The 57,671-nt window shown below is 44.5% G+C and carries 54 protein-coding genes, 3 pseudogenes and 1 riboswitch (1 of these 58 running past the window's edge); of the genes and pseudogenes, 18 read left to right on the top strand and 39 right to left on the bottom strand.

Annotated elements, in window-relative coordinates; translation table 11 throughout:
• The 6 genes from H8S54_RS02605 to H8S54_RS02580 form a co-directional block, all read right to left on the bottom strand.
• A protein-coding gene (locus H8S54_RS02605; RefSeq protein WP_021924549.1) for a TatD family hydrolase crosses the window boundary here: on the bottom strand, nucleotides 1–753 show its 5' portion. It extends 21 nt beyond the left edge of the window; 753 of the gene's 774 nt are visible here — the first part of the coding sequence; the start codon lies at nucleotides 751–753; its stop codon lies off the left edge, out of view.
• Between the two features lie 8 nt (nucleotides 754–761).
• On the bottom strand, nucleotides 762–1,265 hold the full coding sequence (locus tag H8S54_RS02600) for a MogA/MoaB family molybdenum cofactor biosynthesis protein (RefSeq protein WP_021924548.1): 504 nt from the start codon (nucleotides 1,263–1,265) through the stop codon (nucleotides 762–764).
• A complete protein-coding gene (moaC, locus tag H8S54_RS02595) occupies nucleotides 1,262–1,756 on the bottom strand; it encodes a cyclic pyranopterin monophosphate synthase MoaC (RefSeq protein ID WP_021924547.1) in 495 nt (164 codons plus the stop codon). Before moaC ends, H8S54_RS02600 begins: the two co-directional genes overlap by 4 nt.
• A gap of 101 nt (nucleotides 1,757–1,857) precedes the next feature.
• Entirely contained in the window at nucleotides 1,858–3,816 is a 1,959-nt protein-coding gene (gene metG / locus H8S54_RS02590; RefSeq protein ID WP_117852987.1) for a methionine--tRNA ligase, read from the bottom strand.
• A gap of 624 nt (nucleotides 3,817–4,440) precedes the next feature.
• Nucleotides 4,441–5,061, bottom strand: coding sequence for a DUF6444 domain-containing protein (locus H8S54_RS02585; RefSeq protein WP_243176598.1), 621 nt, complete (start codon nucleotides 5,059–5,061; stop codon nucleotides 4,441–4,443).
• Nucleotides 5,062–5,081: 20 nt separating this feature from the next.
• The gene (locus H8S54_RS02580) at nucleotides 5,082–5,246 is read right to left on the bottom strand and encodes a hypothetical protein (RefSeq protein WP_186900840.1); all 165 of its coding nucleotides are present in this window, start codon (nucleotides 5,244–5,246) and stop codon (nucleotides 5,082–5,084) included.
• A gap of 403 nt (nucleotides 5,247–5,649) precedes the next feature.
• Here H8S54_RS02580 and H8S54_RS18750 point away from each other — a divergent pair.
• The 8 genes and pseudogenes from H8S54_RS18750 to H8S54_RS02550 all read left to right on the top strand — a co-directional run.
• Nucleotides 5,650–6,387: pseudogene (locus H8S54_RS18750) on the top strand (histidine kinase N-terminal 7TM domain-containing protein); the annotation flags it as partial.
• Nucleotides 6,388–6,471: 84 nt separating this feature from the next.
• Nucleotides 6,472–7,299, top strand: coding sequence for a hypothetical protein (locus H8S54_RS18020; RefSeq protein ID WP_243176600.1), 828 nt, complete (start codon nucleotides 6,472–6,474; stop codon nucleotides 7,297–7,299).
• 428 nt (nucleotides 7,300–7,727) lie between these two features.
• Nucleotides 7,728–8,564, top strand: coding sequence for a sensor histidine kinase (locus tag H8S54_RS02570; RefSeq protein WP_243176597.1), 837 nt, complete (start codon nucleotides 7,728–7,730; stop codon nucleotides 8,562–8,564).
• A gap of 42 nt (nucleotides 8,565–8,606) precedes the next feature.
• On the top strand, nucleotides 8,607–9,233 hold the full coding sequence (locus H8S54_RS02565) for a response regulator transcription factor (protein WP_186900838.1): 627 nt from the start codon (nucleotides 8,607–8,609) through the stop codon (nucleotides 9,231–9,233).
• 117 nt (nucleotides 9,234–9,350) lie between these two features.
• Nucleotides 9,351–9,719 carry a DUF4428 domain-containing protein gene (locus H8S54_RS19260; RefSeq protein WP_243176596.1) on the top strand — a complete coding sequence of 123 codons (369 nt, stop codon included), beginning with the start codon at nucleotides 9,351–9,353 and terminating at the stop codon, nucleotides 9,717–9,719.
• 74 nt (nucleotides 9,720–9,793) lie between these two features.
• Nucleotides 9,794–9,988, top strand: coding sequence for a hypothetical protein (locus H8S54_RS18010; protein ID WP_243176595.1), 195 nt, complete (start codon nucleotides 9,794–9,796; stop codon nucleotides 9,986–9,988).
• A 62-nt stretch (nucleotides 9,989–10,050) separates the two neighbouring features.
• Nucleotides 10,051–10,941 carry a hypothetical protein gene (locus H8S54_RS02555; RefSeq protein WP_186900837.1) on the top strand — a complete coding sequence of 297 codons (891 nt, stop codon included), beginning with the start codon at nucleotides 10,051–10,053 and terminating at the stop codon, nucleotides 10,939–10,941.
• A gap of 72 nt (nucleotides 10,942–11,013) precedes the next feature.
• A complete protein-coding gene (locus tag H8S54_RS02550) occupies nucleotides 11,014–11,916 on the top strand; it encodes a hypothetical protein (protein ID WP_186900836.1) in 903 nt (300 codons plus the stop codon).
• A gap of 42 nt (nucleotides 11,917–11,958) precedes the next feature.
• Here the strand turns inward: H8S54_RS02550 and H8S54_RS02545 are convergent, their stop codons facing one another.
• Together H8S54_RS02545 and H8S54_RS02540 are read right to left on the bottom strand one after the other, a co-directional pair.
• The gene (locus tag H8S54_RS02545) at nucleotides 11,959–12,426 is read right to left on the bottom strand and encodes an HD-GYP domain-containing protein (protein WP_021924706.1); all 468 of its coding nucleotides are present in this window, start codon (nucleotides 12,424–12,426) and stop codon (nucleotides 11,959–11,961) included.
• Between the two features lie 5 nt (nucleotides 12,427–12,431).
• Complete coding sequence (locus H8S54_RS02540) at nucleotides 12,432–12,605, bottom strand: hypothetical protein (protein WP_186900835.1); 174 nt, start codon at nucleotides 12,603–12,605, stop codon at nucleotides 12,432–12,434.
• A gap of 162 nt (nucleotides 12,606–12,767) precedes the next feature.
• On the opposite strand from H8S54_RS02540, the gene H8S54_RS02535 reads away from it, so the two are divergent.
• From H8S54_RS02535 to H8S54_RS02520, 4 genes are all read left to right on the top strand, one after another.
• On the top strand, nucleotides 12,768–13,169 hold the full coding sequence (locus tag H8S54_RS02535) for a Fur family transcriptional regulator (RefSeq protein ID WP_021924708.1): 402 nt from the start codon (nucleotides 12,768–12,770) through the stop codon (nucleotides 13,167–13,169).
• 115 nt (nucleotides 13,170–13,284) lie between these two features.
• Nucleotides 13,285–13,830: an NADH peroxidase gene (locus H8S54_RS02530; RefSeq protein WP_021924709.1), complete on the top strand. Its 546-nt coding sequence runs from the start codon at nucleotides 13,285–13,287 to the stop codon at nucleotides 13,828–13,830.
• Between the two features lie 206 nt (nucleotides 13,831–14,036).
• Nucleotides 14,037–14,109: riboswitch (Fluoride riboswitch) on the top strand.
• Between the two features lie 53 nt (nucleotides 14,110–14,162).
• On the top strand, nucleotides 14,163–15,359 hold the full coding sequence (locus H8S54_RS02525; RefSeq protein WP_186900834.1) for a cation:proton antiporter: 1,197 nt from the start codon (nucleotides 14,163–14,165) through the stop codon (nucleotides 15,357–15,359).
• A 112-nt stretch (nucleotides 15,360–15,471) separates the two neighbouring features.
• On the top strand, nucleotides 15,472–16,671 hold the full coding sequence (locus tag H8S54_RS02520; protein ID WP_186900833.1) for an iron-containing alcohol dehydrogenase: 1,200 nt from the start codon (nucleotides 15,472–15,474) through the stop codon (nucleotides 16,669–16,671).
• Nucleotides 16,672–16,755: 84 nt separating this feature from the next.
• Here the strand turns inward: H8S54_RS02520 and H8S54_RS02515 are convergent, their stop codons facing one another.
• From H8S54_RS02515 to H8S54_RS02475, 9 genes are all read right to left on the bottom strand, one after another.
• Nucleotides 16,756–17,823: a D-alanyl-D-alanine carboxypeptidase family protein gene (locus H8S54_RS02515; protein WP_330600055.1), complete on the bottom strand. Its 1,068-nt coding sequence runs from the start codon at nucleotides 17,821–17,823 to the stop codon at nucleotides 16,756–16,758.
• 152 nt (nucleotides 17,824–17,975) lie between these two features.
• A complete protein-coding gene (gene rplA, locus H8S54_RS02510; protein ID WP_173767444.1) occupies nucleotides 17,976–18,668 on the bottom strand; it encodes a 50S ribosomal protein L1 in 693 nt (230 codons plus the stop codon).
• Nucleotides 18,669–18,724: 56 nt separating this feature from the next.
• The gene (gene rplK, locus H8S54_RS02505; RefSeq protein ID WP_117852954.1) at nucleotides 18,725–19,150 is read right to left on the bottom strand and encodes a 50S ribosomal protein L11; all 426 of its coding nucleotides are present in this window, start codon (nucleotides 19,148–19,150) and stop codon (nucleotides 18,725–18,727) included.
• A 68-nt stretch (nucleotides 19,151–19,218) separates the two neighbouring features.
• The gene (nusG, locus tag H8S54_RS02500; protein ID WP_117852952.1) at nucleotides 19,219–19,734 is read right to left on the bottom strand and encodes a transcription termination/antitermination protein NusG; all 516 of its coding nucleotides are present in this window, start codon (nucleotides 19,732–19,734) and stop codon (nucleotides 19,219–19,221) included.
• A gap of 16 nt (nucleotides 19,735–19,750) precedes the next feature.
• Nucleotides 19,751–19,975, bottom strand: a complete 225-nt coding sequence (secE, locus tag H8S54_RS02495; protein ID WP_117852949.1) for a preprotein translocase subunit SecE — start codon at nucleotides 19,973–19,975, stop codon at nucleotides 19,751–19,753.
• Nucleotides 19,976–20,000: 25 nt separating this feature from the next.
• Nucleotides 20,001–20,150, bottom strand: a complete 150-nt coding sequence (gene rpmG, locus H8S54_RS02490) for a 50S ribosomal protein L33 (protein WP_117853039.1) — start codon at nucleotides 20,148–20,150, stop codon at nucleotides 20,001–20,003.
• A gap of 203 nt (nucleotides 20,151–20,353) precedes the next feature.
• Nucleotides 20,354–21,340 carry an ABC transporter ATP-binding protein gene (locus H8S54_RS02485; protein WP_186900832.1) on the bottom strand — a complete coding sequence of 329 codons (987 nt, stop codon included), beginning with the start codon at nucleotides 21,338–21,340 and terminating at the stop codon, nucleotides 20,354–20,356.
• Nucleotides 21,340–22,308 (bottom strand): ABC transporter ATP-binding protein, encoded by a 969-nt coding sequence (locus tag H8S54_RS02480; protein ID WP_186900831.1) that lies wholly within the window; start codon nucleotides 22,306–22,308, stop codon nucleotides 21,340–21,342. Before H8S54_RS02480 ends, H8S54_RS02485 begins: the two co-directional genes overlap by 1 nt.
• 159 nt (nucleotides 22,309–22,467) lie before the next feature.
• Nucleotides 22,468–24,048, bottom strand: a complete 1,581-nt coding sequence (locus H8S54_RS02475) for an ABC transporter substrate-binding protein (RefSeq protein WP_186900830.1) — start codon at nucleotides 24,046–24,048, stop codon at nucleotides 22,468–22,470.
• Between H8S54_RS02475 and H8S54_RS19255 the strand changes: the two are divergent.
• Nucleotides 23,999–24,217: pseudogene (locus H8S54_RS19255) on the top strand (DUF6783 domain-containing protein); the annotation flags it as partial. The gene H8S54_RS02475 and the pseudogene H8S54_RS19255 overlap by 50 nt on opposite strands.
• Here the strand turns inward: H8S54_RS19255 and H8S54_RS19250 are convergent.
• The 11 genes and pseudogenes from H8S54_RS19250 to sdaAB form a co-directional block, all read right to left on the bottom strand.
• A pseudogene (locus H8S54_RS19250) lies at nucleotides 24,206–24,328 on the bottom strand (DUF6783 domain-containing protein); the annotation flags it as partial. The pseudogenes H8S54_RS19255 and H8S54_RS19250 overlap by 12 nt on opposite strands.
• 38 nt (nucleotides 24,329–24,366) lie before the next feature.
• On the bottom strand, nucleotides 24,367–25,236 hold the full coding sequence (gene opp4C / locus H8S54_RS02470; protein WP_021925640.1) for an oligopeptide ABC transporter permease: 870 nt from the start codon (nucleotides 25,234–25,236) through the stop codon (nucleotides 24,367–24,369).
• Between the two features lie 20 nt (nucleotides 25,237–25,256).
• The gene (locus H8S54_RS02465) at nucleotides 25,257–26,213 is read right to left on the bottom strand and encodes an ABC transporter permease (protein WP_117852938.1); all 957 of its coding nucleotides are present in this window, start codon (nucleotides 26,211–26,213) and stop codon (nucleotides 25,257–25,259) included.
• The gene (locus H8S54_RS02460; RefSeq protein ID WP_186900829.1) at nucleotides 26,210–27,508 is read right to left on the bottom strand and encodes an L-cysteine desulfidase family protein; all 1,299 of its coding nucleotides are present in this window, start codon (nucleotides 27,506–27,508) and stop codon (nucleotides 26,210–26,212) included. Before H8S54_RS02460 ends, H8S54_RS02465 begins: the two co-directional genes overlap by 4 nt.
• 63 nt (nucleotides 27,509–27,571) lie before the next feature.
• On the bottom strand, nucleotides 27,572–28,309 hold the full coding sequence (locus H8S54_RS02455; RefSeq protein ID WP_021925637.1) for an SDR family NAD(P)-dependent oxidoreductase: 738 nt from the start codon (nucleotides 28,307–28,309) through the stop codon (nucleotides 27,572–27,574).
• 17 nt (nucleotides 28,310–28,326) lie between these two features.
• Nucleotides 28,327–30,261 (bottom strand): thiamine pyrophosphate-binding protein, encoded by a 1,935-nt coding sequence (locus H8S54_RS02450; protein ID WP_186900828.1) that lies wholly within the window; start codon nucleotides 30,259–30,261, stop codon nucleotides 28,327–28,329.
• A 15-nt stretch (nucleotides 30,262–30,276) separates the two neighbouring features.
• Nucleotides 30,277–32,925, bottom strand: coding sequence for a LicD family protein (locus H8S54_RS02445; protein WP_186900827.1), 2,649 nt, complete (start codon nucleotides 32,923–32,925; stop codon nucleotides 30,277–30,279).
• Nucleotides 32,926–32,927: 2 nt separating this feature from the next.
• Complete coding sequence (locus H8S54_RS02440; protein ID WP_186900826.1) at nucleotides 32,928–34,259, bottom strand: adenylyltransferase/cytidyltransferase family protein; 1,332 nt, start codon at nucleotides 34,257–34,259, stop codon at nucleotides 32,928–32,930.
• A gap of 32 nt (nucleotides 34,260–34,291) precedes the next feature.
• Complete coding sequence (locus H8S54_RS02435; RefSeq protein ID WP_186900825.1) at nucleotides 34,292–35,515, bottom strand: acyltransferase family protein; 1,224 nt, start codon at nucleotides 35,513–35,515, stop codon at nucleotides 34,292–34,294.
• 106 nt (nucleotides 35,516–35,621) lie between these two features.
• A complete protein-coding gene (gene sdaAA / locus H8S54_RS02430; RefSeq protein WP_021925632.1) occupies nucleotides 35,622–36,503 on the bottom strand; it encodes an L-serine ammonia-lyase, iron-sulfur-dependent, subunit alpha in 882 nt (293 codons plus the stop codon).
• Between the two features lie 88 nt (nucleotides 36,504–36,591).
• Nucleotides 36,592–37,251: an L-serine ammonia-lyase, iron-sulfur-dependent subunit beta gene (sdaAB, locus tag H8S54_RS02425; protein WP_117852923.1), complete on the bottom strand. Its 660-nt coding sequence runs from the start codon at nucleotides 37,249–37,251 to the stop codon at nucleotides 36,592–36,594.
• Nucleotides 37,252–37,569: 318 nt separating this feature from the next.
• Here sdaAB and H8S54_RS02420 point away from each other — a divergent pair, with 318 nt between their 5' ends.
• The 3 genes from H8S54_RS02420 (at nucleotide 37,570) to glgD (ending at nucleotide 40,171) form a co-directional block, all read left to right on the top strand.
• Nucleotides 37,570–37,800, top strand: a complete 231-nt coding sequence (locus tag H8S54_RS02420) for a hypothetical protein (protein WP_021925630.1) — start codon at nucleotides 37,570–37,572, stop codon at nucleotides 37,798–37,800.
• A gap of 111 nt (nucleotides 37,801–37,911) precedes the next feature.
• A complete protein-coding gene (locus tag H8S54_RS02415) occupies nucleotides 37,912–39,054 on the top strand; it encodes a glucose-1-phosphate adenylyltransferase (RefSeq protein ID WP_186900824.1) in 1,143 nt (380 codons plus the stop codon).
• A 1-nt stretch (nucleotide 39,055) separates the two neighbouring features.
• Nucleotides 39,056–40,171 carry a glucose-1-phosphate adenylyltransferase subunit GlgD gene (glgD, locus tag H8S54_RS02410; protein WP_186900823.1) on the top strand — a complete coding sequence of 372 codons (1,116 nt, stop codon included), beginning with the start codon at nucleotides 39,056–39,058 and terminating at the stop codon, nucleotides 40,169–40,171.
• A 111-nt stretch (nucleotides 40,172–40,282) separates the two neighbouring features.
• On the opposite strand, the gene H8S54_RS02405 is transcribed toward glgD, so the two are convergent.
• Nucleotides 40,283–42,709 carry an HD domain-containing phosphohydrolase gene (locus H8S54_RS02405; RefSeq protein ID WP_186900822.1) on the bottom strand — a complete coding sequence of 809 codons (2,427 nt, stop codon included), beginning with the start codon at nucleotides 42,707–42,709 and terminating at the stop codon, nucleotides 40,283–40,285.
• Nucleotides 42,710–42,984: 275 nt separating this feature from the next.
• On the opposite strand from H8S54_RS02405, the gene fliB reads away from it, so the two are divergent.
• The gene (gene fliB / locus H8S54_RS02400; protein WP_186900821.1) at nucleotides 42,985–44,130 is read left to right on the top strand and encodes a flagellin lysine-N-methylase; all 1,146 of its coding nucleotides are present in this window, start codon (nucleotides 42,985–42,987) and stop codon (nucleotides 44,128–44,130) included.
• 63 nt (nucleotides 44,131–44,193) lie between these two features.
• Nucleotides 44,194–44,796 carry a GNAT family N-acetyltransferase gene (locus H8S54_RS02395; RefSeq protein ID WP_186900820.1) on the top strand — a complete coding sequence of 201 codons (603 nt, stop codon included), beginning with the start codon at nucleotides 44,194–44,196 and terminating at the stop codon, nucleotides 44,794–44,796.
• Nucleotides 44,797–44,812: 16 nt separating this feature from the next.
• On the opposite strand, the gene H8S54_RS02390 is transcribed toward H8S54_RS02395, so the two are convergent.
• The 10 genes from H8S54_RS02390 to H8S54_RS02345 all read right to left on the bottom strand — a co-directional run bounded on the left by H8S54_RS02390 (nucleotide 44,813) and on the right by H8S54_RS02345 (nucleotide 57,561).
• On the bottom strand, nucleotides 44,813–46,618 hold the full coding sequence (locus H8S54_RS02390) for an amylosucrase (RefSeq protein ID WP_186900846.1): 1,806 nt from the start codon (nucleotides 46,616–46,618) through the stop codon (nucleotides 44,813–44,815).
• Nucleotides 46,619–46,817: 199 nt separating this feature from the next.
• Nucleotides 46,818–48,311 (bottom strand): glycoside hydrolase family 32 protein, encoded by a 1,494-nt coding sequence (locus H8S54_RS02385; protein WP_021925623.1) that lies wholly within the window; start codon nucleotides 48,309–48,311, stop codon nucleotides 46,818–46,820.
• A gap of 71 nt (nucleotides 48,312–48,382) precedes the next feature.
• Entirely contained in the window at nucleotides 48,383–49,243 is an 861-nt protein-coding gene (locus H8S54_RS02380) for a carbohydrate ABC transporter permease (protein WP_021925622.1), read from the bottom strand.
• A complete protein-coding gene (locus H8S54_RS02375) occupies nucleotides 49,243–50,124 on the bottom strand; it encodes a carbohydrate ABC transporter permease (protein ID WP_021925621.1) in 882 nt (293 codons plus the stop codon). Before H8S54_RS02375 ends, H8S54_RS02380 begins: the two co-directional genes overlap by 1 nt.
• A gap of 157 nt (nucleotides 50,125–50,281) precedes the next feature.
• Nucleotides 50,282–51,544 (bottom strand): ABC transporter substrate-binding protein, encoded by a 1,263-nt coding sequence (locus H8S54_RS02370; RefSeq protein WP_117852903.1) that lies wholly within the window; start codon nucleotides 51,542–51,544, stop codon nucleotides 50,282–50,284.
• Nucleotides 51,545–51,948: 404 nt separating this feature from the next.
• Nucleotides 51,949–52,935: a LacI family DNA-binding transcriptional regulator gene (locus H8S54_RS02365; protein WP_021925619.1), complete on the bottom strand. Its 987-nt coding sequence runs from the start codon at nucleotides 52,933–52,935 to the stop codon at nucleotides 51,949–51,951.
• A 191-nt stretch (nucleotides 52,936–53,126) separates the two neighbouring features.
• On the bottom strand, nucleotides 53,127–53,669 hold the full coding sequence (locus H8S54_RS02360) for an HdeD family acid-resistance protein (protein WP_021925618.1): 543 nt from the start codon (nucleotides 53,667–53,669) through the stop codon (nucleotides 53,127–53,129).
• On the bottom strand, nucleotides 53,666–55,495 hold the full coding sequence (gene ftsH, locus H8S54_RS02355; protein WP_021925617.1) for an ATP-dependent zinc metalloprotease FtsH: 1,830 nt from the start codon (nucleotides 55,493–55,495) through the stop codon (nucleotides 53,666–53,668). Before ftsH ends, H8S54_RS02360 begins: the two co-directional genes overlap by 4 nt.
• Complete coding sequence (locus tag H8S54_RS02350; RefSeq protein ID WP_117852901.1) at nucleotides 55,492–55,941, bottom strand: hypothetical protein; 450 nt, start codon at nucleotides 55,939–55,941, stop codon at nucleotides 55,492–55,494. The genes ftsH and H8S54_RS02350 overlap by 4 nt, the downstream gene beginning before the upstream one ends.
• A gap of 198 nt (nucleotides 55,942–56,139) precedes the next feature.
• Entirely contained in the window at nucleotides 56,140–57,561 is a 1,422-nt protein-coding gene (locus H8S54_RS02345) for an aspartate ammonia-lyase (RefSeq protein WP_021925615.1), read from the bottom strand.
• Between the last annotated feature and the right edge of the window lie 110 nt (nucleotides 57,562–57,671).

Genomic DNA, 57,671 nt, shown 5'->3' with positions numbered 1-57,671 from the left:
CGCATTCTCCTCCGTTACTGCAATGACTTCCTCCGGGGTGATTCCTTTAATCTCGGCGAGGGCGGCGGCTACGTAGGGGAGGTTGAGGGAGGAGTTGCGTTTGCCGCGGTGGGGTTCGGGGGACATGTAGGGACAGTCGGTTTCCAGAACAATTTGGGAAAGTGGGGCCATGGCGGCTACTTCTTTTAGTTTTTTGGCATTTTTGAAGGTGAGAACTCCGCCGATGCCAAGGTACAGGCCCATTTTCAGGTATTCGGCTGCGATTTCCTTACTGTAGGAAAAGCAGTGGATGATTCCGCCGGACATATCTTTTTTCATGTAGTCACGGACAATGTTCAGGGTGTCCTCGGCTGCGTCGCGGCTGTGGATCATGAAGGGAAGTTTTTCTTCTCTTGCAATGTCCATCTGGGCACGAAACATTTCCTGCTGGCGCTGATGTTCGGATTCTTCTTTGTGCCAGTAATAGTCCAGGCCGATTTCCCCGATGGCAACCATTTTCTCCATATGGGAAAGTCTGCGGATCTCGTCCAGGGTGTCCTGGGTCATAATTTCCGCATCGTCCGGGTGAACGCCCACAGCTCCGTAAACAAAAGGATAGGCTTCCATCAGCTTCAGGGTTCCGTCAAATCCCCCTGCGGAAGCGCACACATTTACAATACAGCCCACTCCCCCATCCTTCATAGAGGAGAGGAGCTGATCCCTGTCTTCGTCAAATGCCTCGTCATCATAATGTGCATGTGTATCAAAAATCATAGTTTACCTCAATTCTGCAGCCTCATAGTTGCGCAGTTTCCAGCCTCTCCGGTCATAATCTCAATGCCGTGGTCTAATGCGCCGATTATATACTCCAAACTTTCCTTTACTGCTTTCGGGCTTCCAGGAAGGTTGATGATCAGGGTTTGTTTGCGGATTCCAGCTGTAGCACGGCTTAACATGGCGCGGTTTGTGATGGTCATGCTGTAGGCACGGATGGCCTCCGGGATTCCCGGAACTTTGCGCTCTGTAATATCTTCTGTGGCTTCCGGCATCACATCTCTTGGAGAAAAGCCTGTGCCGCCTGTAGTCAGAATCAGTTCGGCCAGGTTTTCATCTGCAATCTCTGCCATTCTTTTGGAAAGCATGGAACGGTCATCTGGCAGAATGTCCATGGACACTACCTGATAGCCTTCTCGTTCCACAATCTCCTTAATCGCCGGGCCGCTTAAATCTTCTCTTTTACCCTGATATCCCATGTCGCTGGATGTGATAATTGCAACTCGCTTCATGTGTTCATCCTCCTTTCAAATACAAAATCCCCGCTCTTGCCGCCGGTCTTCTCCACCAGATGGATGTCCGTCATCACCATGTGCTTATCAATTGCCTTACACATATCGTAAATGGTAAGTAAGGTCACCTGTACACCAGTAAGCGCTTCCATTTCCACGCCGGTTTTGCCGTCTGTTTTCACAGTGCAGAAGGTGCGGATGATTCCTTTTTCTTTTTCCAGTTCAAAATCCACGGTGCATTTGGTGACGGGAAGGGGGTGACACATTGGCACCAGGTCGGAGGTGTGCTTCACAGACATAATTCCTGCAACTCTGGCAACCCCCAGAACATCACCTTTGGCTACGGTACCCTCTGTCAGACGCTCCATAATTTCTGCGCCAACCTGGATAGAACCAGTGGCAACAGCAGTTCTATGGGTGACTGGTTTATCCGATACATCTACCATAACAGCATTGCCGTTTTCGTCAAAATGACTCAGTTTATTTTCCATATTTATTCCTTGTATCCAGATAGCATAATACCAGGAGCAAAAATCACCTTCCTGCCCCTGGCACTACAATTCTATATCCTATTATATGATGTTAAAAACAATTAGCAGATCTCAGATCCTGCAGGCATATTCTTCTCCGGGCTGACTACGCATACATTTCCATCTGCATCTTCTGCGCAGAGGATCATGCCCTCGCTTAAGATTCCAGCAAGCTTAGCAGGCTTTAAGTTGGTTACTACCATAACCTTCTTTCCAACCATTTCTTCCGGTGTATAGTAAGCTTTGATTCCGGATACGATCTGGCGTACCTGGCTTCCGATCTTAACCTGGGAACAAAGAAGCTTCTTGGATTTCTTCACTGCCTCGCAGGCGATAACCTCACCAACCTGGAACTGAAGCTTTGCAAAATCATCAAATGTGATCTCCGGCTTTGCCTCAATATCCACAACCTTCTCTTCTGGTTTCTCTTCCTTCGGCTCTTCTTTCGGAGGATGAAGCTCATTTACTTTCTCCATCACTTCCTTAATGTCCATACGTGCAAAAAGAATCTCCGGCTTGTCTGTTACTTTGTTTCCAGATGGATAGAGCCCAAATGTCTTCAGGTCCTCAAGAGTTCTCTCGGAAGCATTCAGCTGACTAAGGATTCTCTTGGTTGTCTCAGGCATGAAGGACTCAAGAAGTGTAGTTCCCATGCAGATGCCCTCAACCAGATTGTAAAGAACCGTTGCAAGACGATCCTGCTTGGACTCATCCTTTGCAAGTGCCCATGGCATTGTCTCGTCGATATATTTGTTGCAGCGTTTGAAAATTGTAAATACTTCTGTAATGGCATCTGCCACACGAAGCTTCTCCATCTTGGCATCTACCTTGGCTGGTACGGAAAGGATGAAGTTCTTCAGATCATCATCTACAGGCTCGGTTACGCCTTTGTTCTCTACTACGCCGCCAAAGTATTTATTGGACATGGAAATGGTACGGTTTACAAGGTTTCCAAGTGTATTTGCAAGCTCGGAATTCATACGCTCTACCATCAGCTCCCAGGTGATCACACCGTCGTTGTCAAATGGCATTTCGTGAAGTACGAAATAACGGACAGCGTCAACACCAAAGAAGTCTACCAGCTCATCTGCGTAGATAACGTTTCCTTTGGATTTACTCATTTTGCCATCGCCCTGAAGCAGCCACGGATGGCCAAATACCTGCTTCGGAAGAGGCAGATCCAGAGACATCAGGAAAATCGGCCAGTAAATAGTATGGAAACGGATGATATCTTTTCCAATAAGATGAAGGTCTGCCGGCCACATCTTGTTAAACAGATCTTTGTTGTCGCCATCGCAGTCATAGCCGATTCCGGTGATATAGTTGGTCAGGGCATCAAGCCATACATATACAACATGCTTCGGATCGAAGTCTACCGGAATTCCCCATTTGAAAGAGGTTCTGGATACACACAGATCCTGAAGTCCCGGAAGAAGGAAGTTGTTCATCATCTCATTCTTACGGGATTCCGGCTGAATAAATTCCGGATGGGTTTTAATGTGCTCGATGAGGCGGTCTGCGTATTTGCTCATTTTGAAGAAGTAAGCCTCTTCCTTTGCAGGCACGCATGGACGTCCACAGTCCGGACATTTGCCGTCTACAAGCTGGGATTCAGTGAAGAAAGACTCACATGGAGTACAGTACATTCCTTCGTACTCTCCCTTGTAGATATCTCCCTTTGCATACATTTTTTTGAAAATCTTCTGAACCTGTTTCTCATGGTCCTCATCTGTGGTACGGATGAATTTGTCATAGGATGTGTTCATCAGATCCCAGATATTCTTGATCTGGCCGGATACATTGTCAACGAATTCCTTCGGTGTCACTCCGGCTTCTTCTGCTTTCAGCTCAATTTTCTGGCCGTGCTCGTCAGTTCCGGTCTGGAAAAATACGTCATAGCCCTGCTGTCTTTTGTAACGTGCGATGGCATCTGCCAGAACAGCCTCATAGGTGTTGCCGATGTGGGGCTTGCCGGATGTGTAGGCAATGGCTGTGGTAATATAATATTTTGGTTTGCTCATTGTGTTTCCTCCTTTTGCTATGGGAATGTCTGCTTACGCAGGCATCTTGCTCAATAAAATATTTGCGTGCGGTCCGGGATTTCATCAAGAAAGAATCCTGCCCGGTAGGGCTTTTTATGTAGTAGGGAATTCCAACGGAATTTCCTACTACATAAAAAACGCCTCCCCAACTATGTTGAGAAGACGAGTTATTCCCGTGTTACCACTTCTGTTCATTCCCGCCTCACGGTACAGATTATTATGAGAACCAGCCAATCTCCACATATAATTCATGAGGGACGTAACTGTCATTTATAACTTTCATAATCAAATCTTCGGGAACCTTACCGGGTACTTCCATACCCTTCCGCTGTAACAGGCGGTCCTGTCGCAGCCTACATCTCTTCGACTGCGCCCCTCCAAAGCCATCTTCCATCCGTTCCATACACACCCCTCTCAGCCTGTGAAAGTCACGCTCTGGCGCGCTGATTCTCCTTCGCGTCATCTGCCCTTTCGGGGGATTCTCTGTAATGCGGTACCCAAATGTACTCTCTTTTTCTATGGGTTTTACTTATAACGAGGACGAATTACCTCGTATTTCATATGTAAGAGCGTATCACATTTTGTGGGTTTTGTAAACCCATTTTAAAATGCAATACAAAAAATAACCGCCCCAGCGTTACTGTTCAGAAGGAACAAAAATGCCCGGATGCTGCCATCATAATTCACATCATCAATAACACCTTCCGGAAATGCAGCGTGTGCACGTTCGCCGGTCTGGCTGTTATAATAAACATCTGCATGGTATTCTGTTACATCCAGGACCATACGGATACTTACCAGTTGTTTTATGATTGTTCTTGCCGTCTTTTTAAAAGCACAGTCTTCAAGCACTTCTTTTGGTGACGGAAGGAGGATTACCGGCTGTGTAGGCTCCTGCTTTTTTCGGCCATGCCCTTTATGTCCTGGCTGTCCGCCGGGTTTCCGTCCTGTTTTTTCCCTGCTGTTTGCAATCTTTTTCCGCCGGATGGCTTTTGAAGAAGGAATAGATGAATTTTCATAATCACGGTTGATCTGTGCATGAAGTTTCAGGTTCTTTCCCTGTTCTTCTTCCAGCTCAGCAGCTGTTTCGTAGAACTTAAGGCGGAATTCTTTTGCCTTATCCAATGCATCATCTCTTTGTTTCTCAGCAAGAAGGGCGCGTTTCTCCATCGCCCGGAGTTCCTGGTCCGCTTTTTTCTGTATCGCCTCAAACTCCAGGAGCATATCCTCCAGTACAGTTATAATCAAACGCCGCTGATAATGTCTGTGATCTTTGAAATATGGTCTTCCAGATATTCAATCAATTCTTTCTGTTTCTGTATAAATTCCTCCTGGATCTCAATCTGTTTGAGATAACCGGCAAGGAGTTTATCACGTTTTCTAAGTTCTTCTTTTAAATCAATGTCCATAAGGAAACCTCTCTTTCTTGAGAAAAAGTATAACAGAAACACAGGAAAAAAGCGAACTACTGGAGAACGATCTTTCGTCAATCTGACTGTGGATAAGTAATTACTTTTAAAATAAAAAAGCATTAATATAAGCCCCAAAACTTTAGGGATAAGCTGTAGAAACTAAAATCCGGTGCATAACTTTCCTGAAAAAGAACGGCAGAAAAAAACTATAAACACAGTTTTTTCTGCCGAAAATGATTATCCACAAAATAAAATAATAAATTTCGTCATTTTTTACAATGACTTATACATGCCTCTGAACAGTAACACTAAATACGTTCTAGAAATCAACTTGTTGGCACACTAGGTTGAACTTGTTAAAGGAATATGATATAAACAAATTTAAAGAAAGGGATGAGCGATGTCTTATAAAAAGAAAAAACAGTTGTCCTATATAATAATTGGATGCCTTGTTATAGTGGCTTTTGCATGCCGGCATATATCAGTAAACAATACTTATCTGCGTCATTTTGCGAATCAGTGCCGCAGCAGTATTTACATTGGCTTATATAGCGCATGGGTTATTTATCTGAAAAAGCATGTGGTAGATATGAAAATGCGCCGATGCCTGACTCAGATTGGTGCATTGATGGTTTTATGGTTCCTAATACGGACAATTAAATTCCTTGTTTTTTTTGATCCGTTGGAAGAACGTATTTGCTGGTATCTTTATTATATACCAATGATTTTAATACCGACTCTTGGATTAAAGACAGCAATTTTGATGGATAGTACAGATGAAGATAAGAGCAAAAAAAAGACAACTATTTTGATGATATTGGCAATATTGCTAATTGCAGCAGTGCTGACCAATGATTTGCATCAAAAAGTCTTTTATTTCCCGGAAGGTTTTTTATTTTCCAATGAAATTTATAATTATGGGATTATTTTTATTTGCATCCAGATTTGGGTTATGTTCTGTCTGATCATGATGGAAATTGCATTGATCTGTAAGAGCAGGATTCCAGGAAAGAAGCGTTTCTGGTTTCCGGTTATTCCAGGCATTTTGTTACTTATCTGGAATGTCTGTAATATTCTGCGGGTACCGCTGATTCACAGAATTGCCGGAGATATGTCCGCAATCTGTTGTCTGTTGATGGCGGCTATTTACCAGGGGTGTATTGCCTGTGGATTGATTCAAATAAATAGCAGATACCTTGAATTATTCCAGGCTGCCGGAGGCTTGAATGCAGAAATCACAGATCGTGCCTTTGACCAGCATTATCAATCAGGAAAATTTCCTGATATATCAACGGAAATACGTCAGGGTGTTTTGACAGCACCATTTGTGATGGAAGATGGAATCCGAATCAGTCATATGTATATCCGAGGCGGGCATTTATTCTGGACGGAGGATATTTCACTGCTTGTGGATCAATATGAAGATATTAAGGAACAGCAGGAGGAATTAAAGGAGAAAAATCTACTTTTGCAAAAAACCTATCAGCAGGAAGCAAAACGCCGAAAAATAGAAGAACAGAATAGATTGCTGAATTTGATACAGAGTCAGACTGCCGGACAGCTGGAGTTGATTTCCTGCTTTATGCGGGAATTGGAGAAAACAGAATCTAAAGATGTTTATGAACGTCTTTTGGGACAAATTGTTGTAGTTGGAACTTATTTAAAGCGGCGAAAAAATTTCCTATTGACCATTCACAACGAAAACCAGGAGCTGCTGGGTGCAGATGACTTGATACAAGGGCTGGCAGAATCCTGCTCCGCTTTAATGCTTTGTCATATCCGTGCATTATATTATGTTAATGTGTCACCGCTTGTTTTGCATGATGTAGATGTATTAAAATGCTATGATTATTTTGAGTGGCTGACGGAACAACTATTTAATAAGATGGATATGATATTTTTTCGTGTAGTTATGTTAGAAGAGAATTTAATGATTTCTGTACATATAGTTTCCGGATATGATCTTGAGCGATTGTTATCTGGGCGTCCGGGAACGGAAGTGCAGAGGGAAGATGAGAAAGAGTGGCTGATTCGATGGCGAATTTCGTAGAGTGCAGCATCCGTATGCAGAATATTATAATGGTTGCTCTGGAAATCTGCTTGGTATTGGAATTTGTTCTTATACTTTTAAGAGTGACACAATCTGCAGGCTTAAAAAGAATTGTTGCAGCAATTACGCTTTTTGTATTTTCATTTCTGGTAATGACTATGCTGCTAAATGATCACCAATATAGCATGGGAAAGCCGGATCATTCTCCGATATTTCCAAAACTTCCTGCTGTATTGGTTTTGTGTGGCGTCATTGGGATGGGATTGTATCTGATTTGGAGAATTCTCAAAGAGCGCAAACAAGAGAATGCTATACTGTCATCTTGGTCGGTTTACGAGGCCGTGGATAATGTCCCATGTGGTGTATGCTTTGCAGATACATTCGGGCGGATTATTTTTTGCAATTCCAAAATGAGGGAAGTGAGCCAGATGATGACAGGAATGCAATTACAGGATTATGAAATACTGCATCAGGCAATACATTCAGAAAATAGCAGACCGGGAATTGTTACCATAAGCCTGGATAATAGTGTTTTTTATTTCCCAAATGGAAAAGTCTGGATGTTTCAGGAGTATTATCTTCAGGGAAAGGAATTAGAGAATTATAAGCAGGCTGTAGCCATTGACGTTTCAGAAATATATTATAATAGTGAAGAAATTAAAGCTAATAATGAAAGTCTGAAAATGTTCAACCGGAAACTGGAAGAGATGTACGAGAAAATCGATGATAAAATACGGGAGCAGGAAACACTGGCAATGAAGATGCAGGTACATGATAATTTTGGGCGCAGTCTTTTTATGATAAGGAGAATTCTGGAGAACAAAGAAAATACAAGCTGCATGAATAAACAGCTGGATGTGTTAAAGGAGCAGGTTTATATTCTCACAAATATGATAGTTGAAAATATGGAGGATTTATATCAGAATACGGAAAAGCAAGCCAGAGAAATGGGGATAATTATTCACATGAAGGGAAAAGTTCCGGAGAATTCGAATTACAGAATACTAATTGATCGTGCAGTGCGCGAATGTGTTACTAACTGCGCCCGGCATGCGCAGGGAAGTGAAGTTAATGTGATAATTGAGGATGATTCAGGTGAATATACTGTTCGGATAACAAACAATGGAGATATTCCAGATAAAAATGCAAAAGAAGGAGGTGGGCTGTCGGCACTAAGAAGAGCGCTGGAAATAGAAAACTGCAGTATGATTACTGTATTTGAACCTGTATTTTGCCTGCTTCTGAAGCTGCCAAAGGTTAAGTAAATGTTATGTGCATCAGCAGATACACAGAAAGGAAGAATGTTTATGATTCGTGTACTGGTTGTAGAAGATCAGAAAATCATGCAAAAATATTTTGAGTATATACTTTTACAGGATACAGAATTCCGTCATGTTCAGACCGTTGCAGATGCAGATACAGCTGTTAAAATATGTCAGAATTCGGCAATTGATCTGGTGCTAATGGATGTTCAGACGTATCACAATCATGATGGACTAAAAGCAGGAAAAGCAATTAAGGAAACCTGCCCCTATACGAAAATTCTGATTGTGACTTCTCTTGTTGATCCGAAAGTACTGGAACGGGCAAAAAGTGGATGCGCAGACAGCCTATGGTATAAAGATCATGGAGAAGAAGAAATCCGAGATGTAATCAGGCGTACAGTAAGCGGAGAGCATGTTTTCCCAGATGCTGCACCAAATGTAGAGCTGAATTGGATAACAAGCAGTGAAATCAGTCCGAGACAACTGGAGATGCTGCGGATGTATATTTGCGGCTATTCTTATTCTGAAATTGCAAGGAAAATGAATTGTTCAATGGCTGGAGTTAGATGGAATTTTCAGGAAATGATTGCAAAAGCTGGATATAGCTGTAAAGAAGATCTCATTGCAGCTGCGCTGGAAAGTAAACTAATTGTTACTACGTTAAAATAAAGATACATAAAGATTCAGATAACTGCTCGATTACTATCAAAAGTGATAGTGAACAATTGCTTTTCTTTCTGTATAATGTGAATATAGAAAACACTGATTTACAGAGAGGGCCGTAAAATGGGTTTTTTTGACAGGAAATATTGCGATATTTGCGGAGAAAAAATCGGCTTGCTAGGAAATCGCAAGCTAGAAGACGGCAATCTATGCAAAGAGTGTGCACAGAAGCTTTCTCGATGGTTTGAGGAGCGTAGACACAGTACGGTAGAAGATATTAAATGTCAGTTGGAATATCGTAAACAGAACGAAAAAAGGTACAAAGCTTTCATATTACACGACAGATTGCAACAAAAACCTACAATGTCTATATTGATGATGAGCAGGGCAATTTTACGATTGCGCATAATCTGGATATCAGAGAAAATCCAGATATTTTGCCCTTATCAGCAATTGTACAATGTGGGCTTGACATTCAAAAGAACCAGATAGAAGAAACATATACTAAGGATGGTGAAACTGTCAGTTATCAGCCGCCGGTTTATAAGTATGAGTATACTTACAGTATGAAAATCCAGGTAAAAGCACAATGGTTTGATGCTATGGATTTTCGCTTACATAACTTTGCAATTGAGCAGGGAAATAAAGCGGAAATGATGGAACTGGAACATACAGGTTATGAAATTGCAGCGGCACTGACTACACAAACGTCAACAGGTATGCAGCAAAAAAATGCATCTGGGATTTTTGCGTACAATTAAGATCATACGAAATAAGGGAAACCGTATTGTGATTTCACGATAAGCAGAAAGGAGAATGGATTATGTGTAAAAAAATGAAATTATGGGCAGCAGGTACTTTGGGAGTTATGCTGGCAGGTCTTGGAAGTGTAAATGTTTATGCTCTGGATGCTAAGGATGTAGTAGGAACCTGGTATGTAAATGGTCTTTCCATGGATGGTGAAAATACATTCCATCCGGAAATGATGGGAATGGAAATAACATTTAATTTCACAGAAGATGGTAAAGGTGAAATGACCAATGCAATGGAATATTCTGATCCGGAAGTTGAGGAGATGGAATGGAAAATTGATGGCGATAAGGTGTTAATAACCAAAAATGATGAAACCGTGGAAGGTGAATATTCAGATGGAACCATATCCATGGATGCCGATGGAATGTATTTTATTATGAACCAGGAAAAAGAAGAATACGAACCTTATGTACCGGGAAATGTAGTAGAAGAACCAAAGCTCGAAGACTTTAATGGTGAGTGGAAGAGTACTCTTATGGATGCTTTTGGAATGCAGATGCCTACAGCGGCCGGACTTTCAGATGTAGAGATGACAATTTCTATTTCAGACGGCAAAGCCTCTCTTGTAATGATTGAAAGCGCTGTAGAAACGAAGGTTGACCTTGAGGGAGATCTTGAAGGAAATGCGCTGATATTAAAATCAACAACAGAGAAGGAAGAAGATTCCGAAAGCTATACATTAGTTAGTACAGATGTTATGAAATTCTATTTATTGGAGGATGGAAACCTGTGCTTCACAACTGAGGATAGCATGGACGATGAAGCTTCTGACACAGTGGATGCAACAGATACAGCTGATGCAACAGATGCGGAAGAAGCTTTAGATGGCGATGACGAATATGATTTTGGAGATATCGATTTTACAATAAAGATATACTTTGAAAAATTAGTTGTGGAATAAAAAATCCGGCTTTAGATGTTGTTGCGACAGCACCATTAGAAAGGGATTTTGTTGACAAGGAGGACTGACACTATGACGAAATATTCAATCATAACAGGTATCAGTGCCTTGTTGCTGGCATTGATTGTGCCAGTGGAATGTATGGGATCAGGGCAGCAGGAAGAAGCTACCTGTTTGGCTGCTTTTCAGAATGATCTTAAGGAAGAAGTTTATCAGACAGGAATAGCGTTTCTTGGGTATATTGGTGAAGGTGTACCTGTCCAGGATATTCTGGACTACACAAAACAGGCTGATTATCTGGAGGCTTATCCGTTTCTTCAAAACGGAACGGTTGTAGATGCTGGCGGATATGAGGTTTACGCCATTGTTCCCGGTTCCGGCTGGTCTATTAATATCTATCCATCTGAAATGACAGAAGATGCTGAATACCGTGATAATCTGGAAACGCCTTATTATAAAGGTGCACCAGATGAGATCATTATCCTCCGCTGCAATATAAGTGAAATTTATTCCAACGTAATGGTTTCCGCAACTGAAGAAAATATGAGTGTGATATATCGCCCCACAATTTCCTTGAGAGATGGACATCTTGCAGAAGAAAATCATTGTTATGATTTTTCTATCTACTATTATGATGAGGAATATGGGGAATACGAAAACTACGAGAGTGACGCGGACTTTGAGGAATATGAAGAATATGAAAATAACCAGATGGAAGATAATCGTACAGATGTACAGATTGCTTATGATTTGCTTTGCGAGACAGATGAAGTCAGTTACTACTTAGGGCTTGGCATGTCCTTGCGGTATACCGAAAGCAAAGAAGTAATAGACGGAAGAGAATGTATGGTATTTGTTCTTGGTACAGATCATGAGGAGCATTTTGTAAGTGAGCACTATTATGCTGTACATGATAATCTGGTTTATTATTACGATGTTCTGAATGATCAATGGAATATTCTGGGCAGAGGATAAGAATTTTCATGAATTTAAAGTGAAATAACAAAAACAGCAGATTCATTTCTTTACCTGACTACGAAGTGAATCTGCTGCTTTTTTTGTGATCAGGCTGCGCACCTTCTCCTGGAGGTTTTCGCTGTCGAAGAGCTTTACCAGATCCGGGTTGAACATTCTGCCGGAATTGCAGCGCAGGTCAGCCAGCATGTCATCGAAATTTTTCCCGGAGCTGTAAGCACGCCCCACAGAATCCATCGCCGCATCCAGGCAGTCTGCACATGTAATAATCTGGTAAAGAATCGCATTGTCATTTCCCTTAAACGTATATTCCCGTGGATATCCGCCCTTCTCATCATACCAAAGATGATGGTAAAGCGCTGCCTCCGCATAAGGTCTGGTAGATTCCCTTTTGTTCAGAAGCTCCCATCCCATCCTTGGATGAAGCCGGATCAGGTCAAATTCCTCTGAGATCTCTGAAACAGGAATTTCCCCGAGATAGCCCTGGATCGTGCGCAAGGTGCCTTCCATGGTATCTACATTCTGGCGAAAAGATAGATTGCAGTCAGTGAATCGGTCACATGACCTTTGTCGTATCCCTGAAGCACGTTGTAGCCCACCGTAACGACTTTATGCAGACACACGATATAGGAATCCACCATCTCCAGCGTTTTTCCCCGCTTTCTTTTTCTAAGTTTATAGCATTCCACTTTTTTCCACAACTGTAAATTTGCAGAGAAACCGTATAAATTTCAAAAACATTGCGAGGAGTAGAATAAAAAAATAATTTAATTTTATATTGACAAATCGATAGAAATGTTTTATATTAATATCAGTAACAATTACTATTATTAGGAGAAAGGAGAAAACAGATGGCCACATTGAAATACAGCCGCCAGAGAGAATCGATCAAGGAATTTCTTGTAGGCAGAACCGACCATCCTACAGCTGATTTTGTATATGAGAATATGAAGCAGATCTATCCAAATATCAGCCTTGGAACCGTATATCGGAACCTCTCTCTTCTCGCTGATCTGGGTGAAATACAGAAGCTTTCCAGCTTTGGCGGAGCAGACCGATTTGACGCCCGCACCACGCCCCACTGTCACTTCATGTGCACCCGCTGCGGCAGAGTGATGGATGTTTTCAGCGAACATATTGACAGGAGTCTTGAAGATATTGCCGCTGATTTTAAAGACGGTCAGATTTCTGATTATAAAGCAAGATTTTTCGGAATCTGCAATGATTGTCTCAGCAAAGAAGACACTCATTGAAAAAATTTTTCAATAACTCTTGACAAACAAGAAGCAATATGTTATCTTAAAGCAGTAATGATTACTATTATTAAAAACTAAATAAAATTTATATAAAGAAAAGGAGAATTTAATTATGGCTAAATGGGTATGTAATGTATGCGGTTATGTTTATGAAGGTGAGAACGCTCCTGAGGTCTGTCCAATCTGCAAGGCTCCAGCTGAGAAATTTACTAAGCAGAGCGAAGAGATGGCATGGGCAGCTGAGCATGTTGTAGGTGTTGCGAAGGGTGTCAGCGAGGACATTCTTGCAGACTTAAGAGCAAACTTCGAGGGCGAGTGCTCTGAGGTTGGTATGTATCTTGCTATGGCTCGTGTAGCTCACAGAGAAGGCTATCCGGAAGTTGGCCTTTACTATGAGAAAGCAGCTTTTGAAGAAGCAGAGCATGCAGCTAAATTTGCTGAATTATTAGGCGAAGTTGTTACAGACAGCACCAAGAAGAACCTTGAAATGCGTGTAGCAGCTGAGAACGGCGCTACAGCTGGTAAGACTGATCTTGCTAAACGTGCGAAAGCAGCTAACCTTGATGCAATTCATGATACTGTTCATGAAATGGCAAGAGACGAAGCAAGACACGGAAAAGCATTCGCAGGTCTGCTTAAGAGATACTTCGGAGAATAAGAAAAGCGCATAAAATAAGGCTTTTTGCAAGGGGGAATCACGAAAGTGGTTCCCTCTTTTTTCGCGGATTATGTCATTTTTAGTGTGGAAACTAGGTGCAACTAACCTACTTTTTGCTCTTTAAAAACGTCCAAATGTGTCCCTGGAAAAAGTGTACTTTTTTACCTCTTGCCATATGTTTTCCAATGTGCTATTATACTTTCAGCAATAAAAAGGGGAATGAATGTCTCCCCGGGATCATCCCGAACCGCTTATTAAGCTGATGACTTCTGTGATAACTATGATCGCAGGGGGCATCAGCTTTTCTGCGTATAAAGGAGGAAATGATAACAATGTTAACTTCACTGGCTTTTATTTTTCTTATTGGTCTTTCGCTGGCGGCAATCTGCCAGAGGCTGAAGCTTCCCCGTATTATCGGGATGCTGATCACAGGTATCCTGCTTGGACCGTATGTGCTGAATGTGCTGGATTCTTCCATTCTTTCTATCTCGTCGGAACTTCGCCAGATTGCGCTGATCATTATTCTGCTGAAGGCAGGGCTTTCCCTGAATCTTGCAGACCTGAAAAAGGTCGGACGCCCGGCTGTTATGATGGCATGCATTCCTGCCACTTTTGAGATTCTTGCTTATATTTTGCTGGCACCTTATTTTCTGGGGATCACAAGGCTGGAAGCGGCCGTAACGGGGGCTGTGATGGGTGCTGTATCGCCTGCAGTGGTTGTGCCGCGAATAGTACAGCTTATGGATGAGAAATACGGAACTGCCAAAAGCATTCCGCAGATGATCCTGGCTGGCGCTTCCTGCGATGATATTTATGTAATCGTGCTTTTTTCCACATTTTCTACTATGGCACAGGGCGGCAGTGCACATGTACAGGATTTTATCAACATTCCGGTATCCATTGTTCTGGGAATTGTACTTGGAAGTGCTGCCGGGTATCTGCTTTCTCTGTTTTTTGAAACGGCATATGCACATAGCCATATGGTGCGCAACAGCATGAAAGTAATTGTAGTTCTGGGTGTTTCTTTCCTGCTGATGTCCATTGAGACCTGGCTGAAACCAGTTGTTTCCGTTTCCGGGCTTCTGGCCGTGGTAAGCATGGCCTGCGTACTGAAGCTGAAATGCACAGCATCTGTTTCTGCCCGTCTTTCCCAGAAATTTGGGAAACTGTGGCTGGCTGCGGAGGTTCTGCTTTTCGTATTGGTTGGAGCTTCTGTGGATATCCGTTACACCTTAAAGGCTGGTCCGGCTGCACTTGCCATGATTTTCGCTGCACTTCTGATCCGTACCGTTGGTGTTTCCCTTTGTGTCGCCGGAACTGATCTTAACTGGAAAGAACGGCTTTTCTGCTCCATCGCCTATCTTCCCAAGGCCACTGTCCAGGCTGCTATCGGCTCTGTTCCCATGGCTATGGAACTGTCCTGCGGACAGATCATACTTTCTGTGGCTGTGCTGGGAATCTTAATCACAGCGCCCCTGGGAGCGATTGGGATGGACTGCAGTTATAAGAAGCTGCTAGAGCGTGTTTGAAAAAGGTTAAAACGCCAAATTTGTAAAAGTAATAGATATTTTCCAAATCCTGCTATATAATGGGCTCAGAATTAAAACCATTAATTATGCAATTCAATGGAGGAATTTTCTTATGATAAATTTTGATTTTTTCGCTCCCACTAAGATCCTGTTCGGGGCAGGCCGTGAAAGTGAGGTTGGAAAACAGGTTGCGGCTTTTGGTGGGCATAGGGTTATGATCGTTTACGGAAAAAAGGGAGGACATATTGAAGCTTCTGGGCTTTTGGAGCGTGTGCATAAGAGCCTTCGTGACGCAGGACTTTCTTATGTAGATTTGAACGGCGTTGTACCAAATCCACGTCTTTCCCTGGTAAAAGAGGGAATCCGTATTGGACGGGCGGAAGACATTGACTTTCTTCTGCCCATTGGCGGCGGCAGCGTCATTGATACGGCTAAGGGAATCGGTTACGGAATCGCCAATGATTTTGAGATGGAAGACCTTCTTTACGGGCGTGTAAAAACAGATAAAAATCTGCCAATCGGCGTTGTTCTCACAATCGCTGCTGCAGGCTCTGAAATGTCTTCTTCCATGGTTCTTACCATTGAAGACGGAATGATGAAGCGTTCTTACGGTCATGACTGCTCACGCCCCAAATTTGCTATTATGAATCCGGAGCTTACTTACAGTCTTCCGACTTATCAGACAGCCAGCGGTGCGACAGACATTATGATGCACACTATGGAGCGCTATTTCACTCCTACAGACACAGATACCAGCCTTACAGACCGCATTGCAGAAGGACTGTTAGTCTCTGTCAGGGACGCTGCACAGACCGCTGTAAAAGAACCTGAGAATTACGATGCAAGGGCTACTCTTATGTGGGCAGGCAGCCTTTCCCATAATGGGCTGACCGGGGCTGGCAGAGTATCTGATTTCGCCACACATAAGATTGAGCATGAGCTGGGCGGTATGTTTGATGTAGCTCACGGGGCAGGCCTTGCTGCCATCTGGGGAAGCTGGGCAAAATACGTATACAAGACAAATCCGGGAAGATTTGCGCAGTTTGGCGAGAAAGTTTTCGGAGTTAATATTTCCCCAACCAGTGATTCTGATCTTACAGACACTGCCGCTCTCGCAGCCATCAACGCCTGGGAAAACTGGTGTCACTCCATAGGCATGCCAACCTCCCTCACCGAACTTGGTATTCAGCCAACCGATGAACAGATTGAAGAAATGGCAGAAAAATGTGTTTTCGGCAGAAATGGACATATCGGTTTCTTCCAGCCACTGAATAAAGAAGACATTGCAGCAATCCTGAAAATGGCAAGGTAACCAGTTGCATCTATTGAAAAACCATTCCTACACCTCATAGCCACAAATAGGACAGCCCCGCAAAAAGGCTGCCCTATTTTAAATTTACTTTTTTTCCGCCACTGCTTCCCCAAGTCGATTATAAAGGGTCTTCGCATCCTGAATGTGCGGAATTCCCGTGGCATCTGCGGCTGCGCCTGCCGTAACCAGTATATACTCTCTGTCATAAATCTGAGCGAAGCTTGCCAGGCAATGTCCTGCCTCGGAGGTATAGCCTGTCTTGCCGCCCAGGATTTCTCCTCCAACAACACTGGTATCTGACATATTCTTAAACATAGTACTATAATAAGTAATTCCATCGGGATGCACATTTGTACCGGGAGTGGAATGGAAATGGCTTTCAATCACATCGCAAAATGTTTCATTATGCAAAGCATACCTAAGCAGCAGTGCAATGTCATAAGCCGTGCTGTAATGCTCCGGATCATGAAGTCCTGTGCAGTCCACGAAATTGGTGTTCTTCATTCCAATGGTTTTTGCCTTCTGATTCATCTTCTCCACAAATGCCTTTTCTGATCCAGACACCTCATTTGCCAGCGCCAGACAGCACTCAGCTCCTGACGGTAAAATCACTCCATACACCAGATCCCGGAGCCGAACCTCTTCTCCAGGCTGAAAGCCTGCCTGGGTGGCATCCTGCCCGTTCAAAACGTAGAAAATATCTTCACTTAATGTAATTTTTCTGTCCAAATCAGAAAATGTCTCCAATGCCACAATTGCCGTCATAATCTTTGTCATTGAGGCCGGATAAATCCGTTCCTCTCCATTTAGATTGCCGATTATCTTTCCGCTTTTTGCGTCCATCAAAATTACATTTGAGCTATTCACGCCCATCACATCCAATTCCTTTACAGGCGGCCCGTCAAAATACCCTGCAAGTCCGATTACTCTGGCCTTCAGCCCTCTTTCCCAGCAAAAAGCGCCTGCCAGCAAAAGCAAAATTATAACTTCTATTAACGCACTCACCAGAATCCGCCGTCTCTGCTGCTTTTTTCGCAGCTTCCGTTTCCTGGTGCTTTTACGCTTTTCCTTTTTCGCCGTACCGCAGACATTTCTATTGTTCTCTTCAATTGCTCGGCCTTCTCTTCTGCCCCTGTCCCTATACTGTGCCACTGTAAAGCACCTCCAGTCCTGTTAGTATACTTGCTATCCTATCACACCTTTCTCTTAAATTTCTATAAAAATCAGTCGAATCACAAAATTCACGTTCCTTTCACGCAAAAAGAGCACCCACCTTACGGTGAATGCTCTCTTCATCTCATCTATTAAGCTAATTTGATCGGGTTGATCTTCACACCAGGTCCCATTGTCGGAGCGATAACAACGCTCTTTAAATACTGTCCTTTCAGTGTGCTAGGTCTAGCCTTTGCAATAGCTCCAATCAGCGTCTGGAAGTTGTCGCTTAACTGCTCCTCAGTAAAGGAAGCTTTACCGATCGGCACATGGATAATGTTTGATTTGTCAAGACGATACTCAATCTTACCAGCTTTGATATCATTAACAGCTTTTGTAACATCCATTGTTACTGTACCAGCCTTCGGGTTTGGCATTAAACCTTTCGGTCCAAGTACACGACCAAGACGTCCAACAACACCCATCATGTCTGGAGTTGCAACAACAACGTCAAAGTCAAGCCATCCTTCGTTCTGGATCTTCGGGATAAGATCCTCAGCGCCTACAAAGTCAGCGCCTGCTGCCTTAGCTTCCTCAGCCTTCGCATCCTTAGCAAATACAAGAACGCGAACTTTTTTACCAGTACCGTGCGGCAGAACAACTGCTCCACGGATCTGCTGATCTGCATGACGTCCATCGCAGCCTGTGCGGATATGAACTTCGATAGTCTCGTCAAATTTAGCTACAGCAGCTTTTTTAACTAAGCTGATAGCTTCGTTAGTATCGTATAATGTTGCGCGGTCTACTGCCTTAGCAGCTTCCACGTATTTCTTTCCTCGTTTCATTTCTATAACCTCCTGTGGTATTTGCGGGGAAAAGCCCTCCCACTTACTATTTGTGATTAATCAACTACTTCAATTCCCATACTTCTTGCAGTACCAGCAATCATGCTTGCTGCTGCTTCGATGGATGCTGCATTTAAGTCTTTCATCTTAAGCTGAGCGATTTCCTCAACCTGAGCCTTTGTAACTTTAGCAACTTTTGTTTTGTTCGGTACGCCGGAACCGGATTTGATGTTTGCAGCTTTCTTAAGAAGAACTGCAGCCGGCGGAGTCTTGGTTATGAAGCTGAAACTTCTGTCTGCATAAACAGTGATTACTACAGGAATGATCATACCATCCTGATCAGCTGTTCTTGCGTTGAACTCTTTTGTAAACTGAACGATATTTACACCGTGCTGTCCAAGAGCCGGACCTACAGGTGGTGCTGGAGTTGCTTTACCAGCGGGAATCTGTAATTTGATATATCCTGTTACTTTTTTTGCCATTTTCGGCACCTCCTATGTGGTATTGGCGGGGGTATGTCCCTCCCACGATATTGTGTTACCTTTGTCTGTTACATTTTCTGAACTTCTGCGAAACTGATCACAACCGGTGTTTCGCGTCCAAACATCTCTACATTGATCGTTACAAGCTGCTTCTGCGGATTGATCGCAGTAACAACGCCTGTAGTCTCTTTCCAGGCTCCGCCTGTTACTACAACAGTATCGCCCTCAGCGAAATCTACGCGGACAGTCTCATCTTTGATGCCCAGCGGTTTCATTTCTTCTTCTGTGAGCGGTACAGGCTTGGATCCCGGACCAACAAAACCAGTCACTCCACGTGTATTCCGGACAACATACCAGGTATCGTCGTTCATGACCATGTTGATAAGAACATAGCTTGGGAACATTTTTCTCTGAACCTGTTTGGAAACGCCGTTACGCATCTCCACAACGTCTTCCAGAGGAACCCGTACTTCCAGAATCTGATCCTCAAGATGTCGGTTTTCAATTGTCTTCTCAATGTTGGCCTTTACCTTGTTCTCATAACCGGAATAGGTATGGACAACGTACCATTTTGCTTCTGACATACAATCACCTTTGTCCTTATTTGATTAAAAGATTAATGCATTCCAGAATGCCTGCATCCATCACACTGATGATCACACCGAGAATTACGGTTATGACAATAACAACAACTGACTGTTTCATCAGTGTCTCGCGGTCTGTCCAGACAATTTTATTGAACTCTGCCTTCAGCCCCTGGAACCAGGATTTCTTAGATTCCTTAGCCTTGGCGGTCTTGCCTGCAGATTTCTCTTTTTCTTGCATAGCCTAACCTCACAATCTAAAGTGACTATTTTGTTTCCTTGTGCATTGTGTGTCTCTGGCAGAACTTACAATATTTCTTGGTTTCCATTCTCTCAGGATGGTTCTTTTTCTCCTTGGTCATATTGTAGTTACGCTGCTTGCACTCTGTACATGCTAATGTAATCCTAACGCGCACAACTTCCACCTCCAGTGTTTTCATTTGCATGGTCTTAAATCCAGCCTCTTCGGTGTATCCGCCACCATTTTTCGGCATAAAAAAAAGACCTAACTTCCATGTCGCTTGTACAGTTTACCACACAGCAGACATATCCGTCAAGTCTTTTGCATATAATTCTTATGTTTTTTTATGGCATTTCTGCCGCCCGCTTCGCCTTATTATCACATTAATTCTTCAGTTCTGTGACAGGCCACCTGATGTCCTTTTTCCATCTGGCGAAGCACTGGAATTTCCTGTTTGCAGCGGTCTGTTGCGTATGGACAGCGGGTATGGAACTTACATCCTGAAGGCGGGTTGTAAGCGCTTGGCACATCCCCCTGCAGAATGATGCGTTGGCGTTTCTTTTTCACATCCGGAAGCGGAATGGCGGAAAGAAGCGCTTTGGTATAGGGATGCATAGGATTGGAATAAAGCTGGGCTTTTTCAGCAACCTCTGCCACACTTCCAAGATACATAACGGCAATGCGGTCGCTGATGTGGCGGACCACGCTTAAGTCATGGGAAATAAACAGATACGTCAGATTTTTCTTCTGCTGCATATTTCTCATCAGGTTCAGCACCTGGGCACGGACCGATACGTCCAGAGCGGATACCGCCTCGTCACAGACAACAAATTCCGGATTCAGGATCAGTGCCCTTGCGATTCCGATTCGCTGTCTCTGTCCGCCGGAAAACTCATGGGGAAAACGGTTCAGGTACTGTTTGTCAAGTCCAACCTCCTGAAGGATCTCTTCCACCATTTCCCTGCGCTCTGCTTTGGTGCCGATCTTATATACCTCAAGAGGCGCACTGATCAGATCGTAAACCGTCATTCTTGGATTCAGGGAGCTGTATGGATCCTGGAAAATGATCTGCAGCTTCCGGCGCATTTCCCACATTTTTTTCTTGTCATAGGTAAGAATGTCTTCCCCGTTATAAAGTACCTGTCCTTCTGTTGCAGGAATCAGGCGGAGAATGGTTCTGCCAAGAGTGGATTTTCCGCAGCCGGACTCTCCTACCAGACCCAGGGTCTCTCCTTTATTTACAGTAAGGCTTACATGGTCTACCGCTTTTACCTGGGCTGGCTGACGGTTCAGAAGACCTTTTTTCCCTGTAAAATATTTGGATAAATTTTTTGTTTCCAACAAAATGTTCGTGTTCTCGCTCATTATTTCTCACCCTCGTATCTGAAGCAGCTTACCAGAGAATTCTCTGCGTGGTAAACGCCAGGTTTTTCTGTCATGCAGCGCGGATTTCCATAAGGACATCTGGGAGCAAATCTGCAGCCAGACGGCATGGCATCCGGTGCAGGCACGGTACCCTCGATGGTATTCAGCATTTCCACATCCTCGTCAAGTCTTGGAATGGAATTCAGAAGTCCCTGTGTGTAGGGATGCTTCGGTCTTTCAAAAATATCCTCAATGCTGCCGTATTCCACAGCCTTGCCTGCATAAAGCACAAGCACATCATCCGCAGTCTCTGCAACTACGCCCATATCGTGGGTGATGAGCATGATCGCGGTTCCCATTTTTTCCCGGAGCTCGCACATCAGCTCCAGGATCTGTGCCTGGATGGTTACGTCCAGCGCTGTGGTGGGCTCGTCCGCGATCAGAAGGCGCGGCTCGCAGGAAACAGCCATGGCGATCATGACTCTCTGGCGCATACCTCCGGAAAGCTGATGAGGATATTCCTTCATTCGTTTCTCCGGTGCTGCGATCCCAACACGTTTCAGAACATCCACAGCCCTTGTCCAGGCTTCCTTTTTATTGCAGTTCTGGTGAAGCATGATCGGCTCCATCAGCTGGTTTCCAATGGTCAGGGTAGGATTCAGGGCTGTCATAGGATCCTGGAAGATCATTGCAATATCATTTCCCCGGATCTTACACATTTCCTTCTCCGGAAGTTCTACCAGTTCCTTTCCATCCAGCTTAATGCTGCCGCCGGAAATCCGGGCGTTGCTGCCAAGAAGCTGAAGAATGGACATGGAGGTAACGCTTTTGCCGCAGCCGGATTCTCCTACGATTCCAAGGATTCTGCCTTTTTCTATGGAAAAGCTTACGCCGTCAACGGCTGTATTAATGCCTTTTTTGGTTTGAAACTGTACCTGTAAATTCTCTACGGAAAGCAAAGATGCCATAGTTGTACTCCTTTTTTCTTATTACTGTAAGTGAACCATCACTTTTCTGTTCCTGAAATCCGCCAGATATGAGAATCACCTTTTCAGCCGCCACATTCTCACGCCTGGCGGGTTTCAGGAACATAAGCCATAAAGGCTTATGTCCTTTTCCCCTGTTTCTTATTCTTTATCCCACTCCCAGGAAGACCAGTTCAGTCCGTTGAAGTCTGCAACATTCAGGTTCTTCATGCTCTTATTGTAGGCAGTGAGAAGATTCTTTGTATATAAGTATCCCATAGCTGCTTTTTCCACAACTTTTTCCTGATACTCGTCAAAGTATGGTTTTCTTGCTTCGAAAGTAAGCTCTGCATTTCCTTTGTCGATCAGGTCAGAAAGCTCTGTATCCTGAAGCTGGCAGAAGTTTACGGAGCTTCCCGGATAGATCATCTCGCGGCTCTCGCTTGGATCCAGAGTTCCGCCGGAACCGATGATTCCAAGGTCATGCTCGCCGTCTAACATACGGCTCATCAGTGTTGCAAAATCCATCTGCTCAATTTCTACATTTACGCCCACATTTGCGAAATCCTGCACGATCAGGGCTGCGCATCTCTCTGTAATGCTGCTTCCGGAGGAAATGAAGAATTTCAGTGTCTGGCCAGCCGGGAATCCAGCTTCTGCAAGCATTTCTTTTGCTTTTTCAGGATCGTACTGAACCTGAACCTTGTCGTTGTAGTATGGGCTTACCGGAGCGATCGGAGTCATGATCGGAGTTCCCTCACCCATAAGAAGACCATTTACCAGTACATCACGGTTAATTGCCATATTCAGTGCCTGACGAACTTCCTGAGTCAGATATTCCTTCTGAGTATTGAAGATCAAGGTAGAATATGAAGTGGTAGGAATAGACTCTGTTACCAGATTATCCTGGGATTTGGCTGTTTCCCAGTCATCTGTCAGTACGGAACCAAATCCAATCATGTCAAGCTCACCGTTCATAAGACCGGAAAGAACGTTTGCAGACGGTACCACACGGATAATAAGACGATCAATATTCGGAGCTCCAAGATAATAATTTTCATTCTTTGTAAACTCCATACGCTCGCCGTTAATCTCACTGTCATAGATAAATGGACCGGAGCCAACCGGGTTTGCCCAAAGATCAGGAGCATTGATCTCTTCTGCTGTTTTACCCTCAAACACATGCTTCGGAATGATGAAAACAGTGTCTATATCCTGAAGGAAGGTATCCGGGTACATAGCCTCTTTTAATTTGAAGGTTACTTCGTATTCGCTATCTGCAGTTACTTCAATAGAATCCTCGGAAAGCTCTGCACCGGACTCATCTACACCTGCAATATATTCCAGATGATAACGGCTCTTTGCCTCTACAGAAGGATCTGAATACATCTGATAGCTGAATACAACATCCTCTGCTGTTACAGGCTCGCCATCAGACCATACTGCATCCTCATGAAGCTTGAAGGTTACTGCATCACTGGCATCATTTACTGTCCATGACTGGGCAAGACGTCCCTCGATGGTGCCGTCTGCGTTTGTCTGTGTCAGACGGTCATAAATCTGGTCACAAATAAAACGGGTGTAATTGCTGGTGGTGTTCAGCGGCATCATAGTATCCCATGCCTGATCCATTGCTGCAGTTACCACTTTTTCTTCTGTCTCAGCTGCTGCCGGAACGGCATAAGCTGCAACCATGCTTCCAGCAAGAAGAAGAGCTGCCGCTTTTTTCATGTTGAGTTTCATATGTTTCCTCCTTTTTTCCTTCAGTCAGGGCTTCTGCCGCTGTCCGCATTGCGTTCAGCAACTGTTTTTCCCCGGCATATGTATTATAAAAGTCTCTGCCAGAGCATGTTTGAAAAAGGCTTTCTGCAAGATGTGCGTCACAATTTGTGGGAGATTTTACCCGGATGAGGGCGTCGTAGCGTGCTACGACAACCGAATTCGGGTGAAATATACCGCAAAGTAGGGCGTGCAGATTGCAGGAATGATTTTTTAAACAGGCTCTAATGTGCCATAAGCCCATGACAGCTTACTTTTATTTCATAAGGTGTGTAAACTATATTACAGCTTGATCTTCGGGTCCAGGGCATCGCGGATACCGTCACCCAGGAAGTTAATGCTCAGTACTGTGATCAGAAGGGCAAGTCCCGGCGGGAGCCAGATCCATAACTTCTGGGAAAGCACAGTGATGGACTGTGCGTCATAGAGCATATTTCCCCAGCTTGCTCCCGGCGGCTGCACACCCATTCCCAGGAAGCTTAAGGATGATTCGGAAAGGATGGCGCTTGCCATCTGGAATGTGATCGCGATCAGAATCGGGGCAAAGGAGTTTGGAAGAACATACTTTGTCACGATTTTGAAATTAGAAGTTCCAATTGCTCTTGCAGATTCCACGTATTCTTTTTCCGATACAGAAAGTACATTGGCATAGATCAGTCTGGCAAACTGTGTCCATCCCAGAACACCAATTACGCAGGTTACAGACCACACAGATGGTCCCAGAACTGCAACCAGTACCAGGATCAATACAATTGACGGGAAAGACATGAAAATATCTGCAATTCGCATAATAATTGCTTCTGCCTTTCCTCTCGCATAACCAGCCACCAGTCCAAGGGGAACGCCGATGGCACAGCTGATCAGCGTGGAAACAAAACCAACCAGCAGAGAGGTTCTTCCGCCATACATCAGACGGGCAAAAACATCTCGGCCAATAGCATCTGTTCCCAGAATATGTGCCCCGCTTGGTGCCGCGGAAAAGGCGGTATAGTCAGATGTGTAGGGATCCAGGTTCAGGATAATGGGGAGAAAAACCACCATCAAAATCTCCAGAATGAGAACCACCAGACCTGCCATAGCCATTTTATGTTCTTTCAGTTTATCAAGTACCTCGGAAAGATAGCTTACATTTTCGTTTTTCTGTTTTTTCATTTCTTTTCTTCTATCCTCCCTTATTTATAGCTGATTCGCGGATCCAGGATGCCGTACGCCACATCAGTAAGAATGTTTGCGATCAGAACTGCCGCCGCAATCATAACGGTAACACCCATAATAACCGGATAATCTCTTCCGTTGATGGCAGTTACCATAAGGGAACCGATTCCTGGCCAGCCGAAAACCTGCTCCGTTACGACTGCTCCTCCTACAATAGAAGGAATGGACATGCCTACTACTGTAACAACCGGAGTGAGGGCGTTTTTCAGGGCGTGCTTCATGATTACCTTCCATTTTCCAAGACCTTTGGACTTGGCGGTACGGATGTAATCGTCCTGCATAACCTCAAGCATACTGCTTCGCATATGTCTTACCCAGCCTCCGATCTGCTGGAAGGAAAGCACCAGGCATGGCAGGATCATATGCTTCATCAGATCTCCAAAGGTACGTGCTCCGCTGGAACTGTACATTCCGCCAGATGGCAGAATCTGGAATACAATAGCAAACAGGTAAATAAATACCAGACCAACAAAGAAGTTGGGCGTTGCCATCATCAGCATGGAAAGTCCGCCGGAGAAATAATCTCTTTTTGAGTTCGGCTTGGATGCCGCAAAAATTCCAAGAGGAATCGATACCACCAAAGAAAGCAGAATAGAGCTTGCAGCCAGGATTGCAGTGGCTGGAAGTCTCTCCAGGATCATTGTGGCAACCGGCCTTTGTGTACTGTAGGAAAATCCAAGATTTCCTGTAAGCAGCTGTTTCAGCCATGTAAAATACTGAACGATCACCGGCTGATCCAGTCCCAGTGCCACACGTTTACGCTCCAGCTCTGCGGGAGTGATTCCCGGGTCCGCCAGAAGTGCATCCAACGGAGAACCTGGTGCAAGGTTCAGAATGAAATACGCCAGTATGGTGATTCCGAAAAAAGTGGGAATGGCGATCAGTATTCTTTTTAATATGTATTTCAATCTCATAATGCTTTCATCTCATCTCCTTTTCCAACCATGATCCGGATGATTTCCTTGTCCGTCTCGCACATTCCTTCTTTTGCAAGCTGACCTACATTCCGGATGGTATTTTCTACGCCGTGGGTGACGATTCCGTCCCCGCCATAAAACTGCTGTCCCTGTATGTACATTTCATAGCCCATGATTCCAGCATCCACAGCTGCGGAAATTTTGGCTGCACAGGATGCCTTGGCTCCGTCGCAGATGATTCCGGAAACGATTGCCAGGGAATTGACGATGGTGTGGGCGATAACTTTATAGTCCCCGCCGTAAAGATAAGCAATTCCGGCACCGCTTCCGCAGCCTGCACTTACCGCACCGCAGTAAGCGGAAAGGGTTCCAATTCCGGTTTTCAGGTGAATGGTCACAAGATTGGACAGCACCAGGGCACGGAGCATTTTGTCATGGGAAACCTGCAGTTCCTTTGCAAATTCAATAACCGGAATGCTGGCGGTCATTCCCTGATTGCCGCTTCCCGAATTGATCACTACCGGAAGCTCACAGCCATTCATTCTGGCATCTGAGCCTGCTGCCGCCTTGGCTCTGGCGCGGATCTTGATGTTATCGCCGTAGGTGTGCAGAAGCACTTTTCCGATATTGGCACCGTAATTGCCGCGCAGGCCTTCCTCGGAAATGGCCATGTTGTAGCGGATCTGGCGTTCCAGAACTTCCCGCACATCTTCCACATCTACTGTGTTGGCGAAATCAATGATGTCTTCTATATTTAATACAGAATGATCCGTTTTAATTTCTTTCTCTTCTGAACAGACGTCTTTTGTGAAAATGGGCTGTCCGTTTTTCTCTACAAGAATAATGTTGGTGTGATTGTCTATGATCCGCACGCGGGCATTTCCGTTCCTGCCGGAAACGGTCACATCAATTTCAAACACATGACCGGAGGAAGCTGGCGTGATTTTCAGCTTTACCTGATTCATGTACGTCTTGATTTCTTCTTTCTGTGCTGGTGTTACCCCGGCGATTACTTCCAGAAGAGCCTGCGCGTCTCCTGCGATCACGCCTGCACACAGTGCAGCTGCGATTCCGCGCATTCCGCCTGTGTTTGGAACGATTACGCTTTTTACATTCTTGATAATGTTCCCGCTTACCTGGATGTCCAGCTCATCGGGCAGACAGCCAAGAGTTTCTCTTGCCACTGCTCCTGCGTAGGCGATGGCGATTGGTTCCGTGCAGCCCATTGCGGGAATCAGTTCTTCTTCCAGGATTTTTACATAATCCTGATATTTTTCATCACTTTTCAGCAATGTTTTGTCCTCTCTTTCAAACGGCAATGGTGATACTTTATCACATCATTGTTTTAAAATCAATTAAAAATAGTCATATCCGCCATGAATATCTACGATGCTGCCGTTCATGTATCCATTTTTCAAAATTTCGTATGCCATATCTGCTACTTCGGAGATTTCGCCGAAGCGGTGGAGAGCAATTTTGCGGTTGATCCGCTCATAGCTTTCCGGGGTGCGGTTTTTGTGCCAGCTGGTTTCAATGAAGCCGGGGGCGATGGCGTTTACGCGGATCTGCTTGGGTTCCAGTTCTTTGACCAGGGATTTGGTAAGAAAATGGATGGCGGATTTGGTTACTCCGTAGACCAGAGAAGAGGAGTAAGCCTGCTGTCCGGCGTAGGAGCCTGTGAACAGGATACTGCCGCCTTCTCTTATGATGGGGCGGAGTTCTTTTACCAGAAATACAGGGACGGACAGGTTGGTGTTTACGATTTTGCTCCATTCTTCGAAGGTGTAGTCTTCGTATTTGGCATAGGTGCTGATGCCCACGTTATTTACCAGCCAGTCTACGTGGTCGGTTTCTTTTTTGATCCGGGTGACAAAGTTCATCATCTGATCATAGGAGGACATGTCGGCCTGGATCAGACGGAGTTTCTTCTGGTCAGCTTCGGACTGGGCATGGAGAAATTCTTCGGCTTGTTTCTGATTGTGCCCGAAGCTTACGTATAGAATATCATCGGCTCCCGAATTGGCCAGGATCTTCTCCGCGATCCCCCTGCCAATTCCGGATGTGCCGCCGGTGATTATGGTGACTTTACTCATGAAAGCGTGTCCTTTCTTTAAAGACTCATCAGTCTGTTATAAATCTCCTTTGGAATGTATGGCTGCTGGTTGTGGATGGGCTCCCCAAGGCAGGTTTTTGGGTAGGCGTAGGTTCCAGGCTCCAGAAGGATTTCAAGAAGGCGTGGGGCAATTGTGCTGCAGAAGAAACCGGCAGCATTATCCTTCACTGCTTCTGCTTCCATACAGGTACTGGTCAGACCGTATGCTCTGGCTACTTCTGCAAAGTTACAGGAAGAGAATCCGGTTCCTTCTGCAGTGTCTGCATATACCTGCTCAAAGTAGTCACGCTGCAGGTGGCGGATCATTCCAAGAGCGTGGTTGTTCATTACGATCATGGTAATAGGAAGATTCTCACGCTTCACCCATTCTAATTCCTGAATATTCATCTGGAATGCACCGTCTCCACAGATGCAGGCTACTGGCTTTCCAGTGGCGTAATGGGCGCCGATGGCTGCAGGAAGGGCATAGCCCATGGCACCATGTCCGCCGGAGAAAAGAAGCTTCTGGTTCTTCTGGTTGTGGAAGGACTGATAGCTCCATACCATGTGCTGTCCCACGTCAATTGCTACTGCGGAAGTGTCTGCAAGCAGATCACTTAAATCTGCGATCATACGGTTGGGATAACGTTCCGGAATTGCGTCGTCCACAGCTCTTAAAGAACTGCGGATGTCTGTACACACAGAAAGCCATTCTGTGAAATCAAGGTGTGCCAGATTCCAACTATGAATTTCTGCCTCACCAGTTCTGTTTATTGAAACGCCTGTTTCATTTCCTGTCCAACCAGCTAACATATGAATCACATCTGCTGCGTCCACGCAGAATTTCAGTTCGTTCGTTCCGTTTTCGTGAATGTTTCTCCGCAGATTATAAGAGTCAATATCCGCACGAATAATCTTCGCGCCTTTTGCAAACTCATGCACCTTGGTGCCAATCTGGCGGGTGCAGAGGGAAATGCCAAGACAGATCAGAAGGTCACTTTTGGCATTGGCGATCATGTTGGCGTAGCGGTGGCCGTAAGCGCCGCCGATACAGCCGAAGTTCAGCGGATCGTCCCAGGATAGTGCGGACATTTCCAACACGCTTGTGATTACCGGGATCTTCCACTGGCGGGCAAGGGCAAACAGTTCTTCGCGAACTGCCTTGTCGCTGACGCCGTGGCCCAGCATGATTACCGGGCGCTTCGCTTCCTGAAGGGCACTGCGGATGGCAGCTGCGCATTCCTTCACATCAGCAGATACATTAAATAACGCAGTCTCTGCAATTCCGGAATTTTCGATTTTCGCCCCAGATTCCTTTGATCCTATTTTTTCTGAGCGCATATCCATCTGGCCCAGCTCTTCCATCTCTAATTTTTCCGAATTCACATCACCCAGGTTTATATTTTCCAGGCTCATCTCATAAACCGGGTTCTTCACATCCCCGCGCTGAATGTTCATGGGAAGGTCAATCAGTACAGGTCCCTTTCGTCCTGTATTCGCAATATGCCATGCTTTGTTCAGTTCTTTTACAATATCTTCATCCTCACGGATCTGCACTGCATATTTGGTCACAGGTCTGGTCATGGCCACAATGTCGATTTCCTGGAATCCCTGCTGCCTCAGCCCGGGGATTCCGGAGTATTCATAGGTGTTCAGCTGTCCGGTAAGAAAAATCACCGGAAGGGAATCAAAATATGCGTCTGCAATTCCAGAAATCAGATTCACTGCACCAGGTCCGCTGGTGGCATAAGCGCAGGCACATTTTTCTCCTGCCTGGGCATATCCGCAGGCAGCAAAAGAAGCGCCCTGCTCATTGTAGCTGGAATGACTTCTGGTATTGGGATTTTTCTCAATGGAATCTACCAGATGGGCGATCATGGTTCCCTGATATCCGAAGAAATCATGAATCCCTTTTCTCTGAAGAAATTCCACAATATAATCTGTTACTTTCATTTGGTCTGCCTTTCTTTATTTCCAGTATTTTTCCACTTTCTTTTTCAGCTTCACATTTCCGGTTTTCTCCAGCACATCCACAAAAATATGCTGCAGTTCCTCGTCCGGAACAAAAACCTCATCCGTTTCCATGCTCTTCACCGTTGCCTCTGTATACCGGGCAAACATCTTCTCAAGAGCCGGATAGTCTTTATTCTTATATAAATTAATGATACAATCTTTGTTTTCCAGGTATTCTTTCTCAAGAGCGATCTTGGACGCGCAGAATTTCACATAATCCCAGCTGCGGTCCAGATAGCTTTCTTTTCTGTTTTCCTGCTCCGCGGTCTGCGGCACCGTTTTTTCCAGGTGATTCTCCTTTGCAATCTTCAGATACTGACTATTTCCAGCTAATTCCTTTACAAGCAGCTGCAGTTCCTCTGTGCTGCCATATCTGCCCAGCCAGCGATCCAGATATTCGGAAGCATCCAGAACCTTTGCGTATGCCGCAGCCCGTTTGCTGCCTTCCAGAAGATCTGCGAAAAAGATCCGGTAAAGCTCAATGTTCACATAACCTTTTCCGCCGCAGTCCACTGCTTTCTTATAATTGTCAAAGGCCGCATCTGTCTGGCCCTGTTTTCTTTTGATATCACCGATCAGCTTATATACCTGGGCACGTTTCTCCTTGCGGATCTGGCAGTCCTTGGCTTTCTCCGCCAGCCACTCCATATCACCAGTCTCTTTGGTAAAAATAAGATCTGTGCGAATCTGCGCTAGTTCTTTGGGATAGCCCAGACGCTCCCATGCTCTGGTCAGGGCAGCTCTGTAACGTTCCTTGCCCTTCTCCGCGCCAGACGCACCCCTTCCATCCTTCTGAATCTGTTCCATAATTTTCTCAGCCACGGCTTCCATCTCTGTATAGGTCTTCGCCGTGCTGACGCGAACCAGGTCATAGCACTCCTGAATCCGCAGATTTCCCGGCAAAAGCCTGCCCCAAAGCTCAATCAGCCTCTTTGCCCCGTCTTTTTGCCCGGCGTCCAGAAGCATCTGACAGGTATTGACGGTTTCCTTACAGTATGGTGTCAGGAACTGGTCCAGTTCATGCAGAACCACCTGATTGTCCGTGTGCTCACGGGCATCTGCGAAAATTTCCAGCGCATCCGCACATTTTCCCAGCATCCATTGCAGTTCCCCTTTGTATTTCAGGAAATATCCGTCCTCCGGGAAAATACGCAAGGCTTCATCCATATAAAGCTCCGCTTCCACCCGCTCAATTCCATTGCGGGCATGTTCCATAAGGAAGCGGCTCTTCAGTTTCATAAAGCCCGGAACCTTGGGATAGCGCTCCAAAAGCGGCTCCAGTGCATCCTCCGCCTCCTGGAAATGCCTGCACTCATAATCAGATACTGCTTTTTCAAAAATCTCCAGATTTGCCTTCAGCTGTGCCGCTTCCGGGGAGAGCGCACCTGTCTGTTCCCGAATCTCCAGCAGTCTTTTCGCTCTGCCGATCTGCTCCTTATACACAAGCGTAAGCACTGCCGCATAAAAATTCTCCGCACCAATCTCCATCAGCACAGGATGATAAAATTCATAAAGCCCTTTAAGAGCTTTTCGTCCAATAAACTCTTCGCTCAACTGTACCTTGTAATATTCCGAAAAAATTTCGCTTAATTTCTGGAAATCCTGCTGTTCCAGAAGGCTCTTTATGCTCTGTCCGCACTTCTGGATCTGGTTTTCCAGCGCCATTTTCGTGTCACTTCCCAGAATCTGAGCATTGTTCTCCCTCAGCTGATGTTCCTTTTTGGCACTGGACAAAACGTGTACTTTTTGTCCGGTACAGGATCTCAGAAGCTTTCCCTTGCGGATACCTGGCATATAATCCTTGCGAAACTCCTGATCTGACAAGCCCTCTACCTCAGCCATTTCCTGGGATTCCGGCTTTTCATAATCTGAAAAACAGGACCATTCATCTCCATACCATTCTATGAGATACTGGCAGATCTGCCCCGGCACCATTACCGAAATGCCCTGGAATTCTTTTTCTTTTGCAGGAAAAAGCATATCCTTTTCCAAAAGGAAAGGAACCTCCCCTGAGCGCACCGCATAGCGCGGGCATTCTTCTGTTTCATGCACCTGCAAATTCTCTTCCAGCTTCTTCAGCACGCGGTCTTTCCCCGTAACCTGACAGGAAAGAAGCCCCCGTTTATAGGCAGCCCCGGAAATTTCCCATCGGTCGCCGTACACCTGCCCCGGGTCTGCAAGATCTGCATATACCATCAAATCGGCACAATATTTCTCATATTCTTCCTTATCCGCTGAAACAGGGTCCAGCAAAAACACATCAATGCGTTCTCCTGCACATCCGTTTCCCATAATCTGATGCCTGCGCAGGGCACAGCGGTCCGTAGATGCATATGCCGCACCAACACTGCCGAAGCTGCTGTCACTTTCCAGGCACAAAAGAGTGCGGTTTGCCTCAAGCACAGTTCCTGCCAGATTCATCAGCTTATGCCAGTCCTCTGCCGGCATATAAACAGTCACCGTATCGTCTCCCGGAAGGAAGCCGCCTCTTTGCATCACGCCAAGAGCCGTCTTTTCCGCAGTCACGTATTTCAGATCATTTTCCCTGCAGATCCGGGCAAACTCGCCCAAAAGCTGCAGCAGACGTTCCTGTTTCTCTGTCATTTTTATCCCCTCTGATTTATTATTTCCAGAATGTCCGCCAGCGTCTCAGATTCCTCATTGAAAAGACGGGTGCATTCTGTTCTCTCGTCACTAATCATAATCAGCAGTTCCTGCAGAAGGTACCGAAGCCCGTTGCCCTCAAAGTTAAAGCAGTATCGTTTCAGTCCCTTGCTGTCATCGATCTTCGCTTCGAAATATCCGGTGTTCCACCAGTCATTGGGAATGGTCACACGGCCTTTGGTACCGATCACCACAAACTCATCCTCCACATCTACTGTGGTACCGATTTCAATGGTGGCAAGGGCATCTGGATACCGCATGGTGATCATATCATAAATACATTTTCCCGCTTTATCCTTCACCACATTGGATTTTACTTCCAGATAATTTTTCCCAAGGATCTTGATGATCGCACACAATGGCTGCACCGCCGTCTCCGAAAAGCTTCTGCCGCCTTCAAAGTGATCCTGGGAAATAGAACATTTCACACTTACGATCTCACCCACAAGAGCACTGTGGGTCTGCCATACCAGCTGATTAAAGGCACGCAGATAAACCAGCGTAATCTTCTCAACCAGCAGCACCTTGTTCTTCGCAGCAAGGGCGAAAAGCTCCTTCAGCTTCTCCTTGTTCCCAGTCATAGGAGCATCGCTGATCACATGCTTTCCGCTCTCCAAAGCTTTCCTGATATAAAGCTCCCGCTTCGCCTGCTCTGTCTTAATATATACAATATCTACCTGAGACAAAAAGCAGTCAAAGCCTGGCTCCCATTCGCTGGTCTGGGCTTCCACACAGTAGTAGGAATCCAGTTCGTATTTGTCGCAGAAGGACCTGGCCGCATCTTCATTCTCGGAAAAAACACATTCTACATGAAGACCGCTGACATATTTCGTCTCCCATACAATACCACTGTCCTCATCGTCATCTGTAACCACGCCTACCGTGTAGGTGCTTCCTTCGCCCCGAAGCTCGGTGCTGGAAATGTTCTTGGTCCGCTCCAGATACTTCACATCGCAGTAATCCTTGAGGTAATCAAATTTGCCCCGCCAGTCAGAGCCGAGCACAAGCAGATCCACCTTGTACTTAATAATATCACTGAGCTTCTGTCCCTGATACTCTTCTATGATAATCTCGTCTGCAAAACCGGTGCGCCGCACGTTTTCAATTCTTTTCAGAAGACTGTCGCGCACATTCAGCTTGCCGCGCTCAATGTCATAACTCTCGCTGGTTACACCCACGATCAGATAATCGCCCAGCGCTTTGGCTCTTTTTAAAATATTATAATGGCCCTCGTGAAACAGATCAAAGGTTCCATAAGTGATCACTCGCTTCATAATATTCTCTCCTGTCAAAGAAAGACAATCCGTCAGGACTGTCCTTCTTCATGTTCTCCATGCTCTTCATACAATTCATGTTGCTCATACTCTTTATGTTCTTCACTGTCTTCTGCGTCCAGCATGGCGGCAAGCTCATCAATTGCCATTCGCCGTTCTGCAAGCTTTGCAAATTTATCTTCCTGATTTTTGTTGTCGTACTCATCTTCCAGTACTTCTTCGTCCTCCTCTTCTTTCTTTTCTCTTTTGAAAATAAGGAAGGTAAGCAGGCTGAGCACATTATTATACAGCCAGTTCACTGGCGGACATCCCAGAACCAGCACAAATATCAAGGAGACGCCAAGTAAAGCCCACACATTCAGCAACTGCGGAATATTCAGGAGCAGAAGCCCGTTCATCACGATCATGATCGGATAGTGGAAGAAATAGATTCCCATTGTGTTTCTTCCAAGGAAAATGAAAGGATGGCGTTTGTCTGGCATCAGTACCAGCAGTGCAAAAATAATAATAAAGGAAATCAGGTACATCATTCCCCTTACTACCATTCCTTCCACATCGTCCATGCCGCTTCCCAGATAGGAATGATTTCCACGGAAAATGGCTACCGGAATATTGTTGCCGATCATGTAATTGGTGGCAACAAACAGAAGGATAAAGGCAAACAGCGGTATTACGATCTTGCCTTTAAACTTACGGATTGCCCTGGTGTATTCACTTTTCCACAAATAGCCCGCTGCAAAGAACGGGAAAAATACTACGATTCGGGACGCTGATAAAAAGGTACTGAACTCTGCCCTGGTTCCTGCCCACAGTGCAAAAACAATGCTGAGAGGCACAATAAAACGGATTCTGCCAAATGCCTCAATGGTGAGGCGGTAGGCAAACAGCGCCAGCACATACCACATAACGGTTCCGGATGGTCTGAGCAGCTCGAAATCCATGCGGTTTCCCAGCCAGATCTGTGACGCCCATGTGAGCGTGTAGCCCAGAATATAGGGAATCAGCAGGTTCTTCACGTTCTTTAATACGTCCTGCGGCTTCTTGGAAAGATATCCGGAAACAAAAATAAAAGCCGGCATGTGGAATATGGTGATTCCGTACCAGATGAAGCGGACGACTTCGTCCTCTTTCACCAGCTGGAACGCTATAATATGGTTAAAAACAACAAGAAATATCAGCAATATCTTTATATTATCTATCAGATACGAATATGGGATTTCCTGTTCCTTCGTATTTTCTTTCGAATTCTTTCTCATTTCCGTCACCCTGTAAAAATTTTATGAATAAAGGATAACATATTTTTGTAATTTTTGGAACAGTTTTTTAACATTTTGCAATATTTCCCTGTGTGCTTTCCCGGTTTTACTCCCCAAATACCTGCCCGTGCAGCATTTTTCCGGTTGGGGTGGCGGCAAGGCCGCCTTCGGCAGTTTCCTTCAGGGCGGCAGGCATAACATCTCCCACCTTTTTCATAGACCAGATTACTTCATCTGCCGGAATGGCACTTCGGATTCCTGCAAGGGCAAGCTCAGCTGCCACGAAAGCGCCAGCCACTCCGGAGGCGTTTCGCTTGATGCAGGGAATTTCCACAAGGCCTGCTACCGGGTCACATACAAGGCCCAGAATATTTTTCAGCGCTGTGGCAATTGCAGAACCGATCATGTCCGGGGCACCGCCAGCCAGTTCCACGATTGCAGCTGCCGCCATAGCGGAAGCAGAGCCGCACTCTGCCTGGCAGCCGCCCTGGGCTCCTGCAAGGGAAGCATTATTGGCGATTACCATTCCCACTGCGGATGCAGTAAAAAGGGACATGACGCATTCCCTCTCTGTAAGCTTGTACTGCTCCTGCATGGTCAGCACTGCTGCCGGCACGATTCCGCAGCTTCCGGCTGTAGGCGCCGCCACGATTCTTCCCATGGAAGCATTTAATTCCGATACTGCAAGGGCACGGTAGAGAGCGCCGCCAAGAAGAGGGCCGGTCAGGTTTTTCCCCTGTTCTACGGCAGTACGCATGCGGTAGGCATCGCCGCCGGTAAGTCCGCTGGTACTTTTCAGGTCCGGGGCGCTTCCTGGCTGGATGCAGGATGCCATAACCTGATAATTCTGCCGCATTTTTTCATATATTTCCTGCTCCGGCAGCTCCATCTGCTCTGCCTGCTGAGTAAGGACCAACTGGGACAGGCGGCAGTTATTTTCTTTAGCTGCATTTAACAGGGCTTCTATTGAATGGTAGTTTAATTCCACGATAAGGGTCTCCTTTTCATACGATTCCGCTTAAACCTTCTGCAAAATATGCTACAAAACAAACCATACAGATTGCAGAAATGATTATTTAAACGCGCTCAAGCAAAGTACTGGAATAAATATTTTCCAGCTGATTGATCTTCTCATTTAAGTCCGGGCCTAAGCAACTGTCGCTCTCGATGGTCATGACTGCCAGACCTCCCTTGGCTTCCCGCGCCAGATGGAAACTGCAGATATTGGCACCATATTCCGCCATGATCTCGGTCACGGCCGCAATGGTTCCAGGCGCATCTTTATGAAGAACGATCAGCGCCGGATTCTGCCCGGTAAGGGAAACCTCCATTCCATTCACTCGGGTGATCAGAATATTACCTCCGCCGATACTGCTGCCCCGCAAAGACACCTTTTCCCCGTCTTCGGCTGTCAGGGTGATTTCCGCCGTATTGGGGTGGGCATCTTCCAGTTCTCCGGTTTCAATCTGAATTTCCAGGCCTTCCCGCTTCGCTACATCCAGGGAAAAACGAATGCGCTCGTCATCGGTCTGCATCCCCAGGATTCCTGCCACCAGTGCCTTATCCGTTCCGTGTCCTTTATAGGTTTTCGCAAAGGAACCGTGCAAAAAGATATGCGCCTTCACCGGAGTTTTCCCAAGCAGAGCCCTGGTCACAAGACCAATTCTGGCTGCCCCTGCTGTGTGTGAGCTGGAAGGACCAATCATAACAGGACCTAAAATATCAAATACGTTCATAATATATCCTTTTCTGTTGTTTTTTATAAAACCTTATAGTTATAATTATAAATGAAATAATACTCCGGGACAAGGCATGATTTTACCTGAAATTCCTTCTGTTTTTACATTTTTTCACATTTCAACCGGATGATCGTTGTATTTCTCAAATTCTTTTTCCATTTGCTCCAGAATGTTAGTTCAGTTCCAAAATATTCGTGGTAATTTCCCCCTGAGTATTTGCAGTATGATTTTTTTCTGATATACTGTTTTGTATCGGATCACATTCTTAGCTCGAAACAATAAACACTTAATCAGCCCCGATAGGAGGAACAAAATATGGCAATCAACCCAATGAAATTACTGGAACTAAAAAATCTCTGGAATGCCTTTACCAAACGACATCCCAAATTTCCTCAGTTTCTTTCAGCTGTACAGCAAGCCGGAATCCCGGAAGGAACTATAATCGAAGTACAAATCACCTCTCCTGACGGCAAAACCTTTACTTCCAACATGAAAGTAACCTCAGAAGATATAGATGCTGTGAAAAGTTTACAGAATTACCAATGAAAATTCAGCTAAATTTCATCTGATTTTTACGGTTTTTTTGCACAAAAAAATTGAATTTTTTGTGTAAAGATTGTATAATATATCTCAAAGAAATGAAAGTGAGGGTTCACCATGAAACAGAACAGTATGTTAGCAATGATTCTGGCTGGCGGCCGTGGCAGCCGTCTTCACGATCTTACCAACAAAGTGGCTAAACCGGCAGTTTCCTATGGCGGGAAATACCGTATCGTTGACTTTCCCCTCAGTAACTGCGCCAACAGCGGCATTGATGTAGTCGGCGTACTGACCCAGTATGAGTCAGTAGAACTGAACAGCTATGTTGCAGCAGGCAGACGTTGGGGACTGGATTCCAAGGACAGCGGCGTATATGTACTTCCGCCTCGTGAGAAAGCAGATGCCGGACTTGACGTATACCGCGGAACAGCCGACGCGATTTCCCAGAATATTGATTTTATAGATCAATACGCTCCAGAGTATCTTCTTGTTCTCTCCGGCGACCATATTTATAAAATGAACTATGACAAGATGCTTGCTTATCACAAAGAGAGACAGGCAGATGCTACAATTGCAGTTATTGAAGTTCCTCTTAAAGAAGCCAGCCGTTTCGGTATTATGAATACTGACGGCGAGACAGACCGTATCACAGAATTTGTTGAGAAACCACCTGTACCACAGAGCAATCTTGCTTCTATGGGTATTTACATCTTTAACTGGAAGCTCCTTCGCAAGCTTCTCCTTGCAGATATGAAGAATCCGGAGTCCAGTCATGACTTTGGTAAGGATATTATCCCTACCCTTCTTAACGATGGCAAGAGACTTTTTGCTTACCGCTTCAAGGGCTACTGGAAGGATGTTGGAACCATTGATTCCCTCTGGGAAGCAAACATGGATCTTCTCAGCCCTGATAACGAGCTTGACTTAAGTGACCGTACATGGACTATCTATACAGAGGATGTAACTGCACTTCCGCAGTATATCGGTACAGAAGCCAAGATTCAGAATGCATACATAACCCAGGGCTGTATCATTGAGGGTGAAGTTACCAATTCTGTTATCTTTACCGGCGCAAAGGTAAGGCCCGGTGCCAAAGTAATTGACAGTGTACTTATGCCAGGTGCTGTTGTGGAAGACGGCGCTGTTGTAGTACGCGCTCTTGTTGCCAACGGTATTACTGTAGGCAAGGGTGCTCTGGTAGGAAGTGCAGACAGCGAGCACATCGAGCTTATTGCGAAACGTGTAAAGGGGGCTGAATAATATGTATAAGGCATTTGGAATTGTAAACTCATCATCCAAAAACATCAGAGTAGAGGGACTTGAAGACTACCGTCCAATCGGAGCATTCTCCTTCCTGGGCAGATATCGTGTTATCGACTTCCCGATTTCCAATCTGAGCAACAGTGACATCGACCGTATCCAGATTTACGTACAGGAAAAGCCCCGTACACTTGTTTCACACATTGGTACAGGCCGTCATTATAATATTAACTCCAAGAGCGGCAGACTGCAGATTCTTTTCTCCGATACTGCTAAGAGAAATGACATCTATAATACAGACATCGCAGCTTACTATGAGAACCTTGAATGCATTGAAGCAATGCATCATGAATATGTTGTCATTACACCGGATTATATGGTATACTCTGCTGATTTCTCCACACTGATCGGGCAGCACATTGATTCAGGCGCAGATATCACCTTACTGTATCATTCTGTTGACAACGCTAAGGAAGCTTACCTGAACTGTAATATCCTGAATCTGAACAAACAGAGGGGTGTTCTCTCCATTGAGCCAAACCACGGCAATGCCAAGAACCGTAATATCTTCATGGATACCTATATCATGAAGAAGGACCTGTTAGTAGATCTGATCAAGAAGGCAAGAGCCACTTCCTCTGCCTTTACCTTAACAGATATTATCAATGAGCTTCACAATGATCTGGATGTCCGCGGAATTTCCCATCGTGGATTCTTCGCTTCCATCACCGATTTCCAGAGCTACTACGATGCAAATATGGATCTGATCAACATCAAAACTGCTCAGACCCTGTTTGATTCAGAGTGGCCGATCTATACACGTACAAACGATTCCTGTCCGACTCATTATTATGGCACGGCAGAAATCCGCAATTCCGTTGTTTCCAATGGCTGCCAGGTTGAGGGAACTATTGAGAACTCTATTCTCGGTCGTGGCTGCATCATCCACAAGGGTGCTGTTATCAAAAACAGCGTTGTACTTGCAGGCGCAGAGATTGGAGAAGGCGTACATGTAGAGAACCAGGTTGTAGACAAGCTGGCTAAGATTCTTCATGTGAAAGAAGTTATTTCTGACCCGGCACTTCCGGGATACATTAAAAGAAACGACATAATCTAAATGAAATTCTGACATAATTTCCTCTTACATAACAAAAATTGCCAGAGTCATATATCTTATGACTCTGGCAATTTTTTATTCACATAATGAAGCCCCAAAACAGCTATTAAATCAGATTCGCACCTGATCAAGAAGCTCATCCACCTTTCCTGGACGGCATACGCCTGAAACATTAAGCTCCAGCTTCACGCCAGGCAGTTCCATAAATACCAGGGATTCTACATTTTTGCGGATATCTTCAAGAATTTTCTCAAATTTATCATTAGAAATATCTGAAAATACCATCACAAAATTGTCCCCTGAATATCTCAGTGCATCTCCGTTTTCTCCAACAGCATCATGAATTACGCCGGCAACTCTGCGAAGCACATCATCTCCAGTCTGGTGTCCGAAGTTCTCATTAATTCTCTTAAAGTCCTTTATATCTGCCATAGCAACCGCCGCAACAGCTTCCATTCTGCAAAGCTTCTCTGTGTAATAGAATTTATTATATATACCGGTCACCCGGTCAAGATACATATTTTCTTTATGAATACGAACAGAACTAAGAACCTCTTCCTTGGAATATCCCTGAGGAACAAAGGTGTCATCTATTTTAACCACTAGTTCCAGGCAGCACGGCTTCCCTTCAATTTCCACATACATAGACACAATCTGGAAAGCCTCATTGTCTGCCGCTTCGATTTTCATCTTACGCTCTTTCGTACGCACACAAGATGCTGAAATACAATTACTGCAGCCCTCGTTACAGTTCCATACTGCATAACAGTCAAATTCTGTTTCCCATACTCTTCCGTCCTTCTCTACATGAATCATTTTTCTGGTAATCGGATTCACATAGCGGACCAAATCAAAGGTAATCTGCAGATACTGAAGAAGAACCCAGGCCTCTTCTCCGGAAACCGTAAATCCCTGCGCCTTGAACCTGTCATAAAAATTAGAGAAAGCAGCACTGCGTCCATGCTTTATAGCAATGTCTTTTGCATCACTTACAACACTATAATCTGCATCAATATCTGTTAGCTTGCCAACCACGCCAGTATATTCATTATTCTCTTCAGAAGCCCATATTACCTTGCAGTCACAGCGGTAACGTTCCGGAGTCCTGCCATCAAGAAAACGGATATCGCTGACCACATGCGGCATCTCTCTGGTTGCCTCCCTGATTTTCTTTGTGAGGCGATTCAGAGAACCTTTCTCAATAAGTCCGCCAAGAGCATCATTGGACAGCGGAGAAAGTATCGGCTCCGTAATCCCGCTTCTTTTGGTCCCGGCTTTGTTCATATTCAGAATCGGTGGAGAAGCAGTGTATGTAAAGATAATATTATCAGAATTTTCTGCCAGAAAGGCAAGACTCTGTCTCTCATATTCTAACTGCTGAACAATTTTCTCAGAAGATTCCAGTTCAAAATCATGAAAACGATTCGCTATGTTCACCATATTTGTACCGTCATAGCGATGAGAATGGGATTTCAGGCTCATCTCCCGCTTCAGGGCACCGGAAATATCCAACAGGCACTCCAATAGAAGCGGATTAAATGCACCGCACTGTCCTGCCAGAATCATCTCAATCGCTTTCTCGTGGGAATAAGCCGCCTTGTAGCATCGTTCGCTGGTAAGCGCATCATACACATCAGCCAGAGAAACAGCCTGAGCAGAAATCGGTATTTCATCTTCCTTTAATCCATCCGGATAACCGCCGCCGTCATAACGCTCATGATGCCAGCGACAGATTTCATATGCTGTCTTCACAAGAGGTTCTTCCTTCTGTTCAAAAGGAAGCTGATCCAGCATATTGGCTCCGGCCATAGAATGCCCCTTCATAACAGCAAATTCTTCAGCAGTCAGTCTGCCCGGCTTGTTCAAAATCTCATCCGGAATGGTAATTTTACCAATATCATGAAGGGCAGATGCCGTACTGATCAGCCCGATTTGCTCTTTACTGATAGCATAAGGGTTTTGCTCTTTCTGTACCAGATGTCGCAGAAGCATGTCTGTGATCACCTGAATGTGCAGAACATGAAGTCCACTCTCGCCATTACGAAATTCTACAATATGAGAGAGAATGCTAACCATCAGCTTGCTGCTCTTCTCTCTTTCGTAAATCTGGTCCGTTACAATTCTTGTCATTCGACGTTGCTTCGCTCCCAGCAAAATCGCATTGGCAGAACGTCGGCGAACCATGTTTCCATCAAAGGGCTTGCCAATAAAGTCTGTCACTCCAAGATCATAGCCTCTCTTAATGTAAGCCGGCGAATCCTCTGCCGAAATAATAATTACCGGAATATAATCGATCCAGTGTTCCTTGTTCATATATGCAAGTACTTCAAAGCCGTCCATCTGAGGCATAACAAGATCCAGAAGCACCAGAGAAAGCTCTTCTGCGTGCTTCTGCAGATAATCTACCGCCTTAACACCATCATTAGCCTGCACAATATCATATTCATCTTCCAGAATTGCAGCCAGAAGATCTCGATTCATCTCAGAATCATCTGCAATAAGAATCTTCTTTCTTCGCTGTGTTACCATTTCACTCATGTATATATTCCTCTGCAGGTGTGGTTTACCCCCCCACCGTTCTATTCTCAAATTTTACAGCATTTCATAATTCCGGATACTATCAGTTTCCGGCATCCTCGCCTCGTCCAACAGCTTCAGATAGATATTTTCAGTTTAACAGTCCACTATATTAATGTCAACAACATTCCCCACAAAAAATCCAAATTCTTTCATACTCTTGCACAATCCTACACCTTATTTTATAATAGCGGTGCATATCTGTTTATACCAATGATAAAAACAGGAGGATTTCCATGCAAATTACAAGACCCGATTATTATAAAGAATTCACCTGCATTGCAGATGTCTGTCCCGATACCTGCTGTGCAGGCTGGCAAATTGTCATTGATGAAAAAAGCCTGAAGAAGTATCGTCGTGTAAAGGGGCCTTTCCGGGGACGGCTTCACAATGACATTGACTGGAAGGAGCAGGTTTTCCACCAGTATCAAAGACGCTGTGCATTTTTAAATGAAGAGAATCTCTGTGATATTTACAGCGAAATAGGAAAAGAAATGCTGTGCGATACCTGCCGAAAATATCCCCGGCATATTGAAGAATTTGAAGGACTTCGGGAATATTCCCTTTCCCTTTCCTGCCCGGAGACTGCACGCATTCTTCTTGGAAAAAAAGAAAAAGCCACCTTCCAAACTGCAGAGGTTCCGGTACCTGAGGAAGCCTATGAGGATTTCGATTACCTGCTTTTTACAGCACTTATGGATACCCGCGACTTCTTTCTGGAAATTGTACAGAACCGACAAATCCCTATGAAGCTTCGTCTTCAGAAAATACTGGCTGCAGCCAGTGACTTCCAGCGCTGCCTGGACAAAAATGAGCTTTTTAAGTGGGAAGATATCCGCCAGCGCCATAAAGCGTCCGGATTCGGAAAAGATTTTTCAGACAAAGTAAAAAAACATATAAATCAAAAGGATACACCAGAGCAGCTGTTTAAAAAAATGTGGAAAGCGATTGTTCCGGAAATGGAAGTTTTAAGACCCGGATGGCATGATTTTTTAAATGAAACCTTAAGCGCTCTTTACGGAAAATCTGCTCCGGCTTATTTAGAGCACAAGGACGATTTCTCAAAAGCCTATCCGGACTGGAATATTCAGGAAGAGCAATTACTTGTGTACTGGATTTACACCTATTTCTGCGGTGCAGTTTATGATGAAGAAATTTTTGCCAAAATAAAAATGGCTGTAATCTGTACCCTGCTGATTCACGAGCTTGATATTGGCACTTATCTGAAAAACGGCCGCATTTTTTGTCTGGGAGACCAGATTTCCATCTGCTACCGATTCTCCAGGGAACTGGAGCATTCAGACCTGAATCTGAACGCTCTTGAAAATCTGCTTGCTTCAGATAAGCTGTTTTCTCTGGAAAATATGCTGAAAATATGCTGAAGCCATATAGCTTTAGCATATTCAGCCTTACAATCTTTATGCAAACCCAAGGAGGAATTCACCATGTCTGCATCCAAGATTACCATTCGCCCTGCCACGCCGGATGACGCCGAGGCACTGCTCTCTATTTACGCTCCTTATGTAGAGCAGACTGCAATCACCTTTGAATATGAGGTTCCGTCAGTCGAAGAATTTCGGGAACGAATCGTACATACCCTAAAGCTGTATCCCTATTTGGTTGCCCAGCGGGAAACCAGCACCAACAGCGACGCTTCCACAGAAATCGTAGGCTACGCCTATGCAGGTCCGCTCCATGCGCGTGCTGCCTATGCCTGGTCTGTGGAAACCTCCATTTATGTAAAAAAAAGCGAAAAAAAATCCGGGATCGGCAAGGCACTTTACTCCGCTTTGGAGAAAGTCCTTGCCGCCCAGAACATTACGAATGTAAATGCCTGCATTGCCAGCCCGGAAACAGACGATGAATATTTAAACCATAACAGTATTCAGTTCCACCAGCACCTTGGTTATTCCATGATAGGTGAGTTTCATAAATGCGCCTACAAATTCGGACGGTGGTACAATATGGTCTGGATGGAGAAGATGATCGGCAGCCATCATCAAGAGCAGCCGGCAATGATTCCCTTCCCGGAAGTCACGAAGCTTTAGAATTCCCCTTCAGGCTTTATTTTTTCTTCAGCCAGAAGAAACCATAGGCCGGTACATTAACCCCTGCTGCTTCCATTTCCTGACCTGTGATCAAATCCTTATACAATCCGTCACGCTCATTAATCCAGGCTGTCTTGTCATATTCACTAAAATTAAACAAACCGTAGATTTTCTCGCCCTCAAAATAGCGTCCGATACAAAGGATGCTATTGTCCCAGGTCTCTACTGTCCAGGTATCTGCATTTGTCATAAATGCTTTTTCATTCTTGCGGATCTTCTCCAGCTGATTCAGTCGTCTGTTCAGCTGGCCTTCTACGGTTCTTGGATTATCACTTTTTGCCGCCAGTTCCCAGTTCATCACACCTCTGTGAATGTAACGGGAATCCGGCGCTTTGTGCGGATCCAATTTGTAAGAATAATCATTCACCTGTCCAATCTCATCACCGCTATAAATAACCGGAATTCCAGACTGCATAAACATATAGGCATGAAGCATTACATCCATCTGGATTGCCTTTTTCATAGCCACTTTGTTCTTCTCGAATCCAGCTTTCTCAATTCCACACATGGATGCTGTCGTTCCACAGAATCTTGCATCTCCTGTAACCGGATCCTCATTATAAAGAACACCACGGCTATTGCTCTCCCCCGCAAAGCCCTGGAAATAATCATTCAGATATTTCTTATGAGAGCGCTCTTCAATTCCCTCCTGACTAAGAGTTACATAATCCAGCCCCCATCCAATATCATCATGACAACGCAGATAGTTCAGAAATACATAATCCTTAGGCAGGCTGTTCACAATGTCCAGCTGCTTCTTCAGCAAACGAACATCTCTGGTTGCAACTGTATGCCAGGTAGTTGCCATTGTGGTTACATTATAAAGCATATGGCATTCCGGCTTCTCCACGGTTCCAAAATATGGAACAACCTTTTCCGGCTCCATAACAACCTCTCCCAAAAGCAGAATTCCCGGGCACACAATCTCACTGATCAGACGCATCATGCGCACAATAGTATGTACCTGTGGAAGGTTCCGGCATGGGGTGTTCAGTTCTTTCCATATATATGGCACCGCATCGATTCGAATAATATCAATACCTTTATTTGCAAGGAAAAGGAAGTTGTACATCATTTCATTGAACACACGGGGATTTCTGTAATTCAGATCCCACTGATACGGATAGAAGGTTGTCATTACGTAATGTCCGATTTCCGGCAGCCAGGTAAAATTACCAGGCGCTGTGGTAGGAAATACCTGTGGTACGGTTTTCTCATAAAGGGACGGAATATACGGATTGTCGTAGAAGAAATATCTGCTCATATATTCTCCATCACCCTGACGGGCTTTTTTTGCCCATTCATGATCCTCTGAGGTATGATTCATAACAAAATCCATACATACGCTTATGCCTTTTTCATGGCATGCACCGGTAAGCTCCTCCAGATCCTCCATTGTTCCAAGCTTTTCCTGAACCTTTCGGAAGTCTGCCACTGCATAGCCCCCATCAGAGCGGCCCTCCGGTGTATCAAGGAACGGCATCAGGTGAATGTAGTTTACATTGTTCTTTTCCAGATAATCAATTTTGCTTTCCACACCCTTCATGTTTCCGGCAAAATTATCAATATAAAACATCATGCCAAGCATATCATTTTTCTTGTACCAGTTCGGATCTGCCTCGCGTTTTAAATCCAGGTTCTTCAAAGTATCTGTACGCTCCTGGTAAAACGCCTGAAGCTGACCGCATAATTCTGCAAACATAGAGCCATTTCCATAAAGCTCCATGTACAGCCAGCGCAGCTCATCAATCTTCCTCGCCATACGGTTATCGAAAATCCCCTGTGTGTCAGGCTTAACTGCTTTTTTTTCCTTCACTGCTGATACTGTTTTTTCTGTTTTTATCTCTTTCGCTGTTGGTACTGTCTTTGCAACAGTCTCAGCTTTTACTGTTCTTTTCTTTCTTTCCCTCTGGTTCACGTTCTTTTCCTCCTCATATCTGCCATCAGATCATTTTCCTGATTTATTTGCGCAGTTCATACCGGGTAACATCCATTTCCACCTTACCATCTGCAAAGAAGGAAATTCCATCTGCTTCCAGATCTGTATAAAGGGTAGCTGTAAGCACATGCTCTCCATCATTTACAAAAATCTCTGCACTGTAGCGATCCAGGATCAGACGAAGCTTCAATTCCCCATTCTCGCTGTTCACAAGACTTCTTCTCTGATGAATGATTGCTCTTCTGGAACCGGAGAATTTACGGTCAATTTTCAGTATAGATTCATAAGGACGGAAGCTTACTGCAGTATGACAGGTTTCATTCTGAGCAAAACGAACTGCAAATTTCTTATAAATATCCTGTGCATCTCCTGGACGAAGTGTGATCTCCATATCCACACATCTGCCGGATACACCGTCCAGACGGATTACATCCTCAAAAGCAACATTTTTGTACTCCACTTTGTTTGTGCGGAGGTTCTCCAATTCACGGACAGGTTTCTGGATCAGTCTGCCATCCTTAATAGAAAGCTCTCTTGGAAGACTCATCTGTCCAAACCATTTACCTTTTGGAATTCTATTATTCGCACATGTATCCCAGTTCTGCATCCAGCCAATCATAATTCTTCTGCCGTCCGGTGCTTCTACTGTCTGCATTGCATAATAGTCGATACCATAGTCTACTGCCTGGTCCTTTTCCGGAATAAAGGTCTTGGTTTCCTCATCAAATTTACCGATAAGGCAAAGAGTTCCATCTCCATTGTGATACTCAAAGCCTTTAGGAAGCATATCCTGCGGACTTATCAGCACCACATCTTTTCCATCCAGTGTAAAGAAATCCGGGCACTCCCACATTTTTCCGAAGCTGCCATCATTAGAAAGCATAACAGATTCAAATTCCCAGTTATATCCATCTGCACTCTTATAGAGAAGAATACGTCCTCCTGTACCATCCATTCTGTTATTTACCATCACACAGCGATACGTGCCATCCTCACATTTCCACATTTTAGGATCGCGAAAATCAAAAGGACTGCTGTTCTTTGGCATATCTTCCACAGTCAGAATCGGGTTTCTCACATCCTTCTCATAGTCCATTCCATCTCCGACTGCAAGGCTCTGTGTCTGGATATCACGGACACTGCCGTCCGGCTGCGCTTCTTTACGCACACTGGTATACATAAAAAGCTGCTGTCCATCCGGAAGCTCAAGGGCACTTCCTGAGAAGCATCCAACATAATCATATGGCATATCCGGAGCAATAGCTGCCGGAAGGTATTCCCAGTGCAGAAGGTCCTCACTTACCGCATGTCCCCAATGCATTGGGCCCCACTGAGAATCATATGGATAATACTGGTAAAATAAATGAAATTTGTCTTTATAATAAGAAAAGCCGTTAGGATCATTCATCCAGCCAACTCTTGGAGATAAATGAAATTCCGGTCTCTCCTGGGCTGTAATATTCTGTGCCATTGCTTCTTCATATCTTCTGGCATCTCGTAAAGTCTGACTTGTCATATTTTTATCTCCCTATAGTAGTTATGGGACCCAAAAATATCGCTATCATTGGGCCCCATGTGTATTCGTTGTTAACCTTTGACTGCTCCGGAGGTAACACCCTCAACAATGTAACGCTGCAGGAACAGATATAATACCAGGATCGGAAGCATTGCCAGAAGGAGGGCCGCCATTACCAATCCAAGGTCTGTTGAATATGTACCATAAAATGCCTGTGTGGCGATTGGAAGTGTGTACAGCTCCTTACGTCCAAGAACAAGGCTTGGAAGAAGGTAGTCATTCCAGAATGCCATTGCATCAATAATTGCTACTGTTGCGATGGTTGGTTTCAGAAGCGGGAATACAATTTTCCAGTAGGTCTGCCATCTGGTACATCCATCAATAAGTGCTGCTTCTTCCAGTTCCAAAGGAATGCTGGTATGAATAGCTCCGTGGAACATGAAGGTTGCCATGGAAAGTGAGAATCCGATGTGCATAAGAATCAGGGTGATTCTGCTGTTCAGCACACCAAAGATACCGCCGTATAAGGATACCAGAGGAATCATAAGTACCTGGAACGGAATAACCATAGAAGCAATCATTAAGGAAAACAAAAGTCCGCATGCTTTCCATTTGTTACGAACAATTACAAACGCTGTCATTGCTGAAAGCAGAATTGTAAAGATTGTAGAAATTGTAGTGATCATCAAAGAGTTTGTGAAGGATGTAGCAAAATTCATCTTCTTCATGGCATCTGTAAAGTTGGTCAGAATAAATCCATGAGAACCAATCAATGCTAACGGATCTGCTGTGATATCACCTTTGGTTTTAAATGCATTGATGATAACCATAATAAATGGGAAGATGAAGGCAAGAAACAGGATGACCAGCACTGCCATTGTAATAAAATGGGTGACTTTCTTTTTCTGAGCTGCTTTTTTGTTTTCGTCCATTATGCTGCCACCTCCCCTTTCTTACCAATATAAACCTGAGTAACACCTACTATTGCGCAGACAACAAACAGAACCAATGCCTCTGCCTGGCCAGTACCATAATTTTTATAAGAGAACGCCTGATTGTATACGTGCATTGCTGCCATTACTGAAGAGTTGAAGGGTTCACCCTTTGTCAGGGAAAGGTTTACATCGTATACCATAAAGCATCTTGTGATTGTAAGGAATAGACACTGTACGAAGGATGATCTCATAAGCGGAATCGTCACGTTCAAGGTTGCCTGAGTCTTAGTACATCCATCAATCTGTGCAGCTTCCATAAGGCTCTTGGATACGCTCATGAATCCAGCTACATAGATCAGCATCATATATCCGGCATACTGCCATACAGATACTATGATCAAGCAGGCCATAGCACCGTTTGTGGTAGCCAGCCAGGAGGTGGAAAGCGCTCCTACGGAAAGAGATTTTCCAAGTGCAACAAACGCACGGTTAAATACGAATTTCCAGACATAACCAAGTACGATACCACCAATCAGGTTTGGTACGAAGAAGCCTGCGCGGAAGAAGTTCTGTCCTTTGATTCCGCTGGTCAGAAGGTATGCAAGGAAAAATGCTACTACGTTTACCAGAATTACGGCAATAACTGAATAAATTAATGTACGGCCAAGTGCCTGCCAGTAAGCTGCATCCTGGAATGTAGCAATATAGTTTGCCAAACCAACAAATGGTTTCTCTTTTGAAACACCGTCCCAGCTTGTGAAGGTAAGATATAATCCATAAATAAACGGAAGGATTACAACTGCACAAAACAGAACAGTGGAAACGCCAGCAAACATTAAATACTGTTTTACTTTATATTTCATGGTGTTTCTTTCCATGATCACGATCCCCTTTCCCTTTTCTTTTTCCCCTTTTCCCTGCTTTTTTGGTGCTTAGCCTCAAAGAGGGAAAGAGACCGCACGCCGCATGACACAGGCGTGCAGCCTCTTGAAGGGGGTGGCATATTTCTATATTGAAACAGAACTATGAAGCTTTTTAGTGCTCTACAGGAGTAGTGTTCTGCCAGTAGTTCTCAAGCTCAGCTGCGAACTCTGCTCTGTCAACCTGTCCTGCAAGATATTTCTGGAAGATTGCACCGCACATGGAGATGTGATCATCCGGAAGGTAGTTGTAGTTCGGAATCAGAGCACCTTCATCTGCATATTTCTTAACAGATTTTCCAAGTGGATCGGAAACTTCTTTCTCATTGTTGGAGAATGCCGGAACAAGTGCACATGTCTCTGCGATGAAGCTCTGTCCTTCATCGGAATCAGCAAGCCATGTAAGGAAATCCTTAGCTGCCTGACGCTGCTCATCACTTGTAGCATCGGAAGAATCAATCATCATAAATTTGGAACCTCCACCAACAAGCTTCTCATTGGAGCCGTCATCTGTGTTCTGTGGTACTGGCATCATTCCCATGTTCTCTGTGTAATCATAAGCATTGATTACAGACCAGTCCCAGTTTCCCCCGAACAGGAATGCGATCTGTCCTTCTGCAAGCATCATCTCAGTTGTCTCACGCTCTGCAGCAATTGCAGAATCTTTAGCGTAGTTGTTCTCCATCATCACATCGAAGAAATCCATAAGAGAATTGAATTTCTCATTGTTTGCAAGATCAGCTGTTCCTTCATGAAGGGATGTGATAAATGCTTCTACATCCGGCTGCTCTTCATAGATCTCAGCAAGGAAGTGAGCTGCAAGAGACCAGTCCTCTTTCATGATTCCGGTAGGTGTCTCCATACCGCCTTCTTTAAGCTTCTCAAGAAGCTCTTTGAAGGAGTCCAGTGTCTTGTAGTCATCCGGATTGAAGGTCTCACCTGTGATTGCTTCAATTGCATCTGCGTTGTAAATAAGTCCACGTGCCTCAAGGCAGGTTGGGAAGCCATTGATCTGTCCGTCTACGCCGATTGCATAATCTGTCTCGTTAACCCAGCTCTGATCACTTAAGTCGATTGCATGGTCTGCTGCCAGTGAATAGATGTCTTTCGGATCTACCATAGAAATTGTGTATGGATCGTTTGCAGAATATCTGGTAGCCAGATGTGCAGATACTGTATCACTGTTGTAATAAACCTCTACGCCAACTCCTGTCTCTTCTGTGTACTCAGCAGCCTTCTCTTCGAACTGGCTCTGAATCTCCATTTTGGAGTTGAAAATTGTGATGTTCACATCATCTGCCATAACCGGTACAGCTGCGCCTGTCATCATTGCTGCTGCGGTTGCCACTGCGATTGCCATTGAAATACGTTTTTTCATTTCTTTCTTCCTCCTATTTTTTACGTTCTCTTTGACGTGTTCTTGATGATTGTATGATAGCATTATGGTCTAAATATGTCAAGCGGTTGTCATATATTTTTTCTGTTTTAAAGTCATTTTGTTAGAGTTATACTATTTCATCATTCCGTTTTTGTGCATTTTTACATGCTAATTTTGGTGGATTAAATTTAATTTTATATTTTCTTTGTTTTTTTCAAAATTTAGCATCTTTTTTATCGCAACCGCATGTCATTTTAACTTTCTACAAAACCATTAAAGGCGTTCTTTCCTCAAAAATAAAAATATCAGATAATAAACTTCCCGTAATATAGAAGTCTAATATCTGATATTTAATACTTTCATAATTCTTCTACCAACAGCAAATAAGCACTGCGGAGCATGAATCAGGTTGTTCCGCGCTCAACCAGGGTCACAGGAAATACCGTCTTGGTAGGAACCACCTTCCCCGCATCAATCTGTGCAATGGCAGAGACAGCCATTTCTGCCATCTGTTCCACCGGCTGGTGAATCGTCGTAAGACCCGGACTTGTAAACTGCGCAATATTTACATCATCAAAGCCTACGATTTTCAACTGCTCCGGTACCTCAATACCAAGATTACTGCATGCCTGCAGCACATGTGCACCAATTACATCCGAGCTTGCAAACACGCCATCCACATCTGGGTGCTCCATAAGTGCCTTCCGCACAAATTCATAGTATTCAAGGGAATCAAAAAGCCCCTTATCGGTTACTATAACCACATTGTCAGTCTTCGTTCTTTTACACGTATCCCTAAATGCAACCTCACGAAGATCGCCGGGCATCTGTATATCTACCCCGGCACTCACTCCGCCAATATACATCAGCTTCCGGCATCCCTTTTGGATCAGAAGCTCTGTTGCCATTACTCCGCCCTGGTAGTTATCGCATTCAATCCCGGAGGTTCCCTCATCCATAGAGCGCTCCAGGGTAATCAACGGAAAATCCAGGCCCTTAAACTTCTCAGTCTCAAAGCTGCCGCTGCAAACAATAACACCTGCTACTCTTCCGCTTTTACACATTTCAATGCACTGCTCTTCCCGCTCCTCCTTATATCTGGAAACAAAGAGCATAATGCGATATCCATGCTTCGCCGCCTCCCGTTCCAATCGGCTTAACACCTTAGCGAAATAAGGATGTTCAATATTGGGGAGAATAATTCCAATGGTATTGCTCTTCTGCTTGGACAGGGCACGGGCTGTTTCGTTCGGCTGATAATTCAGGTCTTTCATTACCTGATACACCTTTTCCCTTGTTTTGTCACTGATATATCCTCTGTTGTTCAATACTCTGGAAACGGTTCCCACCGTAAGACCAGATGCTTTTGCTACATCCTTAAGTGTTGCCATATGTAAGTCTCCTTTATTGTGTTCCGCAGATAATACAATAATTCAACGAAATATTCTAATAATTTTTCATGTTGTCTCTAAGTTGATTTTATCATCTGGCAACTTGCTATGTCAACCGATAAATACAGGTTGGATTTACGTCAAAAAAACGCAGACACATGCTGTGAGGCTGCGTTTTGGAAAATTATATTTTACATCCATCCGGAGTCCATGTTGCTGCAGGCCATGACGATACTGTCGATTCCCAAAAGGATCAGGTAAAAGCCGATAATGAAGCCTATGGAAAACAGGGCAATGACTGGCCAGATGATCATCAGACAGCCAAGAATGATTCCCACAATGTTCAAAATCATCGTAAAATAATAGAAAAATTTTCCAGCCAGACGAACAAGAGGGAGATGGGTCAGTCTGGATACGGAATGGGCGATAAACCAAATCGGAAGAAGCATAATAGTAATCAGTTCTCCGGCATTTGGGTACATCAAAAGCATCAATCCGGCAAGAATGCTAAGGATTCCCGAAACCAGCGAAATGGTAGGACCAAAACCAATATAGCGGTCTGTTTTCGCATAAAATACAATATCGGAAATTCCGGTAACTACTGCCAAAAAGCCATAAACCACTGTGACACCACGAATCATATTTCCAGGATTGATCAGCGTATAAATTCCAAGAAGAATCAGCAGGATTCCCTCAATGAGTTCCAGCCAGCCATAACGTGAACGTCTTCTCATTTTTTCTCACTCTCCTCTTTATTCAGAATCTCCATGAATTCCTCTCCTGTAATTGTTTCCTTTTCATAAAGGAACATTGCAAGCTCATCCAGCTTCTTACGGTTATCCATCAAGATCTTCTTCGCTTTTTCATGCTCCCGTTTCACAAGCTCCACAACCTTTTCGTCAATTTCTTTCTGCGTATCTGCTGAGCAGGAAAGAGAAGCATCGCCGCCAAGATACTGGTTGGTAACCGTCTCCATCGCAACCATATCAAACTCATCCGTCATTCCGTAACGGGTGATCATAGCACGGGCGATCTTGGTTGCCTGTTCAATATCGTTTGAAGCTCCTGTCGTAATCTCGCCGAAAACAATTTCCTCAGCGGCACGTCCGCCAGTAAATGTAGCGATTTTGTTTTCCAGTTCCTTCTTTGTCATCAGGTATTTGTCACCAGTCTCCACCTGCATGGTATAACCAAGCGCACCGGAGGTACGTGGAATAATGGTAATTTTCTGCACAGGTGCAGAATGGCTCTGAAGAGCAGCCACCAACGCATGTCCAATCTCATGATAGGAAACCACTTTTTTCTCCTGATCGGAAAGCACTGCATTTTTCTTCTGGTAACCTGCAATAACCACCTCAATACTTTCTTCCAGATCTGCTTCTGTAACTATGGTACGTCCACTGCGGACTGCCCGAAGTGCTGCCTCATTAATAATATTTGCCAGCTCTGCACCAGATGCGCCAGATGCCATACGTGCAATTGTATGGAAATCCACATCATCAGACGCTTTGATTTTTCTTGCATGAACCTTCAGAATTGCTTCACGGCCTGCAAGATCCGGAAGCTCAACCGGAACGCGGCGATCAAAACGGCCAGGACGGGTAAGCGCCGGGTCAAGGGATTCCGGACGGTTGGTTGCTGCCAGAATGATAACACCGTTGTTGCCCTCAAAGCCATCCATCTCTGTCAGCAGCTGGTTCAATGTCTGCTCACGTTCATCATTGCCGCCAACCTGACCGTCACGTTTTTTACCAATGGCATCAATTTCATCAATGAATACAATACATGGTGCTTTTTCCTTCGCCTGCTTAAAAAGATCACGAACCTTTGAAGCACCCATACCTACAAACATTTCCACAAACTCAGAACCGGACATGGAGAAGAACGGCACATTCGCTTCTCCGGCAACAGCCTTGGCAAGCATTGTTTTACCGGTTCCTGGAGGGCCTACAAGAAGAACTCCTTTTGGCATGGACGCTCCTACATCTGTGTATTTCTTTGGATTATGAAGATAATCTACAATCTCAGCCAGATTTTCCTTTGCCTCATCCTCACCTGCCACATCTGCGAAACGAATTCCTTCACTGGACTGCACATAAACCTTGGCGTTGCTTTTTCCCATTCCAAACGCCATTGAGTTTTTGCCGCCTGCCTGCTCCATCAATTTCTTTGCCATGTAGTTTCCAAGAGCGATAAAAATCAGCAGAGGAAGGATTCCGGTTACCAGAAAACTAATAATAGGTGATGTTTGCTGGTCAATATCTTTGGCAAAGGTAGCTCCGCATTTGTACAGTCTGTCTGTAAGCTCCGGGTCATTCATAAGCCCGGTTTTATAAATCTTTTCATTATTTTTGTCGGTAAATACGATCTGGTTATCCTCTACCTCAACCTCACCGATATTTTTTGCATCAATCATGCTCATAAATGTACCATAATCTGTTTCTTCCACCTGATGCTCCATCAAAATAGGAGATACCACCAAATTAAAAACAATCAGTACCAAAAGCACGATGCCATAATAGTAGATCAACGGCTTTTTTGGCGTTTTTACTTCCTTCATGATTTATTTTCCTCCTTCTCTTCTTCCAGTCGCTGAGCCTCTATTGCTTCCAGGGACACCAGCAATGCCCGGTTTACTGCCTGTACGGCAAAATCAAGGGCATATTCCGCAGTGAGAATTTTTTCCTCTGCGCTGGGAAGAAAATTTGCATTTAACTGCTCGCTTTTTTCTGCTCTCAAATCCAGATTTCTTGACTCCAGAACCTTTTCCACTGCTGCTTCCACCTGATCAAAAACATTTGCCAGTCTTGTCACACATCCTGTCTTTGAATAATGCAGCCTGTTTTCCAGTGTGATCCTGCTTTCTGCACATTCCTGGCGAAGATTCTGAATCTGCTGATGCAGTCTTTCTGTATCCATAGTTTCTGCAAACTGAATACGGCTATGTGTCTGCTCCAGTTTCTTATCCAGCTCATACATTTTCACTGATAATATTGGGTGTGCCATCTGAATCCCCCTCTCTTATGGTTTGTAACTGTCTAGAGCATGTTTGAAAAAGGCTCTAGTAGCTTCACAGCTATCATAGTTCTTATTTTAATCCAGTCATACAAAGGTGTCGATAGTCAGAGTTTTTCTCGTGTATAGACAAAAAAGGCAAAGTGTCAAATAACACCTTGCCTTTACATAATAATCGATTTGAAATTTTTAATCTGTCAGATGCTCTTTTCCGGAAATTCCAGGTTCTGTCATCTGTACCGGATCCAGGATTTCATCCATCTGTTCCTCTGTAAGAATGCCCTGCTCAATGATTAACTTTTTCACAGATTCTCCTGTTTTAATTGCTTCTTTTGCTATTTCCGCTGCTTTCTGATAACCAACATACGGACAGATTGCAGTAATGATTCCCACACTATTTTCTACGAAATAGCGGCATCTTGTCTCATTTGCTGTGATTCCGGTAACACAGTTATCAACGAACGTCTGTACTGCATATCCAAGAGTATCAATAGACTGAAACAGACAATAGAAGATAATCGGCTCAAAAGCATTCAATTCCAGCTGTCCGGCTTCTGCAGCCATAGTAATTGTCACATCGTTTCCTATTACATTAAATGCCACCTGATTTACTACCTCAGGAATAACAGGGTTTACTTTTCCCGGCATAATGGAAGAACCATTCTGCTTCGCCGGAAGATTGATTTCCCCAAATCCGGCTCTCGGACCAGAGGACATAAGTCGAAGGTCATTGGCAATTTTGGAAAGAGTCACTGCACAAGCCTTCACAGCTCCCGATACTGCCACAAAAGGATCCAGGTTCTGAGTGGAATCAATAAGATCATAAGCCTGTACCAGTTCCATATCGGAAATTTCACTAAGGTTCGGTACAATTCGGCGAAGATAAGCTTCGTCTGCATTCAGTCCGGTTCCTACTGCAGTTCCACCCATATTCAGAGTCCGCATTTCATCCATTGCCTTATCCATACGTCTGATATCGCGAAGTACAGCTACACTGTATGCTTTAAATTCCTGTCCAAGACGAATAGGAACAGCGTCCTGCAGCTGTGTTCTTCCCATTTTGATCACGCCGTCAAACTCTTCTGCTTTTTTCTCCAGTGCAGTATGCAGCCTCATAAGCTCTTTCTTTAAATTCTTAAGAAGGCGAAGAGATGTCATTTTTCCGGCAGTAGGAATTACGTCATTGGTAGACTGTCCGCAGTTTACATGATCGTTTGGATTTACTATAGAATAATCACCCTTTTTGCCACCGAGAATTTCATTGGCTCTGTTTGCGATTACCTCATTTGCATTCATATTTAAAGAGGTTCCGGCTCCACCCTGAATAGGATCTACAATAAAATCCTCATGAAGCTTTCCTCCAAGAATTTCATCACATGCCTTTACAATTGCCTGTGCAATTTTTTTGTCCAGAAGGCCAGCTTCACAGTTTGTAATTGCTGCTGCCTTTTTGATATAAGCAAGACTGTTAATAATTTCCGGATGCATATTTAAACCTGTAATATGAAAGTTCTCTGCTGCACGTAATGACTGCACGCCATAATATACATCTTCCGGTACATTTTTGGTACCAATTGAATCTTTTTCCGTACGGAATTCCTGCTCGCTCATTTCTAATTTCTCCAATCTTTTTCTGTTTATTTCCTGCGGTTTCCCGCTTTGTTTTTTTACTTGCCCTTATTATAAGTATCCTATATAATATCTGTCTCTTATACACATCT

The organism is Blautia segnis (assembly GCF_014287535.1).
GTDB classification, from domain to species: Bacteria; Bacillota; Clostridia; order Lachnospirales; family Lachnospiraceae; genus Blautia_A; species Blautia_A acetigignens.
This window is presented reverse-complemented; position numbering and strand designations above follow the sequence as displayed.

Excerpts from the sequence above, each read along its gene's own strand:
- H8S54_RS02360 (WP_021925618.1), bottom strand. The coding sequence starts at position 53,669 with ATGAGAAGACGTTCACGTTATGGCTGGCTGGAACTCATTGAGGGAATC.
- H8S54_RS02395 (WP_186900820.1), top strand. The coding sequence starts at position 44,194 with ATGTCTGCATCCAAGATTACCATTCGCCCTGCCACGCCGGATGACGCC.
- H8S54_RS02365 (WP_021925619.1), bottom strand. The coding sequence starts at position 52,935 with ATGGCAACACTTAAGGATGTAGCAAAAGCATCTGGTCTTACGGTGGGA.
- H8S54_RS02520 (WP_186900833.1), top strand. The coding sequence starts at position 15,472 with ATGATAAATTTTGATTTTTTCGCTCCCACTAAGATCCTGTTCGGGGCA.
- H8S54_RS19260 (WP_243176596.1), top strand. The coding sequence starts at position 9,351 with ATGGGTTTTTTTGACAGGAAATATTGCGATATTTGCGGAGAAAAAATC.
- H8S54_RS02525 (WP_186900834.1), top strand. The coding sequence starts at position 14,163 with ATGTTAACTTCACTGGCTTTTATTTTTCTTATTGGTCTTTCGCTGGCG.
- H8S54_RS02450 (WP_186900828.1), bottom strand. The coding sequence starts at position 30,261 with ATGAAAGTAACAGATTATATTGTGGAATTTCTTCAGAGAAAAGGGATT.
- H8S54_RS02545 (WP_021924706.1), bottom strand. The coding sequence starts at position 12,426 with ATGGAAGGCACCTTGCGCACGATCCAGGGCTATCTCGGGGAAATTCCT.
- H8S54_RS02445 (WP_186900827.1), bottom strand. The coding sequence starts at position 32,925 with ATGACAGAGAAACAGGAACGTCTGCTGCAGCTTTTGGGCGAGTTTGCC.
- metG (WP_117852987.1), bottom strand. The coding sequence starts at position 3,816 with ATGAGCAAACCAAAATATTATATTACCACAGCCATTGCCTACACATCC.
- H8S54_RS02570 (WP_243176597.1), top strand. The coding sequence starts at position 7,728 with ATGATGACAGGAATGCAATTACAGGATTATGAAATACTGCATCAGGCA.
- opp4C (WP_021925640.1), bottom strand. The coding sequence starts at position 25,236 with ATGAAAAAACAGAAAAACGAAAATGTAAGCTATCTTTCCGAGGTACTT.
- H8S54_RS02455 (WP_021925637.1), bottom strand. The coding sequence starts at position 28,309 with ATGAGTAAAGTCACCATAATCACCGGCGGCACATCCGGAATTGGCAGG.
- H8S54_RS02375 (WP_021925621.1), bottom strand. The coding sequence starts at position 50,124 with ATGGAAAGAAACACCATGAAATATAAAGTAAAACAGTATTTAATGTTT.
- H8S54_RS02555 (WP_186900837.1), top strand. The coding sequence starts at position 10,051 with ATGTGTAAAAAAATGAAATTATGGGCAGCAGGTACTTTGGGAGTTATG.
- secE (WP_117852949.1), bottom strand. The coding sequence starts at position 19,975 with ATGCAAGAAAAAGAGAAATCTGCAGGCAAGACCGCCAAGGCTAAGGAA.
- H8S54_RS02420 (WP_021925630.1), top strand. The coding sequence starts at position 37,570 with ATGGCAATCAACCCAATGAAATTACTGGAACTAAAAAATCTCTGGAAT.
- H8S54_RS02600 (WP_021924548.1), bottom strand. The coding sequence starts at position 1,265 with ATGAAGCGAGTTGCAATTATCACATCCAGCGACATGGGATATCAGGGT.
- H8S54_RS02350 (WP_117852901.1), bottom strand. The coding sequence starts at position 55,941 with ATGGCACACCCAATATTATCAGTGAAAATGTATGAGCTGGATAAGAAA.
- H8S54_RS02585 (WP_243176598.1), bottom strand. The coding sequence starts at position 5,061 with ATGCTCCTGGAGTTTGAGGCGATACAGAAAAAAGCGGACCAGGAACTC.
- H8S54_RS02535 (WP_021924708.1), top strand. The coding sequence starts at position 12,768 with ATGGCCACATTGAAATACAGCCGCCAGAGAGAATCGATCAAGGAATTT.
- ftsH (WP_021925617.1), bottom strand. The coding sequence starts at position 55,495 with ATGAAGGAAGTAAAAACGCCAAAAAAGCCGTTGATCTACTATTATGGC.
- H8S54_RS02465 (WP_117852938.1), bottom strand. The coding sequence starts at position 26,213 with ATGAGATTGAAATACATATTAAAAAGAATACTGATCGCCATTCCCACT.
- sdaAB (WP_117852923.1), bottom strand. The coding sequence starts at position 37,251 with ATGAACGTATTTGATATTTTAGGTCCTGTTATGATTGGTCCTTCCAGC.
- H8S54_RS02580 (WP_186900840.1), bottom strand. The coding sequence starts at position 5,246 with ATGGACATTGATTTAAAAGAAGAACTTAGAAAACGTGATAAACTCCTT.
- rplA (WP_173767444.1), bottom strand. The coding sequence starts at position 18,668 with ATGAAACGAGGAAAGAAATACGTGGAAGCTGCTAAGGCAGTAGACCGC.
- H8S54_RS02380 (WP_021925622.1), bottom strand. The coding sequence starts at position 49,243 with ATGGACGAAAACAAAAAAGCAGCTCAGAAAAAGAAAGTCACCCATTTT.
- moaC (WP_021924547.1), bottom strand. The coding sequence starts at position 1,756 with ATGGAAAATAAACTGAGTCATTTTGACGAAAACGGCAATGCTGTTATG.
- fliB (WP_186900821.1), top strand. The coding sequence starts at position 42,985 with ATGCAAATTACAAGACCCGATTATTATAAAGAATTCACCTGCATTGCA.
- H8S54_RS02435 (WP_186900825.1), bottom strand. The coding sequence starts at position 35,515 with ATGAGAAAGAATTCGAAAGAAAATACGAAGGAACAGGAAATCCCATAT.
- H8S54_RS02550 (WP_186900836.1), top strand. The coding sequence starts at position 11,014 with ATGACGAAATATTCAATCATAACAGGTATCAGTGCCTTGTTGCTGGCA.
- H8S54_RS18010 (WP_243176595.1), top strand. The coding sequence starts at position 9,794 with ATGAAAATCCAGGTAAAAGCACAATGGTTTGATGCTATGGATTTTCGC.
- rplK (WP_117852954.1), bottom strand. The coding sequence starts at position 19,150 with ATGGCAAAAAAAGTAACAGGATATATCAAATTACAGATTCCCGCTGGT.
- nusG (WP_117852952.1), bottom strand. The coding sequence starts at position 19,734 with ATGTCAGAAGCAAAATGGTACGTTGTCCATACCTATTCCGGTTATGAG.
- H8S54_RS02370 (WP_117852903.1), bottom strand. The coding sequence starts at position 51,544 with ATGAAAAAACGTATTTCAATGGCAATCGCAGTGGCAACCGCAGCAGCA.
- H8S54_RS02390 (WP_186900846.1), bottom strand. The coding sequence starts at position 46,618 with ATGGCGAGGAAGATTGATGAGCTGCGCTGGCTGTACATGGAGCTTTAT.
- H8S54_RS02440 (WP_186900826.1), bottom strand. The coding sequence starts at position 34,259 with ATGAAGCGAGTGATCACTTATGGAACCTTTGATCTGTTTCACGAGGGC.
- H8S54_RS02485 (WP_186900832.1), bottom strand. The coding sequence starts at position 21,340 with ATGAGCGAGAACACGAACATTTTGTTGGAAACAAAAAATTTATCCAAA.
- H8S54_RS02530 (WP_021924709.1), top strand. The coding sequence starts at position 13,285 with ATGGCTAAATGGGTATGTAATGTATGCGGTTATGTTTATGAAGGTGAG.
- H8S54_RS02475 (WP_186900830.1), bottom strand. The coding sequence starts at position 24,048 with ATGAAACTCAACATGAAAAAAGCGGCAGCTCTTCTTCTTGCTGGAAGC.
- H8S54_RS02385 (WP_021925623.1), bottom strand. The coding sequence starts at position 48,311 with ATGACAAGTCAGACTTTACGAGATGCCAGAAGATATGAAGAAGCAATG.
- H8S54_RS02565 (WP_186900838.1), top strand. The coding sequence starts at position 8,607 with ATGATTCGTGTACTGGTTGTAGAAGATCAGAAAATCATGCAAAAATAT.
- H8S54_RS02415 (WP_186900824.1), top strand. The coding sequence starts at position 37,912 with ATGAAACAGAACAGTATGTTAGCAATGATTCTGGCTGGCGGCCGTGGC.
- glgD (WP_186900823.1), top strand. The coding sequence starts at position 39,056 with ATGTATAAGGCATTTGGAATTGTAAACTCATCATCCAAAAACATCAGA.
- H8S54_RS02345 (WP_021925615.1), bottom strand. The coding sequence starts at position 57,561 with ATGAGCGAGCAGGAATTCCGTACGGAAAAAGATTCAATTGGTACCAAA.
- H8S54_RS02480 (WP_186900831.1), bottom strand. The coding sequence starts at position 22,308 with ATGGCATCTTTGCTTTCCGTAGAGAATTTACAGGTACAGTTTCAAACC.
- H8S54_RS02405 (WP_186900822.1), bottom strand. The coding sequence starts at position 42,709 with ATGAGTGAAATGGTAACACAGCGAAGAAAGAAGATTCTTATTGCAGAT.